Below are 54676 nucleotides of genomic sequence, written 5' to 3' on the forward strand. Positions count from 1 at the left end.
CAAACTGCTCGATCTCGGCCTCGACCTTGCGGGCGCGATATTCGTCGTCCTGCTCGGGGGCAGGGGTGGCGCGCGGGCGCAGCGGCACCACCGTATCCTCAGCTGCCGCATCATTGGCCGGCTTGCGGCGTTCGACCGGCGGACGCTCATTGCCGGTGCGGGTGCCCAGCACCGAGCGCAGGCGGAACAGCACGAAGACTGCCACGGCAATCACGATGAGGGTGGGCAGATCGAAGAATTCATCCATTGGGCAATGCACCTTGCGTGAGCGCCGCAGAAAAAAGGCGCGGCAACGCTCGTTGAGCGTCCTGTTTGGCCTATATATAGGGAAAGCCTCACCCCAAAACCAGTTCACAACGGGGCGAGAGGCGATTTGTCGTAGCGACATATAGAAGGAAACCCAGACCTTGGCCCGATTTCTTGCGCTTGGCCTGCTCGTCCTGCCGATTATCGAGATCGCCATCTTCATCAAGGTGGGCCAGACCATCGGTCTCTTCCCCACCCTGGCGCTGATTATTGGCGCAGCTTTGCTCGGCGGCTTCCTGCTGCGCCAGCAGGGGCTTTCGGTGCTGACCCAATTGCGCGGCAATGTCAGCGCCGGCCGCATGCCGGGCCGGACCATTGCCGACGCAATGATGATCGGCGTTGCGGCGATCTTCCTGGTGCTGCCCGGATTTCTGAGCGACGTGGTCGCTTTGGCGCTGCTGCTGCCGCCAGTGCGCAGTTGGATCTATGCCGCTTTGGCCAGCCGGGTCACCGTGGTCGATACCACCACCAGCTATCGCCGGCAGGACCCGAGCGCCGGCCGGATCGAGGGCGCCATCGACCTCGACGAGGATGATTACCGCCCGCGCTAGAGCGGGCTCAGCCTTGTCGCTCCGGCGCAAAGATGCTAGCCACCCCGGCAAAGAAATTCCCTTCAAGGACGAGATGCACATGTCTGACGAAACCCAGGGCGGCGCTGCCCCGCAGGCTGCCAACCCACCGTCGATGAACCTGGTCGGTCAGTATATCCGCGACCTCTCCTTCGAGAACCCGGGCGCACCGGGTTCGATCATGGCTGGCGGCGGCAATCCGGCGTTCAACGTCTCGATCTCGGTCGGCGTCAAGAAGCAGGCCGACGACCTGTATGCCGTCGAGCTGACGCTCAATGCCAAGGCCAATCGCGAAGCCACGGTCCTGTTCAATGTGGAACTGGTGTATGGCGGCGTGTTCCGCCTCAAGAATGTGCCGGAAGTTCAGCTCAGCCAGCTGCTGATGATTGAATGCCCGCGCCTGATCTTCCCGTTTGCCCGCCAGGTTCTGGCCAGCGTCACCCAGCAGGGCGGCTTCCCGCCGCTGATGATGGAGCCGGTGGATTTCGCCGCCATCTATCGCCAGAACCTGCAGAAGCTCGCCGCCCAGCAGGGTGCCGCCGCTGCACCGGCCGAGCCAGAAAAGCTGAACTGATCTTTTGGCTTTGTGAAATTGAAGAAGCCCCGGGAGACCGGGGCTTTTTTATTGGGCTGCCGTGTCCACGGTCTCAACATACTGCGCCCAGATCGCGTCGGCGCCCATCTTGGCAACAATTGCCGCATGGGCGGCAGCCTCTTGCGGCGTCAGCCGTGAGGGCAGGGCGACCGGGCGCTGCGGTACCACGACACGGGTAGCGATCGCATCGGCACCCGACACGCGGGTTTCGGCGATCAGCGCCAGGCTGACCTGCTTGCCGCCGATCAGTTCGAGATAGACTTCGGCCAGGATCTCGCTGTCGAGCAAGGCGCCATGCAGCGTGCGGCGGGAATTGTCGATGCCGTAGTGCTTGCACAAGGCATCGAGGCTCACCCGAGCGCCGGGGTGCTTTTCGCGCGCCACCATCACCGTATCGATGACCTTGTTGGTCAGGCGGCCCTGGCCGGTTTTTTCCAGTTCGGCATTGAGAAAGCCCATGTCGAAGGGCGCATTGTGGATGACCAGCGTCGCGTCGCCGATAAACTCCCGGAAATCATTGGCCACCGCGCCAAACAGCGGCTTGTCGGCCAGGAATTCCTCGCTCAGCCCATGCACGCGGAAGGCTTCTGCCGGCATGTCGCGCTGCGGGTTGATATAGACGTGATAGTGCCGGCCCGAGGGAATGTGATTGATCAGCTCGACACAGCCGATTTCGACCAGCCGGTCACCCTGCTGCGGGGACAGGCCGGTGGTTTCGGTATCGAGCACAATCTCACGATTCAATGTTTTGGCCCTTTGGCTTTGATGCTGGCGACGAGTGCCGCGACCATTTTGACGGTCTCATGCACGGGCATGCCGGTATCGAACAGATAGGTGGCGCGCGCCTTCTTGTCCGCCTGTGGCATCTGGCGGGCAAGAATGGTGTCGAGCTTTTCCACCGTCATGCCCGGCCGCGCCAAAGCCCGCTGCCGCTGGATCGCTTCGTCGACCCAGGTCACCGCCACGGCATAGAAGCCATAGTCATAGCCACTTTCAAACAGCAGCGGCACTTCCACCACAGCCAGCTCGTGTCCCGCCAGTTCCGCCTCATCCATGAAACGGGTAATGCGGGCGCGCACCAGCGGATGCACCAGGGCTTCCAACCGCTTGAAGCCCGACGGGTCTTTCGCCAATTGCTGCGACAGCAGCGTGCGGTCGATCGCGCCATTGCGCGTCACGCCGGGGAAAGCCGCTTCTACCGGCGCCACAGCCTCGCCGGCATAGAGCTCCGCAACCGCCTCGTCAGCCGACAGCACCGGCACACCGAGATCGGAAAAAGCCTTGAGCACCGTAGACTTGCCCGTCGCGATGGAGCCGGTCAGTCCGATACGCCACATGCTCAATGCCCCAGGGTCGCTTCGATCGTCGCCCGCAGCGCCGGCGTGACCTCCGGCCGCACGCCGAACCAGGCCTCAAAGCCCGGCACGGCCTGATGCAGCAACATGCCGAGGCCATCGACCGTCTTGAGGCCATGCATGGTGGCATCCACCAGCAGCGGCGTCTTCAGCGGCGTATAGACGATATCGGTCACCAGCGCCGTCTTGGGCAGGAGGCCGAGATCGAAATCAAAGCCCGTGCCATGCATGCCGATGGAGCTGGTGTTGACGACAAGCCCGACCCGGGGTGCGTTTTCGGCCCATTCTTCAAGCCTATGCGCCAGGATAGGCCCGCCGATGGCCGCGGCAAGCGCCTCGGCATTGGCGAGGGTCCGGTTCAGCAGATGGATGCGGCCAAGACCGCGATGGCGCAGCGCGACCAGGATGGCACGGGCAGCGCCACCGGCGCCGATCACCACGGCCTCTTCCACCTTGTCGGACCATGCGGGCACGGCGGCATCGAGATTACCAAGAAAGCCCAGGTAGTCGGTATTGGTGCCAAAAACCCTGCCGTCGCGCAGGATCAGCGTATTCACCGCGCCGATTGTCCGCGCCAGCGGATCGACGTCATCACAGAGCGCAAACACCGCTTCCTTGTGCGGAATGGTGACATTGCCGCCGGCGAACTCGCCCGAACGCAGGCGATCGAAGAAGGCCGGCAGTTCGTCCGGCGCCACGTCGATCGCTTCATAGCTGCCGTCAATGCCATGCTCTGCCAGCCAGCTGCCATGGATCAGCGGCGAGCGGGAGTGGTTGATCGGATGGCCGATGACAAAGGCTTTGATGGTCACGAAAGCGCCTCGGGGGCAAAGCTGCGCAAGGCCGCCAGCAGCGGCAGCAAGGGCAGGCCCAGGATGGTGAAATAGTCGCCCGTCACCGTCTCGAACAGGCGAATGCTAGGCCCTTCCAGACGATAGGAACCGACCGACCCCAAGACCGCCTCGCCCTCGAGAGCCAGCACATGGTCGCGCTCCTCGGGAGTAAACTCGCGCATGGTCAGCTCTGCCGTCTGGATATCGGACCACAGCAGCTGGTTATCGCGCGCCAGCGCCACGGCAGCATGCAGGCGATGGGTCTTGCCGCGCAGATGATCGAGCTGGGCTATCGCCGCATAGCGGTCGGCCGGCTTGTGCAAAAGCTCGGTGCCGAGACCCAGCGTCTGGTCAGCGCCGATCACGATTGCCCCAGGATGGGCGGCGGAAACCGTTAACGCCTTGCGTTGTGCCAAGAGCAGCGCCACATCACGGCCATCGCCGCCGGCCGCCAAAGTTGCGTCCTCGAGGCTGCGTTCGTCGAGCGTGGCTGGCTCTGCGGAAAACTGCAATCCGGCCTGCGTGAGCAGGGCTTTGCGGGTTTCGCTCTGGCTGGCAAGGATCAACATGGCTTCATGTTTTCCACACTGTCATCCACAGCTCAAGCCCGGCCTGTGATAATGACTCATGACTTTGACCCGATGCCAAACTTGTTCGACTTGGTTACCAAAACATTAACAGGCTGGCGTCACATGCCTGTCAGAAATGGCTATGGATAGGTCTGGGGATAACTCATTCGATCTAACCCACGCTCGCCAAGCGGATTTGCACAGCGCGATTCGAATCGTTGACTCCGGAGTCGCCGCGTTAAGCTTTCGTTAATCAGTGTGAACGAGGGGTTAAGCCGGCTTCATGCACAGGCGCCGTTAGCGTCTCGTTTACCCTCTGCTGCGCGCTTCTGCCGCCACCATGGCAATTGTGGACAGCGCTTAATTGGCTCAAAACACCGCTATGATAATACTGATACGAAGTAAGAAAGACTCTTTAGGGGTTTTGAAGGGAAGTAAGTCGTGACCCACAAACCTCTGCTGGCAACGGTCCTGGGCGAGAAGCAGGAGCGGCCGCCGATCTGGATCATGCGCCAGGCCGGCCGCTATCTGCCGGAATACCGCGCCATCCGCTCGGAAGTGAAAAACTTTCTCGAGCTTTGCTACACGCCCGACCTTGCCACCGAGGTAACGCTGCAGCCTTTGCGGCGCTTCGATCTCGATGCCGCGATCCTGTTTTCCGACATTCTGGTTGTTCCCGATGCGCTCGGCCAGTCGGTGCGCTTTGAAGCCGGCGAAGGTCCGGTCCTTGATCCGGTGAGCGTGGACAGCATCGCCGGGCTTGGGAAGGAGATGGATCCGCTGACCCATCTCGCGCCGGTCCTTGAGACCGTGCGTCGCCTGCGCGCGGCCCTGGCACGGGAAAAGACCCTGATCGGCTTCTGTGGCTCTCCCTGGACCGTGGCGACCTATATGATCGGCGGTCGTGGCTCGCCAGATCAAGCCGCGGCGCGCTTGTTCGCTTTGCGCCATCCGGAAGCCTTCGCGGCGCTGATCGATGTGCTTGTCGAAACCAGCATCAACTATCTGGTTGCACAGTTTGAAGCCGGCGCCGATGTGGTGCAGCTGTTCGAAAGCTGGGCGCTCAATCTTGATGATGACGCCTTCACCAGCCGGGTCATCGAACCCAATCGCCGCATCGTCGAGGGCGTGCGGGCTCGGGTGCCTAATGCGCCGGTCATCGGCTTTCCGCGCGGCGCCGCCGGTAACTTGGCGCGCTATGCCGAAAAGACCGGCGTCAATGCCATGGGCATCGACTATGCGACGCCGCTGACCTTCGCCGCTAACCTGCCAAAACACCTGCCGCTGCAGGGCAATCTCGATCCGCTACGCCTTGTCGCCGGCGGCCAGCAGCTCGACGACCGCGTCGATGCGATCATCACGGCCTTTGCCGACCGGCCGCATATCTTCAATCTGGGCCATGGCATCGTGCCGGAAACCCCGATCGAACATGTCGCGCGACTGGTCGAGCGGGTGAAGAAGGGCTAGAGCCAGTTTTGAGCTGTTGAGGAGTTCAGAATGTATGAATGGGTCAAGGCCCTGCACGTGATCTCGGTGATCGCCTGGATGGCGGGGATGATGTATTTGCCCCGCCTCTTCGTCTATCACGCCGAATCTGCCGTCGGCTCCGACAAGTCCGAGACTTTCAAGGTGATGGAGCGCCGGCTGTATCGCGGCATCATCACCCCGGCGATGATCGCCACCTGGATATTCGGCCTTTGGTTGGCCTTCGGCTTCGGCATTGTGGATTTTTCGCAGGGCTGGATGTGGGTAAAAGCCGCCATGGTCCTGGCACTCAGCGGTGTGCACGGCTGGTATGGCGGCATGCTGCGCAAGTTCCAGAACGATGCGAACACGCGGCCGCATACATTCTACCGCGCGATCAACGAAATCCCCTTCGTGATTGCCATTGTCATCGTCATCATGGTGATCGTGAAGCCGTTTTGACTGAGCCTGCCATTCTGGCATAATCCCTCAGGCGTCACCTCAAATCGCGCCACTGGCGCGATTTTTCCTTCGAACCGGTTCGAAGTTTCACGTGAATCCGTGGGTGCTTTCGTTTCAATCTTGAATATGTCTCAACTTCGCGCTACATCCCTTGCAACGCATCCCAAAATCTAGCCGACCTCCCCGGTCGCTGCGCGGTGCCTACCCCTCCCAAATATATCGCCTGTCACGACGATCATAAGTTTCCCAATAGGGTCTCCCGCTACATGCAGAATATGAAGCTCAGCGAGCTCAAGGCCAAATCTCCGGCCGAACTCCTGGTGTTCGCTGAAGAACACGAGGTCGAGAACGCCTCGACCATGCGCAAACAGGAATTGATGTTTGCCATCCTGAAAGAACTGGCCGCCCAGGAAGTGGACATCACCGGTGAAGGCGTCGTTGAAGTCCTGCCCGACGGTTTCGGTTTCCTGCGCTCCCCGGACGCCAACTACCTGCCCGGTCCTGACGACATCTATGTCAGCCCATCCCAGATTCGTCGCTTTGGTCTGCGCACCGGCGACACGGTCGAAGGCCAGATCCGGTCTCCCAAGGATGGCGAGCGCTATTTCGCGCTGCTCAAGGTCAACACCATCAATTTCGAAGATCCCGAGGCCGTGCGCCACAAGGTCAACTTCGACAATCTGACGCCGCTTTACCCGGAAGAGCGCCTCCGCATGGAGCTGCCCGATCCGACCGTCAAGGATCGTTCGGCGCGGCTGCTCGATCTGGTGGCCCCGCTCGGCAAGGGCCAGCGCGCTCTGATCGTTGCGCCGCCACGTACCGGTAAGACGGTACTGTTGCAAAATATTGCACAGTCGATCGCCACTAATCATCCTGAATGCTATCTGATCGTGCTGCTGATCGACGAGCGGCCCGAAGAAGTGACCGACATGCAGCGCTCGGTGCGCGGCGAAGTCATTTCCTCGACCTTCGACGAACCCGCCTCGCGCCACGTCCAGGTCGCCGAAATGGTCATCGAAAAGGCCAAGCGCCTGGTCGAACACAAGCGCGACGTGGTAATCCTGCTCGATTCGATCACCCGCCTCGGCCGCGCGTACAACACCGTCGTGCCGTCCTCCGGCAAGGTGCTCACCGGCGGTGTCGATGCCAATGCCCTGCAGCGCCCGAAGCGTTTCTTCGGTGCTGCCCGCAATATCGAAGACGGCGGCTCGCTGACCATCATTTCTACGGCGCTTATCGATACTGGTTCGCGCATGGACGAAGTGATCTTTGAGGAGTTCAAGGGCACCGGTAACTCGGAAATCATCCTTGACCGCAAGGTCGCCGACAAGCGCATCTTCCCGGCGCTGGACATCACCAAGTCCGGCACCCGCAAGGAAGAGCTGCTGGTCGAAGGCGATATTCTCAAGAAGATGTATGTGCTGCGCCGAATCCTCAATCCGATGGGCACGATCGATGCCATGGAATTCCTGGTCGACAAGGTGCGCCAGACCAAAACCAATTCGGATTTCTTCGACTCGATGAATACCTGACGGCCTCGGGCCGATATATTGAAGAGCGGCATGCTGAAAGGCGTGTCGCTCTTTGCTTTTCTGGAACTGTTTGAATGACCGACACCATCGTAGCGCTGTCCTCCGGTGCACCACCCTCGGGCCTTGCGGTCATTCGTCTGTCTGGTCCAAGGACGGCCGAGCTGTTGCGCGATGTCAGCGGTATTCTGCCAGAGCCCCGCAAATTGACGCTGCGCCCCATTGGTGCCCACAGCCTGCTCGACCGCGGGCTTGTTGCCTGGTTTCCCGGCCCACACAGCTTTACCGGCGAGGATTGTGCCGAACTGCAGGTGCATGGCTCACCCGCCGGCGTCCGCGCCATCCTCAAACTGCTCACTTCTAAGGGCGCCCGCCTCGCCGAAGCCGGGGAATTTACCCGTCGCGCCTTCGAAAACGGCAAGCTGGACCTGGTGGAGATCGAGGGCCTTGGCGATCTGCTCGAAGCTGAAACCGAGAACCAGCGTCGCCAGGCCCTGGCGCGTTTTGAGGGCGGCCTGACCCAGCGCATCGATGCCTGGCGCGACCAATTGCTCGACCTGCGCGCCGAAATCGAAGCCCGACTAGACTTTTCCGACGAAGGCGATGTCGACGAAGCACTGCCCACGGAATTCGGCACCAGCATAGCCGCGCTGCGCCGCGATATCGAAACCGCTCTCGCCTCAATCGAACACGGCCGCATCATCCGCGAAGGCATTCGTGTTGCTGTTGCTGGCCCACCCAACGCGGGAAAATCCAGCCTGATCAACGCCTTGGCCAAGTCTGACATTGCCATTGTCACCGACGAAGCCGGCACCACCCGCGACGTGCGCGAGGTTCCGCTCGACATCGGCGGTCAGCTCTACATCCTGCTCGACCTCGCCGGCCTGCGCGATACCGACAGCAAGGCCGAAGCCGAAGGCGTCCGTCGGGCTAGGCTGGCCATCGACCAAGCCGATATCGTTCTCTGGCTGACCGCGCCTGACATTGCCGATAACAACCTACCCGCCGAAGGCGCCATCCGCGTCGGCACCAAGGCTGATATCGGTGTCACCGCAAATGTTGATGTCACGGTCTCGACGCAGATCGGGCAGGGGATGGATGAGCTACTGGCATTGATCGCCAAGGCCGGGGCTAACCTCACAACCGGTGAGCCATCTCTGCTGAGCCGGGAGCGCGACCGATTGGCGCTCTCAGCGTCCGTGGAAGCTCTAACCCACGCACAGCAGCAATTGGGCTCGCCTGAACTGGCCGCCGAAAGCCTGCGTATTGCATCGCAATCACTAGAGCGTTTGGTGGGGCGACTTGATGCCGAGCGCGTCTTGGACCGATTGTTTGCCAGCTTTTGCATTGGCAAATGATTCACGTGAAACTTCGAACCATCCCGCAGGGCAAATGGCTCCATTGGAGCGATTTGAGGTGAGAAGGCCATAAGAGCTATGCTCGCATGGCAGACCCAAGGCAGCGTGAATTGATTCACGTGAAACATTGGCCTATTGAGCCGGTCTGGAGAATTCGCCATGACTGATTATGCCGTCATCATCGTTGGGGGTGGCCACGCCGGCTCTGAAGCCGCGGCCGCCTCGGCACGTCTGGGTGTCCCGACCGCTCTGGTGACCCACAAGTTTGCCACCATCGGCGAGATGAGCTGCAATCCGGCCATTGGTGGTCTCGGCAAGGGCCATCTGGTTCGCGAGATCGACGCGCTGGATGGGTTGATGGGCCGTGTCGCCGATCAGGCTGGCATTCAGTTCCGCGTTCTCAACCGCCGCAAGGGTCCGGCGGTGCGCGGCCCACGCGCTCAAGCCGATCGCAAGCTTTATCGCGACGCCATGCAGGCGGCCATTCTGGCGCAGCCCAATCTCGATGTGATCGAGGGCGAGGTCGACGACATCGAGGTGACCAATGGTCATGTCTCGGGTGTCGTCCTGCTCGACGGCCGTCGCATCGGCACCAAGGCCATAGTGCTCACCACCGGCACCTTCCTCCGAGGCCTGATCCATCGCGGTGAGGAAACCACCCCGGCCGGGCGTCTCGGCGAAAAGCCGGTGCTCGGTCTCTCCACCCGCCTCGAAAATCTCGGCCTTCAACTCGGCCGGCTCAAGACAGGCACACCGGCCCGGCTTGATGCCAAGAGCATTGATTTTTCCGCGCTTGAGGAACAGCCCGGCGATAATCCGCCCGAGGCCTTTTCGGCGCTTACCAAGGCGATCACCACGCGTCAGGTCTCTTGCCACATTACCCGCACCACGGCGGAAACCCACAAGATCATCTCGGACAATCTGCATCGCTCGGCCATGTATTCCGGCCGCATCCAGAGCCGCGGCCCACGCTATTGCCCGTCGATCGAGGACAAGGTGGTCCGCTTCGCCGATCGCGATAGCCACCAGATTTTCCTAGAGCCGGAAGGTCTCGACGACCAGACCATCTATCCCAATGGTCTCTCCACCTCGCTGCCCGCCGATGTGCAGGAGACTTTCCTGCGCTCCATGCCAGGGCTGGAAAATGTGAAAATCATCCGGCCCGGCTATGCCATCGAGTATGACTATGTCGATCCGCGCGAACTGCGCCCGACGCTGGAGGTCAAGCGTCAGCCGGGCCTCTATCTGGCCGGCCAGATCAATGGCACGACCGGTTATGAAGAGGCCGGCGCTCAGGGCCTGTTGGCCGGCGCCAATGCGGCGCTTGCGGCCAGTGGTCAGGATCCGCTGACCCTGTCGCGCACTGAGAGCTATCTCGGCGTCATGGTGGACGACCTGGTGACGCGCGGCGTATCCGAACCCTATCGCATGTTCACCTCGCGCGCCGAGTTCCGCCTGCATCTACGAGCTGACAATGCTGACCAGCGTCTGACACCGCTGGGCATCACTACCGGCCTCGTCGGCGAAGAGCGACAGGAGCTTTTTGGCAACAAGTCCAAGGCGTTGACTCATGGTCGCAACCTGCTCTCCGAGCTGACTACGTCCCCAAGTGCTGCACGCAAGGTAGGCATTACGGTCAATGAAGACGGCAAGGCCCGCTCTGCTTTTGATCTGTTGTCCTATCCCGAAATTACCCCAAATGACGTGACCCGTCTCTGGCCTGAGGTCGGCACCATCCCTGGAGATATCCTTGAGCAGCTCGTCGTGGACGCGCAATATGCTGTCTATCTGGACCGTCAGCGCAATGACATCGAGGCCGTTCGTCGCGATGAGCAGAAGCCGATTCCGGATGGGCTGGATTACTCCGTCATTCCTGGGCTCTCCATGGAGCTGCGGCAGAAGCTGGCGCAGTATCGTCCGCAGACCATCGCCCAGGCCCAAGCCATGGATGGCATGACACCGGCTGCCGTCACCCTGCTGCTGGCGGTGATCCGTCGTGGCGAATTCCGGAAGGCAAGCTAGTGTCCGACTCATCGGCGATCACGCCCTATGCGCAGTATTTCGCTCGGCCCGAAGCCGACGTGGCGCGGGATTTGGAATCCTATGCTCAACTGCTGACCAAGTGGCAGGCGGTGCAGAATCTTGTTTCACGTGAAACACTGAGCGAGGTCTGGACCCGGCACTTTGCCGACAGCCTGCAGGTGCTGTCGCTGCTCAAGCCGACAGACAGGGCTTTTCTGGACCTCGGCAGCGGTGGTGGCTTGCCGGCCCTGCCACTGGCCATCGCGCTCAAGGGCACACCTGCCTTCTTCACCCTGATCGAGCCCAATAGCCGCAAAGTCAGCTTCCTGCGCACGGTGGCCCGCGAGTTGGGGCTTCTGGTGACGGTAGAAGGTGCGCGTAGCGACCAGATTGATTCACGTGAAACACCAGTGCCGGATGTCATCACCTCCCGCGCGCTGGCCTCGCTCCCACAATTGTGCACATGGATTTCGCCCTTCTTTGGCCCGGAAACCCGGGCAATCCTGCATAAAGGCCGGGAACATGTTGAAGAACTGGCCGAAACATCTACGCGCTGGGTCTCGGACGTGTTAATACAGGCCAGTGACATCGATCCAAGCGGTGTCCTGCTCACGCTTACGAATTTGCGTGCGAAAACAGTTAGTTAGCGGCGAACGAGCTGGAGGCCGATAGTGGCGCCCCGTATTTTGACACTGGCCAACCAAAAGGGTGGCGTGGGCAAGACCACGACCGCCATCAATCTCGCTACGGCCCTGGCTGCCATCGGCGAGCGCGTGCTGATTGTCGATCTCGATCCGCAGGGCAATGCCTCGACGGGTCTCGGCATTTCGCGCACGGATCGCGAAGTCTCGTCCTATGATCTGCTGGTCGGCGAGGCGACGGTGGCCCAAGCGGCGATCATGACCTCGGTGCCCAATGTAGCCATCGTGCCGTCGACCATGGACCTGCTTGGGGTGGAACTGACCATTGCCGGCCATGCCGATCGCGCCTTTAAGCTGCGCGATGCCTTCAAGCAGCTCAATGACCTCAGCATCAACGACAAGCCGGTCAGTTACATTCTGATCGACTGCCCGCCGTCGCTGAACCTTCTCACTATCAATTCCCTGGTGGCGGCTGATGCCGTTCTGGTGCCGTTGCAATGCGAATTCTTCGCACTGGAAGGTCTTTCGCAGCTGCTACAAACCATCGAGCAGATCCGATCGACGCTTAACCCCAACCTGTCGATCCAGGGCGTGGTAATGACCATGTTCGACAAGCGCAACAACCTTTCCGAACAGGTGCTCGCCGACGTGCGCTCGGAAATGGGTGAGCTGGTGTATGACACGGTCATTCCCCGCAATGTCCGGCTCAGCGAGGCGCCGTCCTATGGCAAGCCGGCGCTGCTCTATGATCTCAAATGTGCCGGCAGCCAGGCCTATCTGCGCCTCGCCACCGAAGTGATCCGCCGTGAGCGCCAGCTCAACGCCGCGGCATAGGAGTTTTCGATGAACGACAAACCCACACGTCTTGGTCGCGGGCTGGCGGCTCTGATCGGCGATATGGCGACTGTGGAAGGCGCCCGCGTCACCGAATCGGGCGGCATCAAGAAGCTGCCGGTTGAATTTATCATCGCTAATCGGGCGAATCCGCGTCGAACCTTTGATGCGGATCAGTTGGAGGACCTGACCAATTCGATCCGCGAAAAGGGTGTGATGCAGCCGCTGCTGGTTCGCCCCAGCCAGGATCCCAATGTCTTCGAGCTGATCGCTGGTGAACGCCGCTGGCGTGCCGCTCAGAAGGCGGGCCTGCATGAGGTGCCGGTCATCGTGCGCGATGTCGATGACAAGGAAGCCCTTGAGCTCGCCATTATCGAAAACGTGCAGCGCGCCGATCTCAATCCGCTGGAAGAGGCCATGGGCTATGGCCAGCTGATCGAGCAGTTCGACTATACCCAGCAAGATCTGGCTCAGGTGATCGGCAAGAGCCGCTCGCATGTCGCCAATACGCTGCGTCTACTCAAGTTGCCGGAAGTTGTGCGCGGCATGGTGTCGAGCGGTGCCCTCACCGCCGGTCACGCCCGTACGCTGATTACCGCCGAAGACCCAACCAAGCTGGCCCGCCAGATCGTCTCCGGCGGTCTGTCGGTGCGTGAAGCCGAAGCCCTCAGCCAGCAGCGCGAAGTGGCCGGCACCAACAAGCCGAGCCCCTCGCGCGCCGATCGCGACGCCGATACCGTCGCCTTGGAGCGCCGGCTGTCGGATGCCCTGGGTCTGTCGGTTTCGCTGGCGCACAGCGAGCGCGGCGGCAAGCTGGAAATCCGCTATAAGACGCTGGAACAGCTCGACGGCATCTGCGTGAAACTTACCGGCTACGCAAACTAAGCATCTGAATGATCAAAGAAAACGCCGTTCCAGCGCAAGCCGGGACGGCGTTTTTTTGCGTTCCACGTGAAACACTGATGCTAGTGCGATGCGGCCATCATGCAGAGGGCCAGCAGTACGCGGCGCAGGATAGCTTCGGCCAGCGCTGGGCGCCTGCGACTATCGCTGGTGGCCTGAAGGATGCGCTCACAGGCTGTGGCCAGCGCCGTATCCGACCAGAGCCGTAGCTGCTGTTCAAGCGCCGCGGTGCGCGAAAAGTGCGGTTTCGGCCGCAAGCCATCCAGCACCATGCGCGGGCTCTTGCCGGCATCGACCTCGGTGCGCCAGCGGCGCAGGTTGGCGAAGTGAATGGTGGCCATGGCGAGCAGCCGCTGTGGGTCGACGGCTGAGGAAAGTGCCCGGTTGAGCGCTAGTTCGAGCTTTTCGGCATGGCCGCCGCCGGTGGCGTCGAGAATGGCGTCAATCACCAGCATGCCATTGTCGGCGCAGAGCAAAAGCACGTCTTCGCGGGTGAGCAGCTTGCTCTTTGTTGCATAGAGACTGAGCTTTTCCAGCTCGCGGCGGGTGATCTCGCGGTCATTGCCGAGGATTTCGCGCAGGGTGGCAACGACATCCGCATCGACGCGAATGCCTTGCTGATTGAAACTGTCACGAATCAGGGCCTGCAGCGTCTCGTCGCTATCAGGATAGCAGGGCAGGGCGCGGCCCAGCTTGGCTGCCTCCACCAGCGCCCGCAGCGCATCCTTGGGGGTCAGATTGCCCGCTTCGAGCACGATGGCGGCGCCACTGGGATCGTCACGCAGCTCGGTCAGCGTCATGACGATGGATTTTCCAGCGCCGCGCACCCGAACGATGCGCTTGCCGCCAAACAGGGAAATGGTCTTTGCCTCGACGGCGAGAATCGACGGATCGGCGTCCACTTCGCTGCCATCCAGCGTCACCACGCTGGCCGCTTCGGGATCATCGCCGCTGAGGCTACGGATCAGCCGCTGGGCGGTTTCCCGCACCAGCCCGGCATCGGGCCCATAGGCTAAAAAGATACCTTCGGTGATATCGGGTCGCACCAGGAAACGGGCGACCTCATGCGCCTTGAGAGCGCTCATCAGCGGCTGAGCGCGGCCAGGACCGCCAGGCGCAGGGATTCGGCGGCGGCCTTGGTGGCGCGCTCGGTGGCGTCATTGGCGGCGGCCGTATTGGCCAGCACCTGACCGGTGGTGGTGTACTGCGCGGTAGCGCTGCGGCTCAACACCAGCGGCTTTGCATCGCTGCCGTCGCGGCGGGTGATGGTGATGGTCGCAGTGACGCCGGCGCGGGCCGGGGCGCTGATATTGGGGCTGCTGGTCATCGGTGCGACGCCCGTGCCGGACCCGGCCACCGTTACGGTCGCGAGCGGCGCCGTCGGCGAGGTGGACGAGCCCAGGCGCAGCTCGAGCTCCTGATAGACGATCTGTTCCAGCCGGGTCGTCGGCTCGGCATAGGCGATGTCGAGTGTCGGACTGGCTGCCAGCGCGCCGCTATAAACCGGCTGGAAGCTGCAGGCGCCCAGCAGGGCGCCCGAGACCAGCATGAGCCCGGCAAGGGCCGTGGCGCGTGTGCGCTTAGACAACGACATTGATGATCCTGTCCGGGACGATGACGATTTTCTTCGGGGCCTTGCCGTCCAGAATGCGGACAATCTCATCCATTGACAAGACCAGTGCTTCTACCTCTGCCGCAGCCATGCCCTTGGGAACCGTGATCTCGCCGCGGCGCTTGCCGTTGATCTGGATCGGCAGCGTAACTTCGTCATCCACCAGCAGCGCCGGATCGACAGGCGGCCATGAGGCGTCAGCGACCAGACCGCTCTTGCCGAGGGCTTCCCAGCAGGTTTCCGCCAGATGAGGCATCATCGGTGCAATTAGCTGAATCAGCCGCTCCACGCCCTCGGCAAGCGCCGCAATGCGGCTTGCCGGTGACGCCGAGGCCAGACCTGCGGAGCGCACCAGCGCGTTGGTCAGCTCATAAATCTGGGCCACGGCGCGGTTGAAGCGCAGGCCTTCGATATCGCCGCCAACATTGTGCACGGCCCGATGCACAATCTTGCGCAGGGCCAGAGCTTCACTGTCATCTGATACAGAAACAGTCTCGGCAGACTGTTTCACCAATTCGATGGTTTCGCCGACCAGGCGCCAGACGCGCTGCTGGAAGCGGCTGGCGCCTTCGACGCCGGCCTCAGTCCACTGCACGTCGCGTTCCGGGGGAGAATCCGAGAGCATGAACCAGCGCGCGGTATCGGCGCCATAGGTGGCGACGATCTCGTCGGGATCGACGACATTCTTCTTGGACTTGCTCATCTTTTCGATCGAGCCAATGGAAATCGCCTCGCCCGATTTCAGATGCGTGGCGCGGCGGCCTTCACCGAAGGTTTCGACCAGAATGTCAGCGGGCGCGACCCACTCGCCGCCCGGGGCCTTGTAGGTCTCGTGCGTCACCATGCCTTGGGTGAACAGGCCCTTGAAGGGCTCGTCATGGGCCACATGGCCGGTGGCCTTCATGGCGCGGGTGAAATAGCGCGAATAGAGCAGGTGCAGGATAGCATGCTCGACGCCGCCGATATACTGGTCGACCGGCAGCCAGCGATTGGCTACGGCCGGAATGGTCGGCGTTTCGGCATGGGGCGCCGTGAAGCGGGTGTAATACCAGGACGAATCCACGAACGTGTCCATGGTGTCCGTCTCGCGACGGGCCGCGCCACCGCATTGCGGGCAATGCACATGCTTCCAGGTCGGGTGATGGTCCAGTGCATTGCCGGGCTTGTCGAAGCTGACATCCTCGGGCAGCACAACCGGCAGGTCCTTTTTGGGCACGGGCAGGGTGCCGCAGACCTCGCAATGGATCACCGGGATTGGGCAGCCCCAATAGCGCTGGCGCGACACGCCCCAGTCGCGCAGGCGATACTGCGTCTGTGCTGTGCCCCAGCCCTTGGCTTCAAATAGGGTCAGCGTCTGGTCCATGGCTTCCTGCACGGTCAATTCCGCGCCGGTCTCGCCAAACCACTGGATATAGCGAACCTTCTGGGTCTTGAGCGGCGAATAGGCCTCGTTGCCAACGGCGTCGTCGCTGTCGAGCGGCTTGAACACGTCGATGACCGGCAGGTCATATTTGCGCGCGAAATCCAGGTCGCGCTGGTCATGCGCCGGGCAGCCGATGATGGCGCCGGTGCCATAATCCATCAGCACGAAATTGGCGATAAACAGCGGCAGCTCCCAGCTCGGATCAGCCGGATGGGTCACCGTGATGCCGGTGTCAAAGCCCAGCTTTTCCGCGGTTTCCAGCGCTTCCGCTGAGGTGCCGGACTGCTGGCACAGCTTGTTGAAGGCGGCGATCTCCGGATTGCCCTCGGCCAAAGCCTTGGCCAGCGGATGGTCGGCGGCGATGGCAGCAAAGGTCGGCCCGCGCATGGTGTCGGGGCGGGTGGTGTAGACGGGCAGGGTATCAAAGCCCTGCGGCGCACCCTTCAGCCCGAAATCGAAGGCCAGGCCCTGGCTCTTGCCGATCCAGTTGCGCTGCATGATGCGCACTTTTTCCGGCCATTCGGTCAGGGTGTCGAGCGCTTCCAGCAGCTCTTCGGCCATGTCGGAAATCTTGAAGAACCACTGGGTCAGCTCGCGCTGTTCCACCACGGCGCCGGAGCGCCAGCCCTTGCCGTCAATGACCTGTTCATTGGCCAGCACGGTCATGTCGACCGGGTCCCAGTTGACCTTGGACTGCTTGCGGGTCACTAGGCCCGCCGCCATCATGTCGATGAACATCGACTGCTGGTGCTGGTAATATTCCGGCTCGCAGGTGGCAATTTCGCGGGTCCAGTCGATGGCGAGGCCCATGGACTTGAGCTGGGCCTTCATCGCGGCGATGTTCTGCCGCGTCCAAGTGCCGGGATGGGTCTTGCGCTCGATGGCGGCATTTTCGGCCGGAAGGCCGAAGGCATCCCAACCCATGGGATGCAGCACATTCTTGCCCTTGGCGCGGTGATAGCGCGCCACCACGTCGCCCATGGAATAGTTGCGCACGTGGCCCATGTGGATGCGGCCCGACGGATAGGGGAACATCTCGAGCACGTAATAGGGCTCGCGCGGATCGTCATTGGACGAGACAAAGCTCTGCCTGTCGTCCCAGACCTTCTGCCAACGGGGTTCCATTTCGCGCGGATTGTAGCGTTCGCCGCTCACTTGCTCGTCCTTGGGTGATCTTTCGCAAGGCGCCATCAAAGTCCGGCGCGGCTTGCGTTTGTGGGGGATTTTGGTTACCCGGACCATCACCAGAAATACCCCCCTAGGTCAACAGCAAGAGGCGAAAGCATGGACACTCCGGCCGCCGAAAACCTCGCCGCCATCCGCGAGCGCATCGCCCGGGCGCATGAGCGCTTTGGCGCGCCGCCCGAAGCGGTGAGCCTCGTTGCCGTCTCCAAAACTTTTGAGGCCGAGGCGATCGTGCCCTTCCTCGAGGCGGGCCAGCGCGTGTTCGGCGAAAACCGTGTGCAGGAGGCCCAGGCCAAATGGCCGGGCCTGCGTGAGCGCTTTCCGGATGTGGAGCTGCATCTGATCGGGCCACTGCAAACCAACAAGGCCCGCGAGGCGGTGGCGCTGTTCGACGTCATCGAGACGGTGGATCGCGAGAAACTTGCCGGCATTCTGGCTGCAGAAATGCTGCAAGCCGGACGAAAGCTTCCTTGTTTCGTGCAGGTCAATATCGGTCTCGAAGAGCAGAAGGCCGGCATCGCCCCGGCTGAAACAGTCGCTTTCGTGGTCCGTTGCCGCGATGTGCATGGGCTCGATGTGGTCGGGCTGATGTGCATTCCGCCTGACGGTGTGCCGCCCGGACCCTATTTCGCCCAACTGGCCGAACTGGGCCGCCAGGCGGGTGTGGCGCGGCTGTCGATGGGCATGAGCGGGGATTTCGAGGTCGGGATCGCCATGGGCGCCAGTGACGTGCGCGTCGGCTCGGCGTTGTTTGGCCATCGTCCGCCGCCCAAATAATTGCGGATGCCCATTATTTCCGTGTCATTACAGTGTGCTGGTGCAACTTCCGGCCTGATCTTTACGTTGCTCATCACTGTAACGCCGTTGTGATAGGTTAGCCTAAAACCAGTCGCAATCCTGTGAGCTTTGGCTCGGTGACGCAAAAAGACCGGAGAAAACAATGAACAAGCGACGCATCCTGCTGGTCGACGACGACGCGGATCTGCGCCAGACGCTCGTTGAACAGCTCGAGACGTATCCGGAATTTGACATCGTCCAGGCCGGTACCGCCAATGATGCGCTGAAAGTTACGCGCGAGAACAATGTCGATCTGATGATCCTCGATGTCGGCCTGCCCGACATGGATGGCCGCGAAGCCGTCAAAGTGCTGCGCGCCGAGGGCTACAAGAGCCCGATCCTGATGCTGACCGGCCACGATAGCGATGCCGACCAGATCCAGGGTCTGGAATCGGGCGCCAATGACTATCTGACCAAGCCATTCCGCTTTCCGGTGCTGCTAGCCCGCATCAATGCGGCGCTGCGCCAGCATGACCAGAGCGAAGACGTGGTCTTCACCATCGGCCACTACAGCTTCCAGCCCTCGGCCAAGCTGCTTGAGGCTACCGATGGCAACAAGGTGCGGCTGACCGACAAGGAGACTTCCATCCTGAAGTTTCTCTATCGCCAAGGCCCCAAGACCATCACCCGCGATATCCTGCTCAAGGAAGTGTGGGGCTATAACAACCGTGTCACCACGCATACGCTGGAGACCCATATCTATCGCCTGCGCCAGAAGATCGAGCGCGATCCGTCCAATGCGCGCCTGCTGGTGACGGAAGAGGGCGGCTATCGCCTCGTTCCATAATCAGTGGAGCGAGCGGCGCTTACCGCAAAATCTGGTATAAAATCGCGAAGAATGCCCTATAGGTGAATCAGCCCCGCTCAGTCGGGGCTGATGGCGCATCCGGATTGGGCATATGATCAGGGACGATGCGGCCGAGGCACTGGCTCAGGCCGAATTTTTCGATATCTGCGACGACGAGCAGCGGCGCATGCTGGCCTTTGCCGGCGACCTGCGCCATTTCGATCCCGACGCGGTGCTGTACAAGTCCGGCGACGCGCCGCAGGGCGCTTTTGTTCTGATGTCGGGCACGCTGAAAGCCCGGCCCGATGGCGGCGGCAAGCCCTATGCGATTTCTGAGCCCGGCAGCGTCGTCTCCGCCATGGCGCTGATCCTCAGCAAGCCCCGCCCGCTCACCATCACGGCCGTGACCGATTGCGAAACGCTCTTCGTGCCCCGATCGGCCTTTCTCAAGCTGGTGCAGCAGAGCCCCGAACTGGCGCAACGCGCCGTGGCCCGCGTCGAGCGCGAGCTGGGCAATTATCTCGGTGCGCTCGAGCCGGTCCGCCAGCGCATGCAGGCTGGGGACAAATAGCGCCAGACCGCAAAAGAGCCGCATAGGCTTGGAATTAGGGAGGTCCCGTAAACGCCGTCGGGCTCTGGCACCATGTTTGGCTCGTTGCAGTTCCGACGTTTTGATTGGACCTTGCCGGCCTCAGTCGCCGGCCATGTCGCAATCCTCATCCTGCTGCTCTGGGCTGCCGCGCCACGCCGCCTGCCGGTGCCGCCCGAACGACCGATCGCCGTCGATATCCTGAGCGAAAGCCAATTCGCGGCGCTCCATCCGCCTGCAGTGGAGCCGGTTGCGCTGCTCATGGTGGCTAGTCCAACGCCTGAGCCCGACCCTGTGCAAAGCATACTCCCGCCGGCCCCTGAGTCAGGGCCGCAGCCGGTCAAGGCGACCAAGTTCTTTGCCTCCGGAATTCTGAGCGACCCGGCCAATCGGGAAATCGCCGAAGCCCTGCCGCTGCTGGCGGGTGACGAGCAGGTGATCCAGCTATGCAATATGGAGGCGCTGGAGCAATTGCGTGTCGCTCGGGTTGCTGGGCCGCCCGATGCCGTGGTCGGCTATGCCTATGGCGATATGGTGCTGGCCGGACAGGCGCTCACCGCCGAGGGCGGCGCCTTTCGTAGCCAGGGCCAGTGGTTTCACCTGCAATATCATTGCGCGGCCACGGCCGACGCGCGCAGCGTCCGCGCGTTCGATTTCACCCTGGGCGATGCCATTCCCGAAAGTGAGTGGGAAGAGCATGCGCTCAATGGCAGCGACGAAGGGCTCGACTAGACGCCAACGAAATGGGCGATGACCGGCACGTGGTCGCTCGGCTGGGGTGTGTAACCGCGATAGGCCTTGATGATGTCGGTGCCGATGCAATGCTCGGCGACATCGGCGGTCGACCAGATGTGGTCGAGGCGCCGGCCCTTGTTGGCCAGCTCCCAATTGGCGCTGCGATAGCTCCACCAGGAATAAAGCTTCTGGTCATAGGGCACATGCTTGCGCACCAGGTCGACCCAGCCATGGCCGCCATTGAGAATGGCATCGAGCGCCTGGGTCTCCACCGGGGTGTGGCTGACGATCTTGAGTAGTTGCTTGTGGCCCCAGACGTCGTTTTCATGCGGTGCGATATTGAAGTCGCCAGCGATCAGATGGCCGCGCTGGAAAGCCGGTTCGGTGAACCAGGTGGTCAGTTCGGATAGGAAGCCAAGCTTGTGCTTGAACTTGGGGTTGATCTCGGGATCGGGCTCGTCGCCGCCAGCCGGGATATAGAAATCATGCAGCGTCACCGGGCCATGGCCGAAATCGGTCAGGGCCGAGACGTGGCGCGATTCGGGAATGTCGAAGAAGACTTTCGACGACACATCGGTCAGCGGAAACTTCGATACGATTGCGACGCCGTGATAGCCCTTCTGGCCATGCACGGCCATGTGCGGATAGCCGACATCAATGAAGGCATTGCGCGGAAACTGGTCGTCCGTGCACTTGATCTCCTGGAACATGATCACGTCGGGCGCATGCTTTGCGATGAAGTCGAGTACCATCGGCAGGCGCAGGCGGATCGAATTGATGTTCCAGGTGACGATCGAGACGGGCATGACGGACTCAGCGGCAAAGGGCAGGGCGTTTCTTATCGCCAAGCCTGCGACGACGCACAAGCCGCAAGTGACAGCGCTCGATGCTAACAGTGTGCTAACCGATTGCAGCGCGTGCTGCCCGCCATTCGGGCACAGCCCTCATGGCCTTCTCACTTAAAATCACGCAACCGACGTTATTTTGCCCTGCGGGACGGTTCGAAGTTTCACGTGAATCAGGACAACAAAAACCCGGCCTTGCGACCGGGTTTTTCAATTCAGGACTGCACCAAGGCTTATTCGGCCTTGGGAGCTTCTTCGGTCGCTGCAGCGGCCTCAGCTTCGGCTGCCTTGGCAGCGGCAGCGGCTTCAGCGTCCTTGGCCGCCTGCTCGGCTGCAAAAGCCTCTGCTGCTGCAATCTTTTCGGCTTCGCGGGCTTCGCGCGCAGCCTGGGCTGCGGTGCGTTCGCCGGCTTCGATCTTCTTGGTACGCGAGTTGGTCGATTCGAAAATACGAGCCGATTTACCGCGACGATCGCGCAGGTAGTAGAGCTTGGCGCGACGCACCTTGCCGCGCTTCAGGACTTCGACCGAAGCAACGTTGGGGGAGTAGAGCGGGAACACGCGTTCCACGCCTTCGCCATAGGAAATCTTGCGCACGGTGAACGAGGCCGTGATGCCGCCGCCGTTGAGGGCGATGACAACGCCTTCATAGGCCTGCAGGCGTTCTTTTTCGCCTTCGCGAATCTTGACCCACACCTTGACGGTATCGCCATGGGTGAAGTCGGGAAGCTCGCGCTTGGCGGCCAGTTCGGCAACATGCTCTTGGTTGAGCTGCTGGATGATATTCATGATCCGTCTCGATCTTTTCAAAGGAGCGTTTATTCGCGTTTTGAGGCGCGATCGCCCGGTCTTAGTTATAACGGAGGTTTGCAGTCTTCTTCTTGGTGCGAAACGGGTCCGATAAGCCCGAAGCGCGGTAGTGGCGGCTGCTTAGGGGATTTTGCCACCAGAGTCCAGTATCGGCGCCGGATTTATGACGATTTGGTCGTCATCAGGTCCGGCCGGCGGGCGCGGGTCAGCACTAAGCTCTGCTCGTGCCGCCATTTGGCGATCTTGCCATGGTCGCCCGAGGTCAGGATGGGTGGAATATCGACGCCCTCAAAGCTCTGCGGGCGGGTATATTGCGGATATTCCAGCAGGCCATTTTCGAAGCTTTCGTCGGCATGGCTTTCGGCCTTGCCCAGCACGCCCGGGATTAGCCGCACCACGGCCTCCAGCAGCACCATGGCGGCCACTTCGCCGCCGGCCAGCACATAGTCGCCAATGGAGATTTCTTCGAGCCCCCGGCCGTCTATGACGCGCTGGTCGATCCCCTCGAAGCGCCCGCAGACGATGACAGCCCCCGGTCCCAGGGCTAGCTCGCGAGCCCGTGCCTGGGTCAGCGGCTTGCCGCGCGGCGACATCAGGATGCGCGGGCGCGGATCGCCCTCGCGCGCGGTGGCGTCGATGGCCTTGGCCAGAATATCGGGTTTCAGCACCATGCCGGCGCCGCCGCCCGATGGCGTGTCGTCCACCGTGCGGTGGCGATCCTCGGCAAAGTCGCGCAATTGCGTGGTCGAGAGCGACCACAGGCCATCATTGAGGCCGCGCCCCAGCACTGAGGCCCCGAGGGGCCCCGGAAACAGCTCAGGGAACAGCGTTATGATGGAGGCGGCAAAGCTCAATTGGGCTCTTCCTCGCCCTCGTCGACCTCGATCGGCACGACGATGGTGAGATAGCCCTCGGCGATATTGACCTGCGGCACTACGCCCTTGGTGAAGGGGTAGAGATAGGTATCGCCGCTCTGCGGATCGCGGATTTCGATCAGGTCACCGCCGCCGAAATTAGGCAGGGCCGAGACCTGGCCGATGGTGATGCCGGTATCGAGGCGCGCTTCGAGGCCGATCAGGTCGGCGTGGTAGAAATCGTCCTCGTCGTCAATCTCGGGCAGCTTGGCGCGGTCGATGAAGAGGTTGACGCCATTGAGCGCTTCGGCGGCATTGCGGTCATTGATGCCCTTGATCTGGGCAACGACGACGGTCTTGTGCAGCCGGAGCTTGCTCAGGGTCACGGTCAAGCCCGGCCGGTCGGTATCGAGCGGACCATAGGTGCCGATCGCCAGGGGATCCTGGGTATGGGCCGAGATGCGTACATGGCCCTTGATGCCATGCGCCGCGCCGATCTGGCCGAGGAGAATTTTGTCACTGCTGTTGGTCATGCTGGCTCGCTTTATGTCCGAGCGTCTTAGCAGGCGCGAAGCCGCTTGGGAATCGGAACGGAACCAAGCCCCCTGCGCCGCTATTGTCGAAGCAACACAGTTTTGAGGAGCGTGCCATGTCCAAGACCCTTACCGATCGCGACGATATCCGCCAATGGGCCGAGGCTCGTGGTGGCAATCCGATGCTGATGGATACGCCCGATGGTACCGGCATCCGCACGCTGCTGCAGCTGACCTTTGGCCAGCATGCCATCAATACCGATGGCAATGAGGGCCCCGACCGCATTGGCGGGTTTCATCTGGTGAGCTGGGAAGAGTGGTTTGCGGCGCTTGACGAAGGCAAGCTGGCGCTGCGGGTCTCGGATGATCCGGCAGGCGGCAATGAGGCCGAGTTCGAATTCGTCGAACGCGACTAGCCGCCCGCCCGTTTGGGATCAGCTGTTGGACGGCAGGGTGTTGAGGCCGGCCTCATAGAGGCGCATCGTCGCTTCGATGTCTTCGATATGCATGGCGAGGCCCTGTTCGACGGCCTCGACCTGGCGGCGCAGCAGGTCGCGGCGCGAGATCAGTTCGAAGCGCTCGCTTTCCAGTTCCTTGACGGCAAGGTCGATGCGGTCGCGGTGCGTCGCCAGGCGCTGGACCATGGGCGCGCTCTGCTTGGCGGCTTCCTGCAGGATAGCCTCGACCTGTTCGATCTCGGGCTGGACGATTTTGAGAGTTGTCTTGGACCGGGTGGTGGTCATTTTCTTGTTGTTCCCACGGCTGTGATGGAGAGCCTCAGTTCGTGACAGGGCGTCACGACCGAGCAGTGGGGCGCAGTCATAGAGGTTAATCGACAAATCCCAAGGTTTACTGCGCGTTTACCTTAACAGGATTGTCGCAATCCATGGCTCAATTGCCGTCAACCGAGGCCTCGATCGCCTCCATATCCTCGTCGGAAAAGCCGAAATGGTGCCCCAGCTCGTGCACCAGCACATGGGTGACCACTTCGCCCAGCGTATTGTCATCATGCTCGGCCCAATAGTCGAGCATGGCGCGACGATAGAGGAAGACAGTGTTGGGAAGCTGGCCGGTCTGCGGCACGGCGCCGTCTTCAGTGAGGCCTATACCGACGAACAGCCCCATCAACTCGAAAGGGCTTTCCATGCCGAAGCCGTCGAGCACGTCCTGTTCGGCATAGTCGGCCACCGAGCAGGTCACATCAGCGGCGAGCGACTTAAAGGGCTCGGGGAGTTCCTCGAGCGCCTTGATGGCGAGGGCTTCGATATCGTCGAGGGTGGGCGCGTAGCGCGCCCCCCAATCGCTATCGCTTACTGCCACTCGCGGATGTCTACGAAATGGCCGGCTAAAGCTGCTGCAGCGGCCATGGCGGGGGCTACGAGATGAGTCCGGCCCTTGAAGCCCTGGCGACCTTCGAAATTGCGGTTCGACGTCGAAGCGCAGCGTTCCTGCGGCTTGAGCTTGTCGGGGTTCATGGCGAGGCACATGGAACAGCCCGGCTCGCGCCATTCAAAGCCGGCATTGAGGAAGATGGTGTGCAGGCCTTCAGCCTCGGCCTGATCCTTGACCAGGCCCGAGCCGGGCACGACCATGGCGTTGACGCCGGGCGCGACCTTCTTGTCGCCGATGACGGCGGCAGCGGCGCGCAGATCCTCGATACGGCCATTGGTGCAGGAGCCGATGAAGACGCGTTCCACGGTGATGTCGGTGATCGGGGTGCCGGGCTTGAGGCCCATATAGTCTAGCGCCCGCCACTTGGAGGCACGCTTGTTCTCGTCGGCGATGTCATCGGGGTTCGGCACGACGCCAGTCACCGAGATGACGTCCTCGGGCGAGGAACCCCAGGAAACGATCGGCGGCAGTTTGGCGGCATCGAGGATCACCACCTTGTCGTAGACGGCGCCTTCGTCGGTATAGAGGGTCTTCCAGTAATCGACGGCCATGTCCCAGGCCTTGCCCTTGGGCGCGCGGTTGCGGCCTTCCACGTAATCGAACGTGGTCTGGTCGGGGGCGATCAGGCCGGCGCGGGCGCCGCCCTCGATGGTCATGTTGCAGACCGTCATGCGGCCTTCCATCGACAGCGAGCGGATGGCTTCGCCGGCAAATTCGATGACATGGCCATTGCCGCCGGCGGTGCCGATTTCGCCGATGATGGCAAGGATGATGTCCTTGGCGGTGACGTGAGGCGGCAGCTGGCCGTCGACGCGCACCAGCATGTTCTTGGCCTTCTGCTGGATCAGCGTCTGGGTGGCCAGAACGTGTTCCACTTCGGATGTGCCGATACCATGGGCCAGAGCGCCGAAAGCGCCGTGCGTCGAGGTATGGCTGTCACCGCAGACGATGGTCATGCCGGGCAGGGTGAAGCCCTGTTCGGGGCCGACGATGTGCACGATGCCCTGGCGCTTGTCGAAGGGGTCGAAATATTCGATGCCGAAATCGCGGGTGTTTTCGGCCAGCGTCTCGATCTGGATGGCGCTTTCCGGGTCGGGATTGGGGAGCGAGCGGTCGGTGGTCGGCACGTTGTGATCGACCACGGCCAGCGTGCGCTCGGGATGGCGGACCTTGCGGCCGTTCATGCGCAGACCTTCGAAGGCCTGCGGGCTCGTGACTTCGTGAACGAGGTGACGGTCGATATAGAGCAGCGAGGAGCCATCCTCGTTGTTCTGCACCAGATGGTCGTCCCAGATCTTGTCGTAGAGCGTGCGGGCCTTGGTCATTGCGGTATTCCGGCAGGGAAAGTTTGGAGTGGTTCTAAGGCAGGAGGGGGCCAGCGGTCAAGCATAACCGTACTCATGGGTACGGTCAGATGGCAGCCGGACGATCCACGGCGCCGCGCACAGCAAAGACCCCGATCAGGCTGGTATCGAGGCCGATGCGCAGCCTGCAGTAGAGGGCAATGGCCAGCTGGGCGGCAATGCGGGCCACCATATTGGTGGCGGCGGCGCCGACGATGCCAAAAGCCGGGATGACCAGGATCTGCAGCAGGAAGCCCAGGCCCATGATGGTGCCGAAAATCGCCACATAGGCGCGTTCGTGGCCGGTCATCATCATGACGATCTTGGAGGGGCCGGTGGCGGCATCAAACAGCAGGCCAAAGGCCAGCAGCACCAGCACCAGCGTGCCTTCGGCATAGGAGGGGCCAAACAGCGACAGGATGAAATCGCCCCAGATGGCGAAGAGGGCAAAGATAACCAGCGAAAAGGCAAAGCCGGCGCCCGAGGCCAGAGCGGTAATGGCCTGCGCCTTGCGCATCTGGCCGGCATGGAAATGCTGCGCCACCATGGGGGCGATTACCAGTTCGATGGCAAAGGTGAACAGCGTCATCAGCCCGGCGGTGCGGAAGGCGTTGAAATAGACGCCGGAGCTTTCGAGATCGAGCATCAGGCCGACGAGGATAACGTCGGCATTGAGCGCCGCGGTTTCGATCAGCGCGCCCAGCATCAACCAGCGGGAAATCCCGCCCCATTTGGCCCAATAGGCGCGCAATCCGGTCAGCGCGGGCATTAGCACATAACGGCCCTTGCGGATGGCCAGCCAGAGCTGCAGGCCCAGCATGCCGGTCAGCAAAGCGGCCGAGAGCACTAGTGCGTCGGGACCGCTCAGCACCACGCCGACGGCAAACAGCGCCAGCACCACGCCGGGCAGCGCCACGCGCCACAGGATGTCGCGCGGGAATAGTGCGGTCCACAGCGAACCCTGGGCGCGCAAAGCCGAGGAATTATACTCGGCCAGCGCCATCGGCAGGATCAGGAAAGCCGCGCCATAGAAATGGTTGGAGGTGTCGTCGAAGGTCATGAATTGCAGGATGATGGTGACCACGACGCAAAGCGCCACGGCGACGATCAGGCTGGCGGCAATGGTGATGCCGGCGCCATCGCGTGCGGCGGCCACGGCCTCTTCCTTGCGGCCGGCAACGGTCTCCTGCGACCACAGCCGCAGGATGGCCATCGGCTGGCCAATGCCGGCGGCAATGGCGAGGACGGTTGCCAGCGCCAGACCGAAGGCGAAATGGCCATATTCCAGCGGCGTCATGGTGCGCGAGAGCACGACATAAGTCAGATAGGTTAGCCCGGCCGTCGCCACCTTGATGCCAAGCGAAACCACGGACCGCCAAAGTCCGGCATGTAGCAGTGCTGAGAGATCGGTCGGAATCTTTATTCGCATTGACGCCTCGAAGCCGCAGGAGACTGCGACCTCGCCCAATCTGCCATCGCATTCTCAAGAAGGTCTTACTTCTTCACGCAAGGCCAATTACGTTTTCGTAAGGTTTGGCGGATGTTTACTACGGAAATATCCCTAGTGGCGGAAGTGGCGCATGCCGGTCATCACCATGGCGATACCGGCCGCATCTGCCGCGGCAATCACCTCGTCATCGCGCATCGAACCACCCGGCTGGATCACCGCAGTGGCACCGGCTGCGACCAGAGCTTCCAGACCATCGGCGAAGGGGAAGAAGGCGTCGGAGGCGACGACCGAGCCCTGGCTCAACGCGCCTTCAATCCCGGCTGCCTTGGCGGCGTCCACCGACTTGCGGTGGCCGGTGAGGGCCGAATCCACGCGGGACATCTGACCGGCGCCGATGCCGGCGGTGGCGCCGTCCTTGACGTAGACGATGGCGTTGGACTTGACGTGCTTGGCGACCTTGGCGGCGAGGCGCAGGTCGGCCATTTCAGCGTCGGTCGGCTGGCGCTTGGTGACGACTTTCAGCTCGCAGTCATCGACATTGCGATTGTCGCGCGACTGCACGAGCAGGCCGCCGGCTACGGATTTCACAACGAGACCATCGGCCTTGGCATCGGCCAAGCCGCCGGTCAGCAGCAGGCGCAGATTCTTCTTGGCGGCGATGATGTCCTGGGCTTCCTGCGTGGCCGACGGCGCGACAATCACCTCGGTGAAGACCTTGACGATTTCCGTCGCCGTGGCGGCGTCGATTTCGCGATTGGTGGCGACAATGCCGCCAAAGGCCGAGACTGGGTCGGTGCGTAGGGCATTCTGATAGGCCGTCAGCAGGTCACCGGCCACGGCGACGCCACAGGGGTTGGCATGCTTGATGATGGCGACGGCTGCCACTTCATTGGCGTCGAATTCCGAGACCAGCTCGAAGGCCGCGTCGGTATCGTTGATATTGTTGTAGCTCAGCGTCTTGCCCTGCACCTGGGTCGCAGTTGCGACGCCGCGGCGGTCGTCGCCATTGGCATAGAAACCGGCCCACTGATGCGGGTTTTCGCCATAGCGCATCACTTCGCGCAAGGTGCCGGCAAAGCTGCGATAGGGGATTTCGGGATAGTCGATCGCCTTGGCGAACCAGGTCGAAATGGCGCTGTCATAGGCTGCCGTGCGGGCATAGGCCTTGGCGGCCAGCTTCTGGCGCAGCTCGAATGGCACGCCGCCGGTCTCGCTAATCGCAGCGAGGATGGCCGGATAGTCGGCCGGATCGACCACCACTGTCACATAGGCATGGTTCTTGGCCGCCGAGCGGACCATGGCCGGGCCGCCGATGTCGATGTTTTCGATGATGTCGTCATAGCTGGCGCCCGAGGCGACGGTCTTCTCGAAGGGGTAGAGATTGACCGCGACCAGATCGATGGCGCCGATCTCATGCTCTTCCATCGAGGCGGCGTGGTCCGCCTTGTCGCGCACCGCCAGAAGCCCACCATGGACCTTTGGATGCAGCGTCTTGACGCGACCGTCCATCATTTCGGGGAAACCGGTCAGGTCGGCGATCTCGCGCACCGGCAGACTGGCGTCGCTGATCAGCTTGTGCGTACCGCCGGTCGAGACCAGTTCGACGCCGGCGGCCGAGAGCCCCTTGGCAAAGTCGGCCATGCCAGACTTGTCGAATACCGAAAGCAGCGCCCGCCCGACCTTGACCGTCTTGCCCATGAGATGTGTCTCGCCTGTCATATGGAATTTCCGCGCTCGCTAGCACGAAGCCGGCAGCGCGCCAACCGGCGAATCACGCATGGCAGCTGCTAGGGCTGCTCCAGCGTGAAGATCCAGGCCACTTCGGCATCGGCTGCGACATCGGCTTCCAGCACCAATTGGCGGGTCTTGTCGAAGCCGACATAGGCCGATTGGCGCACGCTTTCCTCCTCGCGGAACTCCGCGCCTTCCCAGAGAAAACTCCAGACCGCGCCATTGGGCAGTACCAGCCGGACAATGCCGTCGCTGCGGTTACGCCGTACCATGATCCCTGGCGCCAGGTGGAAGCGGATGGCCAGCAGGCCCGCCGGCGTGCCCTTGGCCACCATGCGGTCCTGGCCGACCAGGGTGGTGCCCTGCGACAGCAGCGTGATGCGCCGTTCCAGCTCGACGCCATAATGCTTGGCATAGCCCGTGGTGCTGATTGTGACCAAGTTGTCGGCACTATCCAGCGCAATGGCCGGATGGCGCTGTGGCGGCGCGTCCTCGGCGTCGATGGTCGGTGCCGAATGCGCCACGCCCTGGCGGAACAGCGCCTTGCTGTCGGGCAGGTCGGATGGGGCCGGGCCGCAGGAGCCGAGGATCAGCTCGGTGCCATGAGAAAATTCAAAACCCAGCGCGCTGGCATGCAGGTCACTGCCCAGGCCCGGCGGTGGCGCCAGCCCGGAATCGGCGATCACCACGGCATTGCCGTCGCGCAAAATGCCATAGCCGCCCATCAGCATGGAACGCCGTTTGCGGATCGGGCCCTTGGACTGGATGGCGATCAAAACGTCATGCGGAAGCTGGCCGCAGCCATTGAAATAGGCCGGCTCACCGCTCGACAGGGTCAGCGCATCGAGACTTTCATGCATGCGGTCGATCTGGGCGCCGAGTTCATTGCCAGCCTCCGACTTCACCGCCGCCGCGATGTGGCGGATGCTGACCAGCTCCACCAGCAGTTGCAGCTGCAGCCGCGGATTGCGCGACAGATGCAGCCCATCGCGGTCAAGTTGCGTGGCCAGCAGGGCATTGAGCCGTTCCACCCGCATGGGCACGTCGGTCTTGTCATTCTGCTCGCAGAATTCTGCACCCAGCAGCGCAATAGCGGCAAACAGCGCCTCCGCCGGGTCGCTGGTCAGCGGGGCGCGAACCTTCAGGCTCTGGATCTGTGCGCCGAGTATGCGCTGGATGGTGCGGGCCTCGGCAGCATTGGCGCCATCGAGCAGCAGCGGCAGGTGACGCAGCCAGTTGATGACGCGCTGCGCCGTCAGGGCGAGCGCCCAGGTATCGTGCTGGAACTGCGCCTCATGGCCGATCCAGTCGAGCACCAGCATGCGGGCAAAGCGGCGCTCGCCGCTGTCGCGCACCTCACGGAAATGCCGCAGCCAGGAAAAACCATGCAGGTTCAGCCACCAGTCGACATGGCTGACCTCGAGCGTAAAGGGCGAGACGCCCTCGGTGTCGATCAGCTTGCTGGCCAGCAGATAGCGACCCGCCATCATGTCGCGCACCGCTTCGCGGTCGGCTGGGCGCAACTCGGGCAGCTCGCCGCCAAAGGCGTCATCAGCCAGGCCGCGCCAGGTCCAGCGCAGGATGGGCAGGGTTACGGTGGCGTCGGCCAGGCCAAGGGCAGCCTTGCGCAGCCCGTGGGGCAGGGGCAGCGCCATCAGCGCTTCTGCTCCCGCCGCGCGGCATAGGCCTGCACTGGCTTGTTTCTGCCCGTCACCGGTTCAGTCCTCACTGGCCCTTGAGGGCACTTGGTTTTCAGCGGCGCCGGAAGCGGGCCACGAAGAACCCGTCCATGCCACTTTCGTGGCCGCCTGGCGCCATGCCAGGATGGGTGCGCACCAGACCTTTTGCGGTCACGGCGCTCTCAAGACCCGGCAATTCATCTGCCGTCACTGGCCAGAGTTCGAGGCCGGGGAGCGAATCAAGCGCCCATTCGACCTGCTCTTCACCCTCGGCCGGCTCCAGCGAACAGACGCAGTAGATCAGCACGCCACCCACATCAAGGCAACGGAAAGCATTGGTAATCAACGCTTTCTGCAACCGCACGCGGCCGGCAACGTCGCCCACCGAGCGATGCCAGATCACTTCGGGATGGCGGCGGAAGGTGCCGGTGGCCGAGCAGGGCGCATCGAGCAGCACGCCATCATAGGCCGAATTGGGCGCAAAAGTGCCGGCGTCGCCGACAATGATTTCTGCCGAATAGTCCAAGCGCTTGAGATTGTCCTTGAGCCGTTCCATGCGGCTGGCGTCGCTGTCGAGCGCCGTCACCAGATAGCCGGCTTTCAGCAATTGTGCGGTCTTGCCGCCGGGCGCAGCGCAGAGATCGAGCACGCGGCCGCCGGACTTGGCCTTGAGCAGGCGGGCGGGAATGGCCGATGCCGCATCCTGGACCCACCACTTGCCCTCGGCAAAGCCGGGAAGGGCCTCCACGGGGCGATCGCGCTGGTCGATGCGCACGGTATCGCCGATCAGCTTTTCGGCACCGAGCTGGTCGATCAGCTCGGCATCCTGGTCATCCTTGAGCGTCAGGTCGAGCGGCGCACCGGCCAAAAGAGCCGTCGAAAAGCCGTCGATGGCCTCTTCGCCATAGGCGTTGAGCCAGGTGTCGCCGAAAGTGTCGGGAATCAGCAGGTCGTCTTCGAGCATGCCGAACTTGGCCGAATTGGCCTGGGCGCTTCGCAGCACGGCGTTGATCAGGCCAGACAGATGGCGCGCCTTGGGATCGCGCTTGACGGCTTCCACCGCGAGGAACAGCGCCGAATGGGCGCCCAGATCAGGCAGGAAGACCAGTTGTGCTAGGCTGAGCCGCAGCACGGCTTCAAACGTGCCGGACTTGCCGGGCATGCCCTTTTCGAGCAGGGCGTGAATGATGAAATTGAGCTGGCCCTGACGGCGCAGAGCCGTGGTGATCAGCCGGTTGGCCAGGGCGCGATCGCGCCCGTCAGCCAGTTCCTTGGCCGTCAGCGGCACGAAATTATCGCCAGCCAGCACGGCCTTCAGCCGTTCCGCAGCAACGAGGCGGAGCTTGAGCCCCGCCGGATCAGGTTTGTTATGCGCCACGCTTGTTCTTTATCCCCAGGGACCGCGTTGTCCGCCGTCCTCGTCGGTCCGTCCGACGGTCGGCACGCGCCAGCCGCCGCCGATATCGCGACCGGTCGAAACCGGCGCAGGGCGAGGCTGAGGCCTGCGGCCCTTATCGTCCACCTGCATTAAAGCTGCAAGCTTGCGCAAAGCCTCTATGCGATTGCCCGTATCGGGATGGGTGGAAAACAGGTTGTCCATGCGCGAGCCGTTGAGCGGGTTGATGATATACATATGCGCCATGGCCGGGTTGCGCTCGGCCGCGACATTGACCTGACGGCCAGCCAGCGAAGCGATCTTCTGCAGCGCCGAGGCTAGCGCCAGCGGATCGCCGGAAATCTCGGCGCCGTCCTTGTCAGCCTCATATTCGCGGGTCCGGCTCACCGCCATCTGCACCAGCATGGCGGCCACGGGAGCTAGAAAAACCATCAACAGAGCGCCGACGCCGCCCAGCGGATTGTCGCGGTTATTGCCGCCGCCAAAGAACAGGCCAAACTGCGCCAGTGCCGAAATGGCGCCGGCAAAGGTCGCGGTAATGGTCATGGTCAGCGTATCGCGCGAGCGGATATGGGCCAGCTCATGCGCGACCACGGCGGCGACTTCGCGGGTTTCGAGATGTCGCAGCAGGCCGGTGGAGACGGCGACGGCGGCATTCTGCGGATTGCGGCCAGTGGCAAAGGCATTGGGTTGGTCGGTATTGATCACATAGACTTTTGGCGTCGGAATGCCGGCCTTGCGCGACAGGATATCGACCATGTCATGCAGTTCCGGCGCGCTGGAGCGCTCGACCGGTACGGCGTTCTGCATGCGCAGCACCAGCTTGTCGGAATTCCAGTAGCCGAAAAGATTGGTGACCAACGCAAAGCCGAAAGCCAGCATCATGCCGCCGGTGCCGCCGATGAAATAGCCAACCGTCATGAACAGCGCGGTCAGCGCAGCAAGCAGAACGGTGGTGCGAAAAGCATTGAACATTGTGAGCCCTTGGGTTCGCGTTCTCGAGCAATTATGTTGTGTGCCCAAGAGTTCCATGCAAGCGGCATGACCAAAACGTAATGCGGACAAGACCATGAGCGATGAAGAGATTGTGGAAAAGGCGCCTCGCCCACCCCTGAGCGAAGCCGCCAAGCGCGCGCTGGCAGAAGCCAAAGCCCGCCGCGCCGAAATCGACGCCAAAGGCGCCTTTGCCCCCAAGGAGCAAGGCGGCCGTGGCGGGCTGGAGCCGGGGCGCTATGGCGATTGGGAGATCAAGGGACTGACGAGCGACTTCTAGCCAACGATATCAGCCAAGCTAAAACCCGCAGCCGACGCAGCCACGGTCATGGCCACGGCGAGGATGGCGGCGATCAGGCCATATTCTACGGGCGTCACACCAGCATCGTCTCGCGCAAATCTGGACAGGATCGAAAACATGGCGCCATCGCTACTGGGGTACAATGGCGCCAAAATGGCAAGGCCTGGCTGAACGGAAGCTGAACGACGTTTTAGCCGCGCGCCGCCTCGATGGCGGGCAAGAGCTTGGCCTCGACATCCTCGGGCGACAAGGGGCCGACATGCTTGAAGGTAATTGTGCCCTCCGCGTCCACCACGAAGGTTTCCGGCACGCCATAGACGCCCCAGTCGATCGAGACGCGGCGGTCGCGATCCATGCCGACGGCGTCATAGGGATTGCCCAGTTCGGCGAGAAAAGCTCTGGCGTTTTCCGGTGCGTCGGACTGGTTGATGCCGAACAGGCGCACGCCGGTAATATCCTTGAGCGCCACCAGCAGCGGATGCTCGTCGCGGCAGGGAATGCACCAGGAGGCAAAGACATTGACCACCGTCACCTCGCCCTTGAGCGCTTCGGTGTCGAAACCGGGAACGCCAAGCTCGGGGACTTCGGCCATGGCAAAGACCGGGGCCGGCTTATCGATCAGCACCGAGCGGACGAGACCGGGATCGCGGTTCATCGAGCTGGCAAAGATGGCGACCAGCGCGACAAGGGCAATCAACGGCAAGCCGAACAGGACATAGCGCATCAGGCGTTGCGACGCGCTTCGAGGGCGGCGAGCTTTTTTGCCGTGGTGCGGGCGTCGTAAAGCGTCCAGCCGATCAGGCCGGCAACGCCGATGGCGACACCGAGATAGGCCCAGATGATGAAGACGCCATGCGGTCCGAGACCGATCATGCCGCACCGCCCTGCGCCATGCGGCGCTGCAGGCCCATGACACGGCGGCGCTTGACCTCAGTGTGCATGGCCTTGAGGTGGAGCGTCAAAAAAAGGAATGTAAACGCGAAAAACATCACGAAGAGTGGGATCAGGATCGAGCCGGGCATGCGCGGGCCATCGGGCCGGAACACGCTGGCCGGCTGGTGCAATGTGCTCCACCAGTCGACCGAGAATTTGATGATCGGGATATTGATGGCGCCGACCAGGGTAAAGACGGCGATGACCCGGGCGGCGCGCAGCTGGTCGTCAAAGGCGCGCCAGAGGGCGATGAGGCCGAGATAGATGAACAGCAGGACCAACGTCGATGTCATGCGGCCGTCCCATTCCCAGAAGGTGCCCCAGGTCGGGCGGCCCCAGAGCGAGCCGGTGAACAGGGCCAGGGCGGTGAACAGAGCGCCCAGCGGGGCAGCCGCCTTCATCGACACGTCGGCCATGGGATGGCGCCAGACCAGGGTGCCAAGCGCCGAGATGGTCATCACGCCATAGACGAACTGGCTGAGCCAGGCATTGGGCACGTGGACATACATGATGCGCACGGTATCGCCCATCTGGTAGTCCTCGGGCGAATTGAAGAAGGCATAGTAGAGCCCCGCAGCAAACAGCGCCGTGGTGAGGATGACCAGCGGCCACAGCAGGGGTTTCGTCCAGATGACGAATTGCCCCGGATTGGCAATCCGGTTCCACCAGTTCAGCTTGGGTGCGGTTTCAAGGCTCATGGGCTCAAGGCTCTAGTCTTCGGCCGAACTTATCGCAAGGGCGGCGGCGAAGGGAGAGAGGGCCAGGGCCATGAGGCTCAATGCCGCAAGAAACAGCATGGCAGCGCTGGATTGGGTGGCGGTGATCGAGCCGGTGCCGAAGATCAGAACCGGGATCGAGAGCGGCGCAATCAGGATCGGCGCGATCAATCCGCCGCGGCGGATACTCACGGTTACCGCGGCTCCTACGGCGCCAAAGGCGGCTAGGGCAGGGGTGCCGAGCAGCAGCGAGACGATGGTCCGCCACAGGGCATCGCCTTCCATCGACAGCAACACGGCCAAGAGTGGACTGGCGATGATCAGGGGCACAGCCGAGACCAGCCAGTGCACGATCAATTTTGCGACAATGACCATGCTGAGGGGCAATTCGGCCTGCCGCAGCAGGATCAGCGAGCCATCCTCATGGTCGGGGCGGAACAGCCGGTCGAGGCCGAGCAGCATGGCGAGGAAAGCGGCAATCCACACAATACCCGGGGCGATGCGGGCCAGGAGTTCACGATCCGGCCCTACGGCAAAGGGGACCACAGCGCCGACGATGACGAAGAACAGTACCAGCGTCAGCATGTCGCCACCGCCCCGCAGGGCGAGGCGGAGTTCGCGGAATAAAAGCGCGCGGAAAGCCGTCACGTCTGGCCTCCCAGCACCAATGTTTCCATGCGCGAAAGGTCGGGCAGGGTGATCGGGTCGTGGGTGGCGGCTATGGCAAAGCCGCCCTGGTCTAGATGGCGATCGATCAGCCGCGTCACCAGCGCATGGCCCTCGCTGTCGAGCGCGGCGGTGGGTTCGTCGAGCAGCCAAAGCGGGCGGTGGCTGACCAGCAGCCGTGCCAGGGCCAGCCGGCGGGATTGTCCGGCCGAGAGATAGCCGGCGTCGAGATCGGCGAGGTGGCCGAGGCCGACCTCATCGAGGGCGGCCGTGGTTGCAATACCCGTTGGGCCATTCACCTCGGCCCAGAAGCTCAGGTTTTCGCCAACGGTCAGCCGGGGCTTGATGGCATTGCGGTGGCCGCAATAGTGCAGCAGGCTCTGCTCCTCGTCGGCGCCCTCAATGGCAAAAGCACCCTCGAGCGGCGCGACAATTCCGGCGAGCGTCAGCAGCAGCGTCGTCTTGCCGGTGCCATTGGGGCCGCGCAGCAAAAGGCACTGACCGGCCGTCACCGAAAAACTCACCTCCTCGCCCAGCGCCATGCCGCCGCGACCCCAGCTCAGGCCGGTGGCGCGCAGGGTCAAAGGAGCAAACGGGTGCCATGGGGTCATGACCCCATCTCGTATTGAACCCAAGGTCATACTGGCAAGCCCATTCGCAACCTTCTATATCTGCTGGTAGTTTGGAGTCATTCCAACGAGCGCAGCGCCGTTGAGCGGTTCCCGGGCTGAGCCCCAGAGCCGGCGCGCCTGCCGCAAGCGACAACAGGGCGGAACAGATGACCTCGGTAAACAGCTTCAAGTCGAAATCGACCCTTCAGGTCGGCGGCAAGACCTATACCTATTATTCCATCGCCGAAGCGGAGAAGAACGGCCTCAAGGGCGTTTCGGCCCTGCCATCGTCGATGAAGGTGGTGCTGGAAAACCTGCTGCGCTTCGAGGACAATCGCACTGTCACCAAGGCTGATATCGAGGCCGTGGCGACCTGGCTCACGACCCGCACCTCCGAACATGAAATCTCCTACCGCCCGGCCCGCGTGCTGATGCAGGATTTTACCGGCGTGCCTGCCGTGGTGGACCTGGCCGCGATGCGCGACGCCACTGCCAAGCTCGGCGCCGACCCGCAAAAGATCAATCCGCTGGTGCCGGTGGACCTGGTCATCGATCACTCGGTGATGGTCGACAGTTTCGGTACCGCGCTGGCCTTCGGGCAGAATGTCGAGCTCGAATATGAGCGCAATGGCGAGCGCTATGAATTCCTGCGCTGGGGCCAGTCGGCTTTCGACAATTTCCGCGTCGTGCCCCCCGGCACCGGCATCTGCCACCAGGTGAACCTTGAATATCTGGCCCAGACCGTCTGGACCAAGGAAGAAGATGGCGAGACCGTCGCCTATCCCGATACGCTGGTCGGCACCGACTCGCACACCACCATGGTCAATGGCATGGCGGTGCTGGGCTGGGGTGTCGGCGGCATCGAGGCCGAGGCGGCCATGCTGGGTCAGCCGGTTACCATGCTGATCCCGGAAGTCGTCGGCTTCAAGATGACCGGCCGCATCAACGAGGGCATTACCGCCACCGACCTGGTGCTGACCGTCACTGAAATGCTGCGCAAGAAGGGCGTGGTTGGCAAATTCGTCGAATTCTACGGGCCGGGCATCGACTATCTCAGCCTCGAAGACCAGGCGACCATCGGCAATATGGCGCCCGAATATGGCGCGACCTGCGGCTATTTCCCGGTCGATGCCGATACGCTGAAATATCTGACCACCTCGGGCCGCGACCCGCAGCGCGTGGCTTTGGTTGAAGCCTATTCGCGCGCCCAGGGCATGTTCCGCGAGACCAATTCGCCGGATCCGGTGTTCACCTCGACGCTCGAACTTGATCTTTCCACCGTGGTGCCGTCGATATCTGGCCCCAAGCGCCCGCAGGACCGTATCGTTCTGGCCGATGCCAAATCAAAGTTCATCGAGCTGCTGCCCAAGGAATTCGGCAAGACCGATGATCCGGCTATCCCGGTCGATGGCCAGGAGTATACGCTCACCCATGGCGATGTGGTGGTCGCCGCCATCACCTCCTGCACCAATACTTCCAACCCCTCCGTGCTGGTGGCTGCCGGCTTGCTTGCCCGCAAGGCCCGGGCGCTTGGTCTTAATCGCAAGCCTTGGGTCAAGACCTCGCTGGCCCCCGGCTCGCAGGTGGTCACTGATTATCTCGATAGCGCCGGCCTTTCCGAGGATCTCGATGCAGTCGGCTTCAACTTGGTCGGCTATGGCTGCACCACCTGCATCGGCAACTCTGGGCCTCTGCCCGCCGAAATCTCCAAGGCCGTGCAGGCCGGCGATCTGGTCGCCACTTCGGTACTGTCGGGCAACCGCAATTTCGAAGGCCGCATCAATCCGGATGTGAAGGCCAATTTCCTCGCCTCGCCGCCGCTGGTCGTCGCCTATGCGCTGGCCGGTTCGGTCAAGATCGACATCACCACCGAGCCGCTTGGGATCGGCAGCAATGGCCAGCCGGTTTACCTCAAGGATATCTGGCCGACCAATCACGAGGTCGCTGAGATCGTGCGCAAGCATGTGACCAAGGAGATGTTCCAGGGGCGCTATTCGGACGTGTTCAAGGGCGACACGCATTGGCAGAATATCGCCATTGAGGGGGGCGAGACCTATGGCTGGAATTCCAGCTCGACCTATGTGCAGAACCCACCGTATTTCGAGGGCATGTCGATGGAGCCCAAGCCGGTGACCAATGTCGCCGGAGCCAAGGTGCTCGCGCTGTTTCTCGACTCGATCACCACCGATCATATTTCCCCCGCCGGTTCGTTCAAGGCGACGACGCCCGCAGGCAAATATCTCGAAGAACGTCAGGTTGCGCCGCGCGACTTCAACTCCTATGGCGCCCGTCGCGGCAATCATGAGGTGATGATGCGCGGCACCTTTGCCAATATCCGCATCAAGAACCAGATGCTGCCGGGTGTCGAAGGTGGCTATACCAAAGGGCCGGATGGCTCGCAGATGGCGATCTACGATGCCGCTATGGCCTATCAGGCGGCCGGCACGCCATTGGTGATTTTCGCCGGCAAGGAATACGGCACGGGCTCGTCGCGCGACTGGGCCGCCAAGGGTACCAACCTGCTCGGCGTGCGCGCCGTGATTGCCCAGAGCTTTGAGCGCATTCACCGCTCCAATCTCGTCGGCATGGGTGTCATTCCGCTGCAGTTCAAGGATGGCGAAAGCTGGCAGACGCTGGGCCTCGATGGCTCGGAAACGATCGATATCGAAGGCGTCACCGAAATCGCCCCGCGCGCCCAGGTCACGGTCAAGATCACCCGGGCGGATGGGTCCACGGTCAGCATCGAAACGCTGTGCCGGATCGATACCGCCAACGAGCTCGACTATTACAAGCACGGCGGCATTCTGCATTACGTGCTGCGTAGCCTCGTCGCGGCGTAAGCAGCGCTTACATTGAAATTTCAGATGGCGGTCCCCGGGGCCGCCATTTGTGCTTCGGGATTAAATTCTTGCTGACACAGCCTGTCAGCACCTCACGTCACAAGGGCGCCGAACTTCAAAAAGGCCAACAATGCTCGATCACATCGTTCTCACCGTCTCCGCCGTCGCGCGTTCGAAGCTCTTTTACCAAAAGGCCCTGGCGCCGCTGGGGATTGCGCATGGCGTGCAGTTCGAGGGGCCGCATGGCCATGCTGACCTCACCGGCTTTGGCAGCAACCGCGCCATGTATTTCTGGCTCAAGCAGGGTGTGCCGCATCCGCAGGCCGTGCATTTCGGATTTGCCGCCGAAACCGTTGCCGCCTTGCAGGCCTTTTATGACGCGGCACTGGCCGCCGGTGGTCGTGACAATGGTGCGCCAGGCCCGCGCGACCAGTATGACCCGCGCTACCATGCGGCCTATGTGCTTGATCCGGATGGCTACAATGTTGAGGCGGTGTTCCGGGACTATTGAGCACGCCGCGGCCAAAATCACGCCTGTCACCCTCTTTTGACTGGCTTGGTCGCGCGAGCCCGGCTTACAACTCTGGCCATGACGCATAGACCCTTTCTTTCTGCCGTTCTCGGCCTTGCTACGCTCGCTGCCCTGGCCCTGCCGGCCAGTGCTGATTCAGTGTCCCGGCCCAAGGCGGTGGTGGAGCTGTTTACCAGCCAGGGCTGTGCCTCCTGCCCGCCGGCCGACGCGCTGCTCACCAGTCTGGCCGAGCAGGACGATGTGGTGGCCTTGGCCTATCACGTCGACTATTGGGACTATGTCGGCTGGGAAGATACTTTTGGCGAGGAAGCCTATTCCGATCGCCAGCGCGCCTATGCCAAGAGCTGGGGCTCGTCGCGCATCTATACGCCGCAGATGGTGGTCAATGGCGCCAAGGGCGTGGTTGGCTCCAGGCGCGGTGAGGTACATGGCGCGCTCGATCACGCCAGCATGCCGCTGGCGGTCGATATCGAGCGGCATGGCGATATGCTCAAGATCGCCATTCCCGCCGATGCCAGCCTGGGTGATGCAGTGGTGTGGCTGGTGACCTATCTCGACCGTGCCGATGTCAGCATCGACAAGGGAGAAAACGCCGGAAAATCAATGGTTTATACCCAGGTGGTGACCGGGCGGCAAGCGCTGGGCATGTGGGAAGGCGCCAGTGGCGCCAATCTGAAACTGCCGCTGCCTGAAACGTTGGGCGAGGGCACTGGCGGCGTGGCCATCCTCGTGCAGCAGGAAAAAGACGGCCTGCCGGGCCCTATCCTCGGCGCGGCAACCTTCGAGAACTAGGCATGAAAAATCCCGTCCTTGGGGGCAAGGACGGGAGAGATTTTTGACTGGTCAACTCAGATAAAGGCGGCTGGCACCCAGGCTTCTGGGTTTGGGGGCTCGGTGGGCCCGGATGCCAGCCACTGGAGGCAATGCCCAGAGACTGATCCGGCAATCTGGCGCGTTCACGGACAAAGTGTGACGAAATTGGGGTATTTCCACCCCCTTGCGTCGTTCGCCAATTCCCGCAATCATGACAGTGATTTGACACGACGAGGCGATCCGAACGGTGCAATCCCGCACACCGAACGACAAAACCGTCAATCTCGCTCTGGTGCAGGGCGGAGCGGCGCAGCCGATTCCGGCGCCCAGCAAGGTCACCGCCCAGGTGGCCTTTGATCGCAAGGAGCTCTCGCTGATCCTCAATGTCTATGGCCGCAAAGTCGGGCAGGGCGAGTGGCGCGATTATGCGATGGACTTTCTGCGCGAGCGGGCGGTGTTTTCCATCTATGCCCGCGTTTCGGAACGGCCGCTGTATATCGTTGAAAAAACCCCGCGCCTGCGCAACCGGCAGGGCCAGTATTCGGTTACCAACCAGCAGGGGCGCATCCTCAAGCGGGGCCATGACCTGGCTCTGGTGCTGCGGGTGCTCGACCCCCAACTGGCGGTGGTGGGATGAAACGTACAGGGATTGCTCTAATGGCCGGCCTGGCGCTGGTCGCGCCGGCAGCGGCCCAGGACTGGGGCAGCGACTATAATCAGGGCATTATCGGCGTGCTGGGTGGCACGGAAGCCGGCGGCACGATCAGCCTCAACTGTGCCGACAATGGCAATGGCGTCGTCGTCAAGGGCGATTTGTCGATTTTCCTCAATCCGGGCGTCGATAGCGAAATCGGTGATGCCAGCCCCGGCGAATTGACCTTCAGCGTCGATGGCAAGGATGTCGTGCTGCCAGTCTCGGCCGATCAGGGCGATGGCTTCGTCTATGAAAAGACTGCCGCAACCCTCGACCACGCGACCCAACTGCTGGATCTGCTCGAGACCGGCAAGACGCTCGTCGTCACCGGCGAAGGCAAGCAGCTGGCCAGCATCGGCCTCGAAGGCGCCGGCGCAGCGCTGGATGGCGTCGAGGTCTGCCTCGTTCCCTGACGCTATAGCGCCAGCTGCAGATGCACGATGTCGTGCCAGCGGTCGAACTTGTAGCCGACCGCGTCATAACGCCCGACGTGGCGGAACCCGAATTTCTCGTGGATGGCGATGGAATTTTTTGTGTCGGCGGTGATCACGGCGATCATCTGCTTGAAGCCGAAGGCTTTTGACTGCGCTAGCAGCTCCGTGAGAAGCGCCTTGCCGATGCCGCGTCCCTTGGCGTCAGGATGCAGATAGATGGAATCCTCGCAGGTGAAGCGATAGGCCGCGCGGGGGCGGTAGAAGCTGGCATAGGCATAGCCCACCACCTGGCCGTCCACTTCGGCGATGATCAGCGGATGTTCTAGCTTGACCAAGCCCGCGAATTTTTCAGCCATCGCCGCTTCGCTGGGGACGTCGGTGTCGAAGGTGATCGCCGTCTGTTCCACATAGTGCTTGTAGATGGCGGTGATGGCGGGCACGTCGGCCCAGCGGAAGGGGCGCAGCTGGTAATCGGACACGTTACGTCTCGGCAAAAGAAAAGGACCGCAGCCTTTGTAGGCTACGGTCCGATTTGTCGTCCAACCAAATTGGTGGGACTTTGAGGCTTACTCGCGGTTGCCGAACAGGCGGAGCAGCATCATGAACAGGTTGATGAAGTCGAGGTAAAGGCTCAGCGCGCCCATGATGGCGCCCTTGGCCAGAACGTCGGCGCCATGGGCCTCGTCATAGCCTTCCTTGATCTTCTGCGTGTCATAGGCAGTGAGGCCCACGAAGATCAGCACGCCAACGGCGGAGATGATCCATTCCATGGCAGAGGACTGCAGAAAGATATTGACCACGGACGCGATGATCAGGCCGATCAGGCCCATCATCAGGAACGAGCCCATCTGGGTCAGGTCACGCTTGGTGGTGTAGCCGTAAAGGCTCATGGCACCGAAGGTGGCAGCGGTGATGAAGAACACCTTGGCGATCGAAGCGTCGGTATAGACGAGGAAGATCGACGACAGCGACAGGCCCATGATCGCGGCAAATGCCCAGAAAGTGGCCTGTGCGGCTGGCACGGAAAGCTTGTTGATGCCAAAGCTCAGCACCAGCACGAAGGCCAGCGGAGCCAGCATCACGACCCACTGCAGCGGGCTGGCGAACAGCAGGTAGCCCCACTGGGTGACCATGGTTCCATTGGCCAGCGTGCCGACGGCAGCGGTCGGATCGGTGGTGACGGCGGCGGCAGCGGCGAAATAGGCCGCGATGCCGGTCACGACGAGACCGATACCCATGTAATTGTAAACGCGCAGCATGTAGCTGCGAAGGCCCTCGTCCACGGCCAAGGCCGAGCCGGCCCGTGCTCCGAGGGTCTGACGGTCATATTCAGCCATAGTCGGTTTCCTTTCCCAATTGAAAAGCGGTGTTTGCTACCGCCGGTGGGCATTGGTTTGCCACTTGATGAGACAATATGGATGGAGGACCATGCGTTTACAAGACGTGATGCCCGGGTGCGACGAATGGGCTGGCCGCACAATGGCGTTATGTTACGGTCTAACCAGCGAATCGTATCCAGATCCTTTGAGAGGAGGGCCCTATGCCCCGGCTCTTTACCGGCCTCGAGATTCCGGCCGATACCGGATTTGCGCTGTCGCTCAAGCGCGGCGGTTTGACTGGCGCGCGCTGGATCGACCCGGACAATTACCACATTACCCTGCGCTTTATCGGCGATGTCGATCACCAGACGGCCAATGAAGTGGCCGACAGTCTGGACCGGCTGTCCAATTCGATGCGCTTTACCGTGCGACTGACGCACTTGGGCACCTTCGGCGGCGATAAGCCTCGGGCGCTCTATGCCGGCGTCGAGCCGAGCGAGCAGTTGACCCGGCTGCAGGCGGCGCAGGAGCGGGTGTTGCAGCGGGCCGGACTGCCGCCGGAAGGGCGGAAGTTTGTGCCCCATGTCTCGCTGGCGCGCCTACGCGGTGGCAGTGCCATGGAAGTGGCGCGGTTCATTTCCGAAGCCGGGCAGTTTACACCGCTGAGCTTTCCGGTCGGGCGCTTCGTGCTATTCTCCAGCAAGGATTCCGTCGGCGGTGGTCCTTATGTGGTGGAACAGAGCTATCCGCTGGCTGCCTGATCGAGATCGATCACAGTCACGCAAGCGTTAGCCGATTGTTAACCGCATCGGCTCAAACCGGTGACCAGAGGCCCCTCTCCGCCAAATTGCCGCCGCGATTGACTCGCAGTTGATGCAAATGCGGTTGGACGTGGCGGCGTTTGACATGTTGGTAACCATGTTCGGGGCAGAGTTGGCGGGCAGCTCTCCCAGAACGGGACCGTAAGACAAGAGGACGATTTGGCGATGACGACGAAAACCGGTGGCCTTGCATTTGGTCTGGCGGTCGGCGCGATCATGGCTCTGGCGCCCGCTGCCCAGGCGCAGCAGGCCACAGAGCTTGGCACTTTCAATGCCTGGACGGCATGGCAGGCAACCGATGCGTCGGGCGTGATCTGCTACGTCTCGGCCACCCCCTCGGCCAGCGAGCCGTCGGGCGCCAATCGCGATCCGATCCATTTCATGATCATCCACCGCAAGGGGATGGGCACCAAGAATGAAGTGCAGACCATTATCGGCTATCCGTTCAACAGCACCTCGGCCAATGCCAGTGCCAGCGTTGACGGCAAGGCCTATCCGATGGTCACCGAAGGTTCGGCCGCCTGGCTCGCCTCGACCGGCGATGAAAGCGGCTTTGTCTCGGCCTTCAAGGCTGGCAGCAATCTCGTGATCAAGGGCACCAGCCAGCGCGGTACCAATACGACCGATACCTATTCGCTGTCGGGCGCTACCGCTGCGGTCAATGCCATCGACGCCGCCTGCAAGTAATTCCGGGTTGCCCGAAATGGGCAATACATCCTATCTGGGTAAAGGGCCTTGCCGGTCCTTTGCCCGTTTTGCCTTGATGAGGTCCTGATGTCCAAGTCCGCCGTTGCGCTCGCTCTGGTTGCCAGCCTCGCCTTTTCCGCCAGCGCGCAGGCCCAGCAGGTGCGGATCCTGGGCGAGCATCGCGCCTGGACCAGCTATGCTGCCACGGAAGGCTCGGGCACGGTCTGCTTTGCCATGACCAAGCCGGAAAGCATTGCGCCGACGCCCGATGGCTATGGCCAGGCCTATATCTACATCACCAACCGTCCGGCCGAGAATGTGAGCAATGAGTTCAACCTCGTCGCCGGCTTCCCCTTCCAGCCTGACAGCATGGCGACGATCAATGTCAGCGGCCAGGTGTTCAACCTGTTCACCCAGAACGACGCCGCCTGGCTCGACGACAGCGGGCAATCTGACGCTCTAGCCAGCGCCATCCGCGCCGGTTCGTCCATGGTGGTCGAAGGCACGACGGCGGCCGGCATCAAGGTCGTGCAGAACTATTCGCTCTCCGGCGCTACCGCCGCCCAGCAGTCGATCGGCGCCGAGTGCTAGCCTAGAGGCCTAAGTCCAGCTAACCTTTAGGCCATGCAGTGGCCGTTGGGGGACGGGGCATGAGCAACAAGCTGGTTCGGAATGAGCAGCGGAAATTGGGTGCGGCCTATGTGGATGGCATCGCTCTGGAACCTGTTGGTGTCGGCGTCGTTGCCCAGGCATTGCCCGTGACGCTGGCGTCGGTCTTCGTCATGGTTTGTTTTAGTCTGGTCAGCTTCGTCCTACATTGGTTTGCGAGAAATCTTCTCGGAGGTCTGGAAGAATGACCGAACTCGATCTTCTGATGGCCGTTGCGATCAGCATAGCGGGATGCCTGCTGGCCGCAGGCGGGGCGCTGTGGATTGCCCGCAAGGATAATACCCGTCCGCATCCTCCAGCTGGCGAATAGCTGCCCCACGGGCCCGTGACTTTGCCTTGCGCGTCCCCATATGCTATTGGCCCCGCCAATCCTGCATCTTCCGGACCCTTGTAGCCACGCCCATGAGCATTGCGCTGAACCTTGACCATTCGACCAATCTGCGCCCCGCGGCAACCAGCCGGCCGTCGCTGATCGGTCTTTCCAAGCCGCAGCTCGCCGAGGCGCTGACCACAGCGGGCATCGCTTCGGACAAGGAAGCGCGGATGCGCGCCAACCAGTTGTGGAACTGGCTCTATGTCAATGGCACCACCGATTTCGACCGCATGACCAATGTGGCCAAGCCGGTGCGCCAGAAGCTCAATGACACCTTCATCCTCGACCGGCCGGAGATCGTTTCCGAGCAGGTTTCGAGCGACGGTACGCGCAAATGGCTGTTCCGCTTCCGCGATCCGGCCAATCCCAACTATCCGCCGGTCGAGGTGGAGACCGTCTATATCCCCGAGCAGGATCGCGGGACACTTTGTGTCTCCTCGCAAGTTGGCTGCACGCTGACCTGTTCCTTCTGCCATACCGGCACGCAGAAGCTCGTCCGCAACCTGACCGCCGGCGAAATTCTCGGCCAGGTTCTGATGGCACGCGAACGCCTTGGCGATTTCCCCGGCGGTGTGCGTCCCGATGACGGTGGTCTCGTGCCGCATGGCGATACCCGCGCCATCACCAATATCGTGATGATGGGCATGGGCGAGCCGCTCTACAATTACGAAGCGGTCAAGCAGGCTTTGCTGATTGCCTCGGCCGGCGACGGCATGAGCCTCTCCAAGCGCCGCATCACCCTGTCGACCTCGGGCGTCGTGCCCTTCATCGAGCCGACTGGCCGCGAGATCGACGTCATGCTGGCGATTTCGCTGCATGCCACCAATAATGACCTGCGCGACGTGCTGGTGCCGATCAACAAGAAATGGCCAATGGAGGAATTGCTCGAGGCCTGCCGCAATTATCCCGGCGTATCCAATTCGCGCCGCATCACTTTTGAATATGTGATGCTCGACGGCATCAACGACAGCGACGCCGAGGCACGCGAACTGGTGCGGCTGCTGGCCAATATTCCGGCCAAGATCAACCTGATCCCGTTCAACCCCTGGCCCGGCAGCAATTACGGCACTTCGCCGTCGTCGCGCATCGAGCGCTTCGCCGATATCGTCAACAATGCCGGCTATGCCAGCCCGGTGCGTACCCCGCGCGGCCGCGACATCTTTGCCGCCTGCGGCCAGCTCAAGAGCGAAAGCGAACGCCTGAGCAAGAAGGATCGTGACGCGCTGGCTGGCGTCTGACGATATGCTAAGGTCTCCCGGCAGGACGGGAGGCCGGCATGACAGACAGAGGACTTGGACCGATCGGTCAACTCAGCCGGAGTGTTGCGGACATTGCCGCAGCCGAAGCGTGGTATCGCGATGTGCTCGGCCTGCCACATCTCTACACCTTCGGCGATCTGGCGTTTTTTGACTGCGCTGGCGTGCGGCTTATGCTGAGCGCCGAGCCAGGCGAAAGCCACAGCAACATCATCTACTTTCGTGTGTCCGATATTGAGGCCAGCCATGCGGACCTCATGGCGCGCGGCGTAGTCTTCCTGGGCGCGCCGCATAGGATCCATCGCCATGCCGACGGCACGGAGGAATGGATGGCGTTCTTTTCGGACAATGAGGGACGACCGCTGGCCCTGATGAACCAGCAGCATCCGAGCGCCTAGTCGCGCGTGATGACCCAAATGGCGTGGATCAGGCCGGGGAAATAGCCGAAAATCGTCAGCAGGATATTGAGCCAGAACTGCAGGCCAAGGCCGACCTGGAGGAAAACGCCGACGGGCGGGATGATGACCGACAGGATGATGCGCAGAATGTCCATGTGCTTGCCCCTTTGATTGCCGTCCACAACGGAGAAAAATCAAAGGCGTTCCTGCGACACTTCGTCAGGCGTGGCGGGCCTGTGCGGTGAGGATGGTCACGGCGAAGGCGGTGAAGATGGCGGCAAAGCTCCAGTTGAGCGCGCGCTCCACCCATTTGCTCTTCTTGAAGGCCGCGGCCAACCAATCGGCAGCCAGGACCGTGACCAGACCCAGCGGGATCGACAGCAGGACAAATTCGCCGCCGAGGAAGAACAGCTTGCTGGTGGCGGCCGGGTCATGCGCATCGACGAATTGTGGCAGGAAGGTCACGAAGAACAGAACCACCTTGGGGTTGAGCAGGTTGATGCCGAGCCCAGTCATGAAGCTCTGCCGCACGGTGGGAGGACGTTTCGCTGCTTCGGCAATGCGCAGACCGCCGCCGTGCACAATCGCCTGATAGGCCAGCCACAGCAGATAAAGCGCGCCGACAATCTTGAGCGCCAGGAACAGCGGCGGCGCGGCGATGATCAGCACCGAAATGCCCAGAGCCACCAGCGTCGTATGCACCAATATGCCGGCCATGGCGCCCAGCATGGCGGCGACGCCATGGGCGCGGCCATAGTTGATGGCGCGGCTCAGCTGCAGCGCCATGTCGGGGCCAGGGGTAATGGCGAGGATGACGGTGGCCAGGGCAAAGGCGGCGATGACGGAAAAGTCGGGCAGGAAGGCGGGCATGTTGAGGTCTTTCGGAACAGCGCGCGAGCATGGCACGCTGCCCATTGGTTGAACAGGCTCAGCCCAAAGGCAGTTCGTAGCTGCGCTTGATGGTTTCCATCGGCACGTCGGTCTTGACCGATTGGACGCTCGGGATGCGCATCAGATAGTCGGACTGGAAGCGCCAATAGGCGTGCAGGTCCGTGGTGACGATCCGCATGATGGCGTCGCATTCGCCGGTGGTGAGATAGCATTCCACCACTTCTGGAAAGGCCCGCACCGTTTCGGCAAACAGGTTGGTCGTCTCGGCATCCTGGGTCTTGAACCAGATGCGGGCAAAGACCGTCAGGCTCATGCCAATCTGCAGCCCGTCGAGCACCGCAACATAGCGGTCGATGACGCCAGCGTCTTCCAGGAGCTTGACCCGACGCAAGCAGGGCGAGGGTGACAGGCCGACCGCATTGGCCAGATCCACATTGGAGATGCGGCCGTCGCGCTGCAGCACGCTGAGGATACGGCGGTCGATGGCATCAAGCGAAATTGGCATTTTCTGCTGTTCTGGATCATCAAGTTAGCTGGATATGCCGCAAGATCGCCCGAATGTGAGGTTTTCGCAAGATTATTGCGTCTGATCTGGTCTATCGTTGCACATCATCCCGAAAGCTGAGTTCTTTCCCATGGCAAAAGACATCAAGAAGGTCGTGCTGGCCTATTCCGGCGGCCTCGACACCTCCATTATCCTGAAATGGCTGCAGGAGACCTATGACTGCGAGGTGGTGACCTTTACCGCCGATCTCGGCCAGGGCGAAGAGCTCGAGCCGGCGCGCAAAAAGGCCGAAATGTTCGGCATCAAGGATATCCGCATCGAGGACCTGCGCGAGGAATTCGTGCGCGACTTCGTCTTCCCGATGTTCCGTGCCAATACGGTCTATGAGGGCCAGTATCTGCTCGGCACCTCCATCGCCCGCCCGCTGATCGCCAAGCGCCTGGTGGAAATTGCCCAGGAAGTCGGCGCCGATGCGATTTCGCATGGCGCCACCGGCAAGGGCAATGATCAGGTCCGCTTCGAGCTGACCGCCAATGCGCTGGATCCTTCGATCAAGGTGATCGCGCCGTGGCGCGAGTGGGACCTGCGCTCGCGCACCCAGCTGCTGGAATATGCCGAGCGCAACCAGATCCCGGTATCCAAGGACAAGCGCGGCGAAGCGCCATTCTCGGTCGATGCCAACCTGCTGCACACCTCGTCCGAGGGGATGGTGCTGGAAGATCCGGCCGTGCCGGCACCCGATTATGTCGCCCAGCGCACGGTCAATCCGGAAGACGCGCCCAATGAAGCCGAAATCATCACCATCGGTTTTGAAAAGGGCGATCCAGTTTCGGTCAATGGCGAAAAGCTGTCGCCGGCCGAACTGCTGACCAAGCTCAATGAGCTGGGCGGCAAACATGGCGTCGGCCGTCTTGATCTCGTGGAAAACCGTTTCGTCGGCATGAAGTCGCGCGGCCTCTACGAGACCCCCGGTGGCTCAATCATCCTCGTGGCGCATCGCGGCATTGAATCGATCACCCTCGACCGTGGCGAAGCCCATCTCAAGGATGAGCTGATGCCGAAATATGCCGAGCTGATCTACAACGGCTTCTGGTTCTCGCCCGAGCGCGAAATGCTGCAGGCGCTGATCGACAAGAGCCAGACCTATGTCACCGGCGACGTCACCGTGAAGCTCTACAAGGGCTCGGCCAGCGTCATTGCGCGGCAGTCGCCGCATTCGCTCTATTCGATGGACCTCGTGACCTTCGAAGAGGGTGCCGTGGCCTATGACCACAAGGATGCCGAGGGCTTCATCCGCCTCAACGGCCTCCGCCTGAAGACCTGGGCTGCCCGCAACGCCAAGGCGCGCGGCTAAGGTCTTCTACCAACTTGAAAATCAGGGCCCGAATCATCCGGAAACGGCTGGTTCGGGCCTTGTCGTAATTGTGTCATCGGCAGGCTCGATTGGCGGCAAACTTAATCCCTCGTTAATGGGATCATTCTAGCGTTTCGCCAGCGTCGTGCAGAAGTACGAGACAGGGGATGCGACGGGTGCGAGCAGAAGACGCGAGCAGCTTGGGCGAAAAGGCTGAGGCGCTGCTGCTTGATGCGGCGCTGGAAAACATCCCCTATGGCTTTTGCGTCTGGTCGCCGCAGTTTCGCCTGGTGATGTGGAACAAGAACTGGCGCGACCTCTATGGTTTTTCGCGCGATGCCGTGACGCGCGGCATGAGCCTTGAGGACGTGGTGCAGCTGAGCCACCGGCTTGGCAATCATCCCGACCAGAGCCCCCACGAATTTTACGAGACCTATACCGAAGGGCTGTTGGCCAATCGTGGCGGCGCGCGCTCCAAGAGCCACGAAGTGGTGCATGGCGGTCGCACCGTCGAAACCGCCCATGTCTATTCCGAGGCCCTTGGCTGGGTAGTAACCCACGAAGACATTACCGACGAAATCGCCCGCACCGAAGTGGTGCAGAAGCGCAAGCTTGAGCTCGAACGGCAGAATATCCGGCTCGATGCGGCTGTGAACAATATCTCGCAAGGGCTGTGCATGATGGACGCCAAGGGGCGTCTGGTGATCTGCAACGAGCCCTATGCGCGCATCTACAACCTGCCGCCGAACCTCATCAAACCCGGCACGCTACTGGAAGACATCCTCAGCCATCTGTTCGACCAGGGCATGGAGGCGGGCGGTACGCGCGAGGAATATATCGCCTGGCGCCGCGACGTCATCGCCCGCCGCGAATATGGCAAGAATGTCCACGAGCTGGGCAATCGCACCATCATGATGCAGCACCATCCCATGAAGGATGGCGGCTGGGTGTCGACGCATGAGGATATTACCGAGCAGAAGCAGAATGAGGCGCGCATCCGCCATCTGGCGCGACATGATGCGCTGACCGACCTGCCCAATCGCATCGAATTTCTCGAGCAGATGGCCAAGACCGAGGCGGGGCTTTCACGCGGCGAAATGGCGGCGGTGCTCTATATCGATCTCGATCACTTCAAGGCGGTCAACGATACGCTTGGCCATGCGGTGGGCGACGAGGTGATCAAGCAGGCCTCGGCGCGGCTCTGGGGCACGACGCGGGAAACCGACGTGTTGGCGAGGCTGGGCGGCGATGAATTTGCCCTGTTGATGCGGCCGATCGACAGCGCCGAAGTGGCGGCCAAGGTGGCCGATCGGATCATCAAAGCGATCGGCGCGCCGATGCATATCGGCGGGCAGCAGATCGAAATCGGCGCCAGCGTCGGTATTGCGGTGGGGCCGGGCGATGGGGTCAAGACCGATACCCTTGTCAAGAATGCCGATCTGGCGCTCTACAAGGCCAAGAGCGATGGCCGCTCGACCTATCATTTCTTCGAAGCCGGCATGGATGCCGAGCTGCAGCAGCGCCGCTCGATCGAGGCTGGCCTGCGACTGGCGCTGCAGCGCAATGAGCTGCGGCTGATGTTTCAGCCTCTATTGGGGCTGACTGAAAATCGTGTCACCTGTGTCGAGGCCCTGCTGCGCTGGGATCACGAGGGGCGGACCATTTCGCCGGTCGAATTCATTCCGATCGCCGAGGAGACCGGGCTGATCGTCGCCATCGGCGAATGGGTGCTGCGCGAAGCCTGCAAGATGGCGGCGAGCTGGCCCGGCGATGTGCGCGTGGCGGTCAATCTCTCGCCGATCCAGTTCAAGAACAAGGATCTGCTCGGTCTGGTCAAATCGGCGCTGAGCGACGCAAGGCTGGCGCCGACGCGGCTGGAGCTCGAGATCACCGAGTCGCTGCTGCTGGCCGAGAACGAGACCAATCTCAAAGTCCTGCACGACCTGCGCGCCATGGGCGTGCGCATTGCGCTCGATGATTTCGGCACCGGCTATTCCTCGCTGAGCTATCTCCGCTCGTTCCCCTTCGACAAGATCAAGATCGATCGCAGCTTCATGCGCGACCTGACGACGCGCGGCGACAGCCAGGCCATCATCAAAGCGGTGATCGGGTTGGGCCAGTCGCTCGGTATGTCGACAACGGCCGAAGGCGTCGAGACCGAGGAGCAGCTGGAGATGGTACGCGAGCAAGGTGCCTCGGAAGTGCAAGGCTTCCTGTTCTCGCCGCCGCTGCCGCCGGCGTCGCTGGCAAATCTGCTGCATTCCGAAGCCACCAAGCAGCAGGTCGGCAACAAAAAGGCCTCCTAACGCCCGCGAACGGAGCGCCGCGGCAATAGTTTCGCGACTTATGTGCAATATAGTTCAGATGTGATCGAAACCGGCGCATCGCCACCCCGTAGCTGCTTGCAGAAGCACAGCAACGGAGACTTCGATCATGAATGTTACGTCCAGCCTGTCCCGCCGCCATTTGCTGAAATGGAGCGGCGCTGCCGGGACCATAGCGGTGGCCGGATCGCTCCTGCCTAATTTCGGTATCTCCGCGGCGCTGGGCGCCGAACTCGGCGATGGCGATATCGGCGTGCTCAACTATGCCTATGCGCTTGAGCAGCTCGAAGCTGCCTTCTACACGCAGGTGCTCAGGACGCCGTTCGGCAATATGCAGGTCAATGACCAGCGCATCCTGACCCAGATCCGCGATCATGAAATCGCCCATCGCGATTTCCTCAAGGGTGCCTTGGGCCGCAATGCCATCCCGGGTCTCGAAGTGGATTTCTCGGCTGTTGATTTTTCCAGCCGAGCCAGCGTGCTGGGCACGGCCGATGTGTTCGAGAACCTAGGCGTTGTCGCCTATAATGGCGCCGGCCAGCTGATCACCAATCCGGACTATCTCGTCGCTGCCGGCTCGATCGTCTCGATCGAAGCGCGTCATGCCGCCGCCATCGCGGATCTCTTGAAGCCCTTCAGCGCCGAAGCGGCGGGTCGTGGCAATGTGGATCACCAGGGCCTCGACAAGGCGCTGCTGCCCTCCAAGGTGCTCAAGGCCGCCGCCCCGTTCATCGTGACGCCCGTCACCGCAGCAACCCTGCCGTAAGGAGAGATTGACATGACTCAGAACAATTCCATTCTCTCCGCCATCGAGCCCGAACTGGCCGATACGATCGGCACCAGCCGTCGCGACATGTTCAGCAAATATGCCAAAGCTGCCGGCATCATGACCAGCGCGCCTCTGGTGCTGGCCTTGGCCTCCAACCAGGCCTTCGGCGCCACGCTGCCCAAGGTGATCGAGGACACGCTCAATTTTGCGCTGACCCTCGAATATCTCGAAGCGGCCTTCTACAAGCAGGGCAATGCCTCGGGCGTCATCCCGAGCCAGTACAAGTCGGTGTTCCGTACTATCGGGCAACATGAAGATGCCCATGTGAAGCTGCTCAAGGGCGTCTTGGGTTCGGCTGCCGTCAAGGCTCCGGGCGTCGATTTCACCGCCGGCGGCACCTATGCCGACGTCTGGGAGAATTTCGACACCTTCCTGACGCTGAGCCAGACTTTCGAAGACCTGGGCGTTGCGGCCTACAAGGGCCAGGCCGGCAATCTGATGGGCTCCAAGGAAGTCCTCACCGTGGCGCTGCAGATCCATTCGGTGGAAGCCCGCCACGCTTCGGAAGTGCGTCGCATCGGGTTGAAGTTCGGCTGGGATGGCGCCTTCGACAAGCCGATGAGCAAGAGCGCCGTGCTGGCTGCGGCGACACCGTTCCTCGCCTGATCTTAATCCGATCCGTTAAACAAAAAGCCCCGGCATCGCTGCCGGGGCTTCGTTGTTTGGATGGCCCGTCTGCCTTATTCGGGCAGGGCGAAGCCGACGACATAGTCGCCGCGGATTTCCTGCTGGCGGGCGCCGCCAGCGGTCACCACCACGTACTGCTTGCCCGAGGAGGGCGAGAGGTAGGTCGAGGGCGTGCCCTGCGAACCAACGGGTAGCTTGCCCTTCCACAGTTCTTCGCCGGTCGCCGCGTCCATGGCGCGGAGATAGTAGTCCTGCGTTGCGGCATAGAACACCAGGCCGCCCGACGTGGTCGACGCGCCACCGATGGTGGGCATGCCGATCGGGATCTGCAGGCCGGTCTTGATGCCAAGCGGGCCGGTTTCTTCAAGCGTACCCATCGGCACCTGCCAGGCGATCGTGCGCGAAGCAAGGTCGATGCCGGTCAGGGTGCCATAGGGTGGCTCTTGGCAG

The 54676-nt window shown here is 62.0% G+C and carries 63 protein-coding genes (2 of these 63 running past the window's edge); 32 read left to right on the plus strand and 31 right to left on the minus strand.

All coding sequences use genetic code 11. From position 1 onward, the window contains the following. Positions 1-247 carry the beginning of a Tim44/TimA family putative adaptor protein gene (locus tag BM045_RS11405; protein ID WP_092183365.1) on the minus strand. The gene continues 467 nt to the left of window position 1, outside the view, so 247 of the gene's 714 nt are visible here — the first part of the coding sequence; the start codon lies at positions 245-247; its stop codon lies beyond the left edge, outside the window. A 160-nt stretch (positions 248-407) separates the two neighbouring features. On the opposite strand from BM045_RS11405, the gene BM045_RS11410 reads away from it, so the two are divergent. Further along, the gene (locus tag BM045_RS11410; RefSeq protein ID WP_092183367.1) at positions 408-857 is read left to right on the plus strand and encodes an FxsA family protein; all 450 of its coding nucleotides are present in this window, start codon (positions 408-410) and stop codon (positions 855-857) included. Between the two features lie 79 nt (positions 858-936). Next, positions 937-1449, plus strand: coding sequence for a protein-export chaperone SecB (secB, locus tag BM045_RS11415; RefSeq protein ID WP_092183369.1), 513 nt, complete (start codon positions 937-939; stop codon positions 1447-1449). A 48-nt stretch (positions 1450-1497) separates the two neighbouring features. Here secB and dnaQ read toward each other — a convergent pair whose 3' ends face one another. The 4 genes from dnaQ to BM045_RS11435 are packed head-to-tail and all read right to left on the minus strand — an operon-like array spanning position 1498 to position 4227. Continuing rightward, positions 1498-2214 (minus strand): DNA polymerase III subunit epsilon, encoded by a 717-nt coding sequence (dnaQ, locus tag BM045_RS11420; protein WP_092183371.1) that lies wholly within the window; start codon positions 2212-2214, stop codon positions 1498-1500. Beyond that, complete coding sequence (gene coaE / locus BM045_RS11425) at positions 2211-2807, minus strand: dephospho-CoA kinase (protein ID WP_092183373.1); 597 nt, start codon at positions 2805-2807, stop codon at positions 2211-2213. Before coaE ends, dnaQ begins: the two co-directional genes overlap by 4 nt. Before the next feature lie 2 nt (positions 2808-2809). Then, positions 2810-3637, minus strand: a complete 828-nt coding sequence (locus BM045_RS11430; RefSeq protein ID WP_092183375.1) for a shikimate dehydrogenase — start codon at positions 3635-3637, stop codon at positions 2810-2812. Continuing rightward, complete coding sequence (locus BM045_RS11435; protein WP_092183377.1) at positions 3634-4227, minus strand: Maf family protein; 594 nt, start codon at positions 4225-4227, stop codon at positions 3634-3636. Before BM045_RS11435 ends, BM045_RS11430 begins: the two co-directional genes overlap by 4 nt. A 441-nt stretch (positions 4228-4668) precedes the next feature. Between BM045_RS11435 and hemE the strand changes: the two genes are divergently transcribed. From hemE to BM045_RS11475, 8 genes are all read left to right on the plus strand, one after another. Continuing rightward, positions 4669-5694 carry a uroporphyrinogen decarboxylase gene (gene hemE, locus BM045_RS11440; RefSeq protein WP_092183379.1) on the plus strand — a complete coding sequence of 342 codons (1026 nt, stop codon included), beginning with the start codon at positions 4669-4671 and terminating at the stop codon, positions 5692-5694. A gap of 30 nt (positions 5695-5724) precedes the next feature. Next, positions 5725-6153: a protoporphyrinogen oxidase HemJ gene (gene hemJ, locus BM045_RS11445; protein ID WP_092183381.1), complete on the plus strand. Its 429-nt coding sequence runs from the start codon at positions 5725-5727 to the stop codon at positions 6151-6153. Between the two features lie 266 nt (positions 6154-6419). After that, positions 6420-7685: a transcription termination factor Rho gene (gene rho / locus BM045_RS11450; protein WP_092183383.1), complete on the plus strand. Its 1266-nt coding sequence runs from the start codon at positions 6420-6422 to the stop codon at positions 7683-7685. 74 nt (positions 7686-7759) lie between these two features. Continuing rightward, positions 7760-9040, plus strand: coding sequence for a tRNA uridine-5-carboxymethylaminomethyl(34) synthesis GTPase MnmE (mnmE, locus tag BM045_RS11455; RefSeq protein ID WP_092183385.1), 1281 nt, complete (start codon positions 7760-7762; stop codon positions 9038-9040). Positions 9041-9199: 159 nt separating this feature from the next. After that, the gene (mnmG, locus tag BM045_RS11460; RefSeq protein WP_092183387.1) at positions 9200-11062 is read left to right on the plus strand and encodes a tRNA uridine-5-carboxymethylaminomethyl(34) synthesis enzyme MnmG; all 1863 of its coding nucleotides are present in this window, start codon (positions 9200-9202) and stop codon (positions 11060-11062) included. Next, positions 11062-11709 (plus strand): 16S rRNA (guanine(527)-N(7))-methyltransferase RsmG, encoded by a 648-nt coding sequence (rsmG, locus tag BM045_RS11465; RefSeq protein WP_170848478.1) that lies wholly within the window; start codon positions 11062-11064, stop codon positions 11707-11709. Before mnmG ends, rsmG begins: the two co-directional genes overlap by 1 nt. A 24-nt stretch (positions 11710-11733) precedes the next feature. Then, on the plus strand, positions 11734-12537 hold the full coding sequence (locus BM045_RS11470) for a ParA family protein (protein WP_092183391.1): 804 nt from the start codon (positions 11734-11736) through the stop codon (positions 12535-12537). A gap of 9 nt (positions 12538-12546) precedes the next feature. Continuing rightward, positions 12547-13422, plus strand: coding sequence for a ParB/RepB/Spo0J family partition protein (locus BM045_RS11475; RefSeq protein ID WP_092183393.1), 876 nt, complete (start codon positions 12547-12549; stop codon positions 13420-13422). 80 nt (positions 13423-13502) lie between these two features. Here the strand turns inward: BM045_RS11475 and holA are convergent, their stop codons facing one another. The 3 genes from holA to leuS are packed head-to-tail and all read right to left on the minus strand — an operon-like array spanning position 13503 to position 17630. Then, complete coding sequence (holA, locus tag BM045_RS11480) at positions 13503-14525, minus strand: DNA polymerase III subunit delta (protein WP_092183395.1); 1023 nt, start codon at positions 14523-14525, stop codon at positions 13503-13505. Further along, the gene (gene lptE / locus BM045_RS11485) at positions 14525-15034 is read right to left on the minus strand and encodes an LPS assembly lipoprotein LptE (protein ID WP_170848479.1); all 510 of its coding nucleotides are present in this window, start codon (positions 15032-15034) and stop codon (positions 14525-14527) included. Before lptE ends, holA begins: the two co-directional genes overlap by 1 nt. Further along, positions 15021-17630, minus strand: a complete 2610-nt coding sequence (gene leuS / locus BM045_RS11490; protein WP_092183399.1) for a leucine--tRNA ligase — start codon at positions 17628-17630, stop codon at positions 15021-15023. Before leuS ends, lptE begins: the two co-directional genes overlap by 14 nt. Positions 17631-17759: 129 nt before the next feature. Between leuS and BM045_RS11495 the strand changes: the two genes are divergently transcribed. The 4 genes from BM045_RS11495 (at position 17760) to BM045_RS11510 (ending at position 20605) form a co-directional block, all read left to right on the plus strand. Next, positions 17760-18437, plus strand: coding sequence for a YggS family pyridoxal phosphate-dependent enzyme (locus tag BM045_RS11495; RefSeq protein WP_092183401.1), 678 nt, complete (start codon positions 17760-17762; stop codon positions 18435-18437). A 163-nt stretch (positions 18438-18600) separates the two neighbouring features. Further along, positions 18601-19284, plus strand: coding sequence for a response regulator transcription factor (locus BM045_RS11500; protein WP_092183404.1), 684 nt, complete (start codon positions 18601-18603; stop codon positions 19282-19284). A 112-nt stretch (positions 19285-19396) separates the two neighbouring features. Continuing rightward, a complete protein-coding gene (locus tag BM045_RS11505; RefSeq protein WP_092183406.1) occupies positions 19397-19855 on the plus strand; it encodes a Crp/Fnr family transcriptional regulator in 459 nt (152 codons plus the stop codon). Positions 19856-19966: 111 nt separating this feature from the next. Beyond that, a complete protein-coding gene (locus BM045_RS11510) occupies positions 19967-20605 on the plus strand; it encodes a DUF930 domain-containing protein (protein WP_170848480.1) in 639 nt (212 codons plus the stop codon). On the opposite strand, the gene BM045_RS11515 is transcribed toward BM045_RS11510, so the two are convergent. The 4 genes from BM045_RS11515 to rimM all read right to left on the minus strand — a co-directional run bounded on the left by BM045_RS11515 (position 20602) and on the right by rimM (position 23649). After that, the gene (locus tag BM045_RS11515; RefSeq protein WP_092183410.1) at positions 20602-21414 is read right to left on the minus strand and encodes an exodeoxyribonuclease III; all 813 of its coding nucleotides are present in this window, start codon (positions 21412-21414) and stop codon (positions 20602-20604) included. The genes BM045_RS11510 and BM045_RS11515 overlap by 4 nt on opposite strands. Positions 21415-21686: 272 nt before the next feature. Next, positions 21687-22241, minus strand: a complete 555-nt coding sequence (gene rplS / locus BM045_RS11520; RefSeq protein ID WP_092183412.1) for a 50S ribosomal protein L19 — start codon at positions 22239-22241, stop codon at positions 21687-21689. 182 nt (positions 22242-22423) lie between these two features. Further along, on the minus strand, positions 22424-23116 hold the full coding sequence (gene trmD / locus BM045_RS11525; RefSeq protein ID WP_092183414.1) for a tRNA (guanosine(37)-N1)-methyltransferase TrmD: 693 nt from the start codon (positions 23114-23116) through the stop codon (positions 22424-22426). Beyond that, positions 23113-23649 (minus strand): ribosome maturation factor RimM, encoded by a 537-nt coding sequence (gene rimM, locus BM045_RS11530; RefSeq protein ID WP_092183416.1) that lies wholly within the window; start codon positions 23647-23649, stop codon positions 23113-23115. The genes trmD and rimM overlap by 4 nt, the downstream gene beginning before the upstream one ends. Positions 23650-23765: 116 nt before the next feature. Between rimM and BM045_RS11535 the strand changes: the two genes are divergently transcribed. Next, a complete protein-coding gene (locus tag BM045_RS11535) occupies positions 23766-24065 on the plus strand; it encodes a hypothetical protein (protein ID WP_092183418.1) in 300 nt (99 codons plus the stop codon). Between the two features lie 18 nt (positions 24066-24083). On the opposite strand, the gene BM045_RS11540 is transcribed toward BM045_RS11535, so the two are convergent. From BM045_RS11540 to htpX, 8 genes are all read right to left on the minus strand, one after another. Then, on the minus strand, positions 24084-24392 hold the full coding sequence (locus BM045_RS11540; protein WP_092183420.1) for a hypothetical protein: 309 nt from the start codon (positions 24390-24392) through the stop codon (positions 24084-24086). A gap of 148 nt (positions 24393-24540) precedes the next feature. Next, on the minus strand, positions 24541-24969 hold the full coding sequence (locus tag BM045_RS11545) for a metallopeptidase family protein (protein ID WP_092183422.1): 429 nt from the start codon (positions 24967-24969) through the stop codon (positions 24541-24543). Continuing rightward, positions 24960-26366: a 3-isopropylmalate dehydratase large subunit gene (leuC, locus tag BM045_RS11550; protein ID WP_092183424.1), complete on the minus strand. Its 1407-nt coding sequence runs from the start codon at positions 26364-26366 to the stop codon at positions 24960-24962. The genes BM045_RS11545 and leuC overlap by 10 nt, the downstream gene beginning before the upstream one ends. Before the next feature lie 85 nt (positions 26367-26451). Further along, positions 26452-27813 carry an oligosaccharide flippase family protein gene (locus BM045_RS11555; RefSeq protein WP_139198776.1) on the minus strand — a complete coding sequence of 454 codons (1362 nt, stop codon included), beginning with the start codon at positions 27811-27813 and terminating at the stop codon, positions 26452-26454. A 132-nt stretch (positions 27814-27945) separates the two neighbouring features. Then, on the minus strand, positions 27946-29553 hold the full coding sequence (gene purH / locus BM045_RS11560; RefSeq protein WP_092183428.1) for a bifunctional phosphoribosylaminoimidazolecarboxamide formyltransferase/IMP cyclohydrolase: 1608 nt from the start codon (positions 29551-29553) through the stop codon (positions 27946-27948). 68 nt (positions 29554-29621) lie between these two features. Further along, the gene (locus BM045_RS11565) at positions 29622-31220 is read right to left on the minus strand and encodes a heparinase II/III family protein (protein ID WP_092183430.1); all 1599 of its coding nucleotides are present in this window, start codon (positions 31218-31220) and stop codon (positions 29622-29624) included. A gap of 97 nt (positions 31221-31317) precedes the next feature. Further along, a complete protein-coding gene (locus BM045_RS11570; RefSeq protein WP_092183432.1) occupies positions 31318-32622 on the minus strand; it encodes an RsmB/NOP family class I SAM-dependent RNA methyltransferase in 1305 nt (434 codons plus the stop codon). A gap of 9 nt (positions 32623-32631) precedes the next feature. Further along, entirely contained in the window at positions 32632-33615 is a 984-nt protein-coding gene (gene htpX, locus BM045_RS11575) for a zinc metalloprotease HtpX (protein WP_092183434.1), read from the minus strand. A gap of 94 nt (positions 33616-33709) precedes the next feature. Here htpX and BM045_RS11580 point away from each other — a divergent pair, with 94 nt between their 5' ends. Further along, positions 33710-33913 (plus strand): DUF1674 domain-containing protein, encoded by a 204-nt coding sequence (locus BM045_RS11580; RefSeq protein WP_092183436.1) that lies wholly within the window; start codon positions 33710-33712, stop codon positions 33911-33913. A 211-nt stretch (positions 33914-34124) separates the two neighbouring features. Here the strand turns inward: BM045_RS11580 and BM045_RS11585 are convergent, their stop codons facing one another. From BM045_RS11585 to ccmA, 5 genes are read right to left on the minus strand one after another with little or no spacing between them, the layout of a single operon-like run. Then, positions 34125-34658, minus strand: a complete 534-nt coding sequence (locus tag BM045_RS11585) for a DsbE family thiol:disulfide interchange protein (RefSeq protein WP_092183438.1) — start codon at positions 34656-34658, stop codon at positions 34125-34127. After that, positions 34658-34807: a heme exporter protein CcmD gene (gene ccmD, locus BM045_RS11590; protein WP_092183440.1), complete on the minus strand. Its 150-nt coding sequence runs from the start codon at positions 34805-34807 to the stop codon at positions 34658-34660. Before ccmD ends, BM045_RS11585 begins: the two co-directional genes overlap by 1 nt. Beyond that, positions 34804-35565 carry a heme ABC transporter permease gene (locus tag BM045_RS11595; RefSeq protein WP_092183442.1) on the minus strand — a complete coding sequence of 254 codons (762 nt, stop codon included), beginning with the start codon at positions 35563-35565 and terminating at the stop codon, positions 34804-34806. Before BM045_RS11595 ends, ccmD begins: the two co-directional genes overlap by 4 nt. 12 nt (positions 35566-35577) lie before the next feature. Beyond that, positions 35578-36231 carry a heme exporter protein CcmB gene (gene ccmB, locus BM045_RS11600; RefSeq protein ID WP_092183444.1) on the minus strand — a complete coding sequence of 218 codons (654 nt, stop codon included), beginning with the start codon at positions 36229-36231 and terminating at the stop codon, positions 35578-35580. Further along, the gene (ccmA, locus tag BM045_RS11605) at positions 36228-36860 is read right to left on the minus strand and encodes a heme ABC exporter ATP-binding protein CcmA (RefSeq protein ID WP_092183446.1); all 633 of its coding nucleotides are present in this window, start codon (positions 36858-36860) and stop codon (positions 36228-36230) included. Before ccmA ends, ccmB begins: the two co-directional genes overlap by 4 nt. Before the next feature lie 167 nt (positions 36861-37027). Between ccmA and acnA the strand changes: the two genes are divergently transcribed. From acnA to BM045_RS18915, 5 genes are all read left to right on the plus strand, one after another. Beyond that, positions 37028-39700, plus strand: coding sequence for an aconitate hydratase AcnA (gene acnA, locus BM045_RS11610; protein ID WP_092183448.1), 2673 nt, complete (start codon positions 37028-37030; stop codon positions 39698-39700). 130 nt (positions 39701-39830) lie between these two features. After that, a complete protein-coding gene (locus BM045_RS11615) occupies positions 39831-40211 on the plus strand; it encodes a VOC family protein (protein WP_092183450.1) in 381 nt (126 codons plus the stop codon). Between the two features lie 78 nt (positions 40212-40289). Beyond that, complete coding sequence (locus BM045_RS11620; RefSeq protein WP_092183452.1) at positions 40290-41024, plus strand: DUF1223 domain-containing protein; 735 nt, start codon at positions 40290-40292, stop codon at positions 41022-41024. Positions 41025-41334: 310 nt separating this feature from the next. Continuing rightward, entirely contained in the window at positions 41335-41682 is a 348-nt protein-coding gene (locus BM045_RS11625; protein ID WP_092184158.1) for a DUF2794 domain-containing protein, read from the plus strand. A 20-nt stretch (positions 41683-41702) separates the two neighbouring features. Continuing rightward, a complete protein-coding gene (locus BM045_RS18915; RefSeq protein WP_092183454.1) occupies positions 41703-42152 on the plus strand; it encodes a hypothetical protein in 450 nt (149 codons plus the stop codon). Between the two features lie 2 nt (positions 42153-42154). Here BM045_RS18915 and BM045_RS11635 read toward each other — a convergent pair whose 3' ends face one another. After that, positions 42155-42652 carry a GNAT family N-acetyltransferase gene (locus tag BM045_RS11635; protein WP_092183456.1) on the minus strand — a complete coding sequence of 166 codons (498 nt, stop codon included), beginning with the start codon at positions 42650-42652 and terminating at the stop codon, positions 42155-42157. Between the two features lie 87 nt (positions 42653-42739). Beyond that, a complete protein-coding gene (locus BM045_RS11640; RefSeq protein WP_092183458.1) occupies positions 42740-43510 on the minus strand; it encodes a Bax inhibitor-1/YccA family protein in 771 nt (256 codons plus the stop codon). Positions 43511-43713: 203 nt separating this feature from the next. Between BM045_RS11640 and thpR the strand changes: the two genes are divergently transcribed. The 7 genes from thpR to BM045_RS11670 all read left to right on the plus strand — a co-directional run bounded on the left by thpR (position 43714) and on the right by BM045_RS11670 (position 47696). Then, positions 43714-44253, plus strand: a complete 540-nt coding sequence (thpR, locus tag BM045_RS11645; RefSeq protein WP_092183460.1) for an RNA 2',3'-cyclic phosphodiesterase — start codon at positions 43714-43716, stop codon at positions 44251-44253. Between the two features lie 225 nt (positions 44254-44478). After that, complete coding sequence (locus tag BM045_RS11650; RefSeq protein WP_092183461.1) at positions 44479-45000, plus strand: invasion associated locus B family protein; 522 nt, start codon at positions 44479-44481, stop codon at positions 44998-45000. Positions 45001-45087: 87 nt separating this feature from the next. Further along, entirely contained in the window at positions 45088-45591 is a 504-nt protein-coding gene (locus BM045_RS11655) for an invasion associated locus B family protein (protein ID WP_092183463.1), read from the plus strand. A gap of 59 nt (positions 45592-45650) precedes the next feature. Then, positions 45651-45857, plus strand: a complete 207-nt coding sequence (locus BM045_RS11660; protein WP_092183465.1) for a hypothetical protein — start codon at positions 45651-45653, stop codon at positions 45855-45857. Beyond that, on the plus strand, positions 45854-45979 hold the full coding sequence (locus tag BM045_RS19320) for a hypothetical protein (RefSeq protein WP_280139465.1): 126 nt from the start codon (positions 45854-45856) through the stop codon (positions 45977-45979). The genes BM045_RS11660 and BM045_RS19320 overlap by 4 nt, the downstream gene beginning before the upstream one ends. A gap of 92 nt (positions 45980-46071) precedes the next feature. Continuing rightward, the gene (rlmN, locus tag BM045_RS11665; protein ID WP_092183467.1) at positions 46072-47280 is read left to right on the plus strand and encodes a dual-specificity RNA methyltransferase RlmN; all 1209 of its coding nucleotides are present in this window, start codon (positions 46072-46074) and stop codon (positions 47278-47280) included. A 38-nt stretch (positions 47281-47318) separates the two neighbouring features. Further along, positions 47319-47696, plus strand: coding sequence for a VOC family protein (locus tag BM045_RS11670; RefSeq protein ID WP_092183469.1), 378 nt, complete (start codon positions 47319-47321; stop codon positions 47694-47696). Here the strand turns inward: BM045_RS11670 and BM045_RS11675 are convergent. The 3 genes from BM045_RS11675 to BM045_RS11685 all read right to left on the minus strand — a co-directional run bounded on the left by BM045_RS11675 (position 47693) and on the right by BM045_RS11685 (position 49092). Beyond that, positions 47693-47851 (minus strand): YqaE/Pmp3 family membrane protein, encoded by a 159-nt coding sequence (locus tag BM045_RS11675; RefSeq protein ID WP_092183471.1) that lies wholly within the window; start codon positions 47849-47851, stop codon positions 47693-47695. The genes BM045_RS11670 and BM045_RS11675 overlap by 4 nt on opposite strands. A 64-nt stretch (positions 47852-47915) precedes the next feature. Next, complete coding sequence (locus tag BM045_RS11680; protein ID WP_092184160.1) at positions 47916-48566, minus strand: LysE family translocator; 651 nt, start codon at positions 48564-48566, stop codon at positions 47916-47918. 58 nt (positions 48567-48624) lie between these two features. After that, positions 48625-49092 carry an Lrp/AsnC family transcriptional regulator gene (locus BM045_RS11685; RefSeq protein ID WP_092183473.1) on the minus strand — a complete coding sequence of 156 codons (468 nt, stop codon included), beginning with the start codon at positions 49090-49092 and terminating at the stop codon, positions 48625-48627. A 130-nt stretch (positions 49093-49222) separates the two neighbouring features. On the opposite strand from BM045_RS11685, the gene BM045_RS11690 reads away from it, so the two are divergent. The 4 genes from BM045_RS11690 (at position 49223) to BM045_RS11705 (ending at position 54205) form a co-directional block, all read left to right on the plus strand. Further along, positions 49223-50446 carry an argininosuccinate synthase gene (locus BM045_RS11690; RefSeq protein WP_092183475.1) on the plus strand — a complete coding sequence of 408 codons (1224 nt, stop codon included), beginning with the start codon at positions 49223-49225 and terminating at the stop codon, positions 50444-50446. A gap of 200 nt (positions 50447-50646) precedes the next feature. After that, complete coding sequence (locus tag BM045_RS11695; RefSeq protein WP_170848481.1) at positions 50647-52752, plus strand: putative bifunctional diguanylate cyclase/phosphodiesterase; 2106 nt, start codon at positions 50647-50649, stop codon at positions 52750-52752. A gap of 127 nt (positions 52753-52879) precedes the next feature. Next, a complete protein-coding gene (locus tag BM045_RS11700; RefSeq protein WP_092183479.1) occupies positions 52880-53536 on the plus strand; it encodes a ferritin-like domain-containing protein in 657 nt (218 codons plus the stop codon). A 12-nt stretch (positions 53537-53548) separates the two neighbouring features. Then, a complete protein-coding gene (locus BM045_RS11705; RefSeq protein ID WP_092183481.1) occupies positions 53549-54205 on the plus strand; it encodes a ferritin-like domain-containing protein in 657 nt (218 codons plus the stop codon). A gap of 74 nt (positions 54206-54279) precedes the next feature. Here BM045_RS11705 and BM045_RS11710 read toward each other — a convergent pair whose 3' ends face one another. Continuing rightward, positions 54280-54676: the end of a membrane-bound PQQ-dependent dehydrogenase, glucose/quinate/shikimate family gene (locus BM045_RS11710; RefSeq protein WP_244522972.1), read on the minus strand. Its footprint extends 2012 nt past the window's final position; only the last 397 of its 2409 coding nucleotides appear in the window; its start codon lies off the right edge, out of view — the gene reads right to left on this strand; it ends in the stop codon at positions 54280-54282.

Source organism: Devosia sp. YR412 (genome assembly GCF_900110945.1).
Taxonomy (GTDB): domain Bacteria; phylum Pseudomonadota; class Alphaproteobacteria; order Rhizobiales; family Devosiaceae; genus Devosia.

What these genes read in the sequence shown, in the direction of transcription:
- BM045_RS11535 (WP_092183418.1), top strand. Translation starts at nt 23,766, where the DNA reads ATGTCCAAGACCCTTACCGATCGCGACGATATCCGCCAATGGGCCGAG.
- BM045_RS11565 (WP_092183430.1), bottom strand. Translation starts at nt 31,220, where the DNA reads ATGGCGCTGCCCCTGCCCCACGGGCTGCGCAAGGCTGCCCTTGGCCTG.
- BM045_RS11500 (WP_092183404.1), top strand. Translation starts at nt 18,601, where the DNA reads ATGAACAAGCGACGCATCCTGCTGGTCGACGACGACGCGGATCTGCGC.
- BM045_RS11555 (WP_139198776.1), bottom strand. Translation starts at nt 27,813, where the DNA reads ATGCGAATAAAGATTCCGACCGATCTCTCAGCACTGCTACATGCCGGA.
- holA (WP_092183395.1), bottom strand. Translation starts at nt 14,525, where the DNA reads ATGAGCGCTCTCAAGGCGCATGAGGTCGCCCGTTTCCTGGTGCGACCC.
- BM045_RS11650 (WP_092183461.1), top strand. Translation starts at nt 44,479, where the DNA reads ATGACGACGAAAACCGGTGGCCTTGCATTTGGTCTGGCGGTCGGCGCG.
- BM045_RS11640 (WP_092183458.1), bottom strand. Translation starts at nt 43,510, where the DNA reads ATGGCTGAATATGACCGTCAGACCCTCGGAGCACGGGCCGGCTCGGCC.
- BM045_RS11580 (WP_092183436.1), top strand. Translation starts at nt 33,710, where the DNA reads ATGAGCGATGAAGAGATTGTGGAAAAGGCGCCTCGCCCACCCCTGAGC.
- BM045_RS11655 (WP_092183463.1), top strand. Translation starts at nt 45,088, where the DNA reads ATGTCCAAGTCCGCCGTTGCGCTCGCTCTGGTTGCCAGCCTCGCCTTT.
- BM045_RS11615 (WP_092183450.1), top strand. Translation starts at nt 39,831, where the DNA reads ATGCTCGATCACATCGTTCTCACCGTCTCCGCCGTCGCGCGTTCGAAG.
- lptE (WP_170848479.1), bottom strand. Translation starts at nt 15,034, where the DNA reads ATGTCGTTGTCTAAGCGCACACGCGCCACGGCCCTTGCCGGGCTCATG.
- secB (WP_092183369.1), top strand. Translation starts at nt 937, where the DNA reads ATGTCTGACGAAACCCAGGGCGGCGCTGCCCCGCAGGCTGCCAACCCA.
- BM045_RS11680 (WP_092184160.1), bottom strand. Translation starts at nt 48,566, where the DNA reads ATGCCCGCCTTCCTGCCCGACTTTTCCGTCATCGCCGCCTTTGCCCTG.
- acnA (WP_092183448.1), top strand. Translation starts at nt 37,028, where the DNA reads ATGACCTCGGTAAACAGCTTCAAGTCGAAATCGACCCTTCAGGTCGGC.
- mnmG (WP_092183387.1), top strand. Translation starts at nt 9,200, where the DNA reads ATGACTGATTATGCCGTCATCATCGTTGGGGGTGGCCACGCCGGCTCT.
- BM045_RS18915 (WP_092183454.1), top strand. Translation starts at nt 41,703, where the DNA reads ATGGCCGGCCTGGCGCTGGTCGCGCCGGCAGCGGCCCAGGACTGGGGC.
- BM045_RS11670 (WP_092183469.1), top strand. Translation starts at nt 47,319, where the DNA reads ATGACAGACAGAGGACTTGGACCGATCGGTCAACTCAGCCGGAGTGTT.
- BM045_RS11700 (WP_092183479.1), top strand. Translation starts at nt 52,880, where the DNA reads ATGAATGTTACGTCCAGCCTGTCCCGCCGCCATTTGCTGAAATGGAGC.
- coaE (WP_092183373.1), bottom strand. Translation starts at nt 2,807, where the DNA reads ATGTGGCGTATCGGACTGACCGGCTCCATCGCGACGGGCAAGTCTACG.
- purH (WP_092183428.1), bottom strand. Translation starts at nt 29,553, where the DNA reads ATGACAGGCGAGACACATCTCATGGGCAAGACGGTCAAGGTCGGGCGG.
- leuC (WP_092183424.1), bottom strand. Translation starts at nt 26,366, where the DNA reads ATGACCAAGGCCCGCACGCTCTACGACAAGATCTGGGACGACCATCTG.
- BM045_RS11585 (WP_092183438.1), bottom strand. Translation starts at nt 34,658, where the DNA reads ATGCGCTATGTCCTGTTCGGCTTGCCGTTGATTGCCCTTGTCGCGCTG.
- BM045_RS11475 (WP_092183393.1), top strand. Translation starts at nt 12,547, where the DNA reads ATGAACGACAAACCCACACGTCTTGGTCGCGGGCTGGCGGCTCTGATC.
- rplS (WP_092183412.1), bottom strand. Translation starts at nt 22,241, where the DNA reads ATGAATATCATCCAGCAGCTCAACCAAGAGCATGTTGCCGAACTGGCC.
- hemJ (WP_092183381.1), top strand. Translation starts at nt 5,725, where the DNA reads ATGTATGAATGGGTCAAGGCCCTGCACGTGATCTCGGTGATCGCCTGG.
- ccmD (WP_092183440.1), bottom strand. Translation starts at nt 34,807, where the DNA reads ATGATCGGTCTCGGACCGCATGGCGTCTTCATCATCTGGGCCTATCTC.
- ccmA (WP_092183446.1), bottom strand. Translation starts at nt 36,860, where the DNA reads ATGACCCCATGGCACCCGTTTGCTCCTTTGACCCTGCGCGCCACCGGC.
- BM045_RS11675 (WP_092183471.1), bottom strand. Translation starts at nt 47,851, where the DNA reads ATGGACATTCTGCGCATCATCCTGTCGGTCATCATCCCGCCCGTCGGC.
- BM045_RS11515 (WP_092183410.1), bottom strand. Translation starts at nt 21,414, where the DNA reads ATGCCCGTCTCGATCGTCACCTGGAACATCAATTCGATCCGCCTGCGC.
- BM045_RS11595 (WP_092183442.1), bottom strand. Translation starts at nt 35,565, where the DNA reads ATGAGCCTTGAAACCGCACCCAAGCTGAACTGGTGGAACCGGATTGCC.
- BM045_RS19320 (WP_280139465.1), top strand. Translation starts at nt 45,854, where the DNA reads ATGACCGAACTCGATCTTCTGATGGCCGTTGCGATCAGCATAGCGGGA.
- BM045_RS11540 (WP_092183420.1), bottom strand. Translation starts at nt 24,392, where the DNA reads ATGACCACCACCCGGTCCAAGACAACTCTCAAAATCGTCCAGCCCGAG.
- BM045_RS11435 (WP_092183377.1), bottom strand. Translation starts at nt 4,227, where the DNA reads ATGTTGATCCTTGCCAGCCAGAGCGAAACCCGCAAAGCCCTGCTCACG.
- rimM (WP_092183416.1), bottom strand. Translation starts at nt 23,649, where the DNA reads ATGACCAACAGCAGTGACAAAATTCTCCTCGGCCAGATCGGCGCGGCG.
- rho (WP_092183383.1), top strand. Translation starts at nt 6,420, where the DNA reads ATGCAGAATATGAAGCTCAGCGAGCTCAAGGCCAAATCTCCGGCCGAA.
- BM045_RS11660 (WP_092183465.1), top strand. Translation starts at nt 45,651, where the DNA reads ATGAGCAACAAGCTGGTTCGGAATGAGCAGCGGAAATTGGGTGCGGCC.
- BM045_RS11495 (WP_092183401.1), top strand. Translation starts at nt 17,760, where the DNA reads ATGGACACTCCGGCCGCCGAAAACCTCGCCGCCATCCGCGAGCGCATC.
- BM045_RS11690 (WP_092183475.1), top strand. Translation starts at nt 49,223, where the DNA reads ATGGCAAAAGACATCAAGAAGGTCGTGCTGGCCTATTCCGGCGGCCTC.
- BM045_RS11685 (WP_092183473.1), bottom strand. Translation starts at nt 49,092, where the DNA reads ATGCCAATTTCGCTTGATGCCATCGACCGCCGTATCCTCAGCGTGCTG.
- mnmE (WP_092183385.1), top strand. Translation starts at nt 7,760, where the DNA reads ATGACCGACACCATCGTAGCGCTGTCCTCCGGTGCACCACCCTCGGGC.
- BM045_RS11620 (WP_092183452.1), top strand. Translation starts at nt 40,290, where the DNA reads ATGACGCATAGACCCTTTCTTTCTGCCGTTCTCGGCCTTGCTACGCTC.
- rlmN (WP_092183467.1), top strand. Translation starts at nt 46,072, where the DNA reads ATGAGCATTGCGCTGAACCTTGACCATTCGACCAATCTGCGCCCCGCG.
- BM045_RS11705 (WP_092183481.1), top strand. Translation starts at nt 53,549, where the DNA reads ATGACTCAGAACAATTCCATTCTCTCCGCCATCGAGCCCGAACTGGCC.
- BM045_RS11505 (WP_092183406.1), top strand. Translation starts at nt 19,397, where the DNA reads ATGATCAGGGACGATGCGGCCGAGGCACTGGCTCAGGCCGAATTTTTC.
- htpX (WP_092183434.1), bottom strand. Translation starts at nt 33,615, where the DNA reads ATGTTCAATGCTTTTCGCACCACCGTTCTGCTTGCTGCGCTGACCGCG.
- thpR (WP_092183460.1), top strand. Translation starts at nt 43,714, where the DNA reads ATGCCCCGGCTCTTTACCGGCCTCGAGATTCCGGCCGATACCGGATTT.